The 55175-nt window shown below is 67.2% G+C and carries 62 protein-coding genes; 23 read left to right on the forward strand and 39 right to left on the reverse strand.

Translation table 11 applies throughout. The features are described 5' to 3' along the window. Positions 1–8 precede the first annotated feature (8 nt). Both C6Y44_RS26785 and C6Y44_RS26790 read left to right on the forward strand, forming a co-directional pair. On the forward strand, positions 9–539 hold the full coding sequence (locus C6Y44_RS26785) for a hypothetical protein (RefSeq protein WP_085989315.1): 531 nt from the start codon (positions 9–11) through the stop codon (positions 537–539). 148 nt (positions 540–687) lie between these two features. Continuing rightward, positions 688–1323, forward strand: coding sequence for an Rv2732c family membrane protein (locus C6Y44_RS26790; protein ID WP_033098561.1), 636 nt, complete (start codon positions 688–690; stop codon positions 1321–1323). Between the two features lie 106 nt (positions 1324–1429). Here the strand turns inward: C6Y44_RS26790 and C6Y44_RS26795 are convergent, their stop codons facing one another. Continuing rightward, positions 1430–2059 carry a vitamin K epoxide reductase family protein gene (locus C6Y44_RS26795; RefSeq protein ID WP_006553273.1) on the reverse strand — a complete coding sequence of 210 codons (630 nt, stop codon included), beginning with the start codon at positions 2057–2059 and terminating at the stop codon, positions 1430–1432. Further along, the gene (locus C6Y44_RS26800; protein ID WP_006553274.1) at positions 2056–2727 is read right to left on the reverse strand and encodes a DsbA family protein; all 672 of its coding nucleotides are present in this window, start codon (positions 2725–2727) and stop codon (positions 2056–2058) included. The genes C6Y44_RS26795 and C6Y44_RS26800 overlap by 4 nt, the downstream gene beginning before the upstream one ends. Before the next feature lie 173 nt (positions 2728–2900). Here C6Y44_RS26800 and C6Y44_RS26805 point away from each other — a divergent pair, with 173 nt between their 5' ends. After that, positions 2901–3470 (forward strand): copper resistance CopC family protein, encoded by a 570-nt coding sequence (locus tag C6Y44_RS26805; RefSeq protein ID WP_006553275.1) that lies wholly within the window; start codon positions 2901–2903, stop codon positions 3468–3470. A gap of 123 nt (positions 3471–3593) precedes the next feature. Then, positions 3594–4829 carry an Nramp family divalent metal transporter gene (locus tag C6Y44_RS26810; RefSeq protein ID WP_006553276.1) on the forward strand — a complete coding sequence of 412 codons (1236 nt, stop codon included), beginning with the start codon at positions 3594–3596 and terminating at the stop codon, positions 4827–4829. A 34-nt stretch (positions 4830–4863) separates the two neighbouring features. On the opposite strand, the gene C6Y44_RS26815 is transcribed toward C6Y44_RS26810, so the two are convergent. The 10 genes from C6Y44_RS26815 to C6Y44_RS26860 form a co-directional block, all read right to left on the reverse strand. Beyond that, a complete protein-coding gene (locus C6Y44_RS26815; protein ID WP_006553277.1) occupies positions 4864–5136 on the reverse strand; it encodes a DUF4229 domain-containing protein in 273 nt (90 codons plus the stop codon). Positions 5137–5195: 59 nt separating this feature from the next. Further along, positions 5196–5933 carry a DUF305 domain-containing protein gene (locus tag C6Y44_RS26820; RefSeq protein ID WP_033098562.1) on the reverse strand — a complete coding sequence of 246 codons (738 nt, stop codon included), beginning with the start codon at positions 5931–5933 and terminating at the stop codon, positions 5196–5198. 68 nt (positions 5934–6001) lie between these two features. Continuing rightward, complete coding sequence (locus tag C6Y44_RS26825) at positions 6002–6709, reverse strand: DUF3105 domain-containing protein (RefSeq protein WP_033098563.1); 708 nt, start codon at positions 6707–6709, stop codon at positions 6002–6004. 202 nt (positions 6710–6911) lie between these two features. Further along, a complete protein-coding gene (locus C6Y44_RS26830; RefSeq protein WP_006554177.1) occupies positions 6912–7583 on the reverse strand; it encodes a M23 family metallopeptidase in 672 nt (223 codons plus the stop codon). A gap of 252 nt (positions 7584–7835) precedes the next feature. Next, positions 7836–9413 (reverse strand): apolipoprotein N-acyltransferase, encoded by a 1578-nt coding sequence (gene lnt, locus C6Y44_RS26835; protein ID WP_192379175.1) that lies wholly within the window; start codon positions 9411–9413, stop codon positions 7836–7838. A 67-nt stretch (positions 9414–9480) separates the two neighbouring features. Continuing rightward, on the reverse strand, positions 9481–10458 hold the full coding sequence (gene ccsB, locus C6Y44_RS26840; protein WP_039584325.1) for a c-type cytochrome biogenesis protein CcsB: 978 nt from the start codon (positions 10456–10458) through the stop codon (positions 9481–9483). Positions 10459–10461: 3 nt separating this feature from the next. Then, the gene (gene resB, locus C6Y44_RS26845; RefSeq protein ID WP_006554180.1) at positions 10462–12078 is read right to left on the reverse strand and encodes a cytochrome c biogenesis protein ResB; all 1617 of its coding nucleotides are present in this window, start codon (positions 12076–12078) and stop codon (positions 10462–10464) included. Then, entirely contained in the window at positions 12075–12890 is an 816-nt protein-coding gene (locus tag C6Y44_RS26850) for a cytochrome c biogenesis CcdA family protein (protein ID WP_033098587.1), read from the reverse strand. Before C6Y44_RS26850 ends, resB begins: the two co-directional genes overlap by 4 nt. Positions 12891–12892: 2 nt before the next feature. After that, a complete protein-coding gene (locus C6Y44_RS26855; protein WP_051121670.1) occupies positions 12893–13516 on the reverse strand; it encodes a TlpA disulfide reductase family protein in 624 nt (207 codons plus the stop codon). Beyond that, a complete protein-coding gene (locus C6Y44_RS26860; RefSeq protein ID WP_198162597.1) occupies positions 13513–14106 on the reverse strand; it encodes a TlpA family protein disulfide reductase in 594 nt (197 codons plus the stop codon). The genes C6Y44_RS26855 and C6Y44_RS26860 overlap by 4 nt, the downstream gene beginning before the upstream one ends. Positions 14107–14470: 364 nt before the next feature. On the opposite strand from C6Y44_RS26860, the gene C6Y44_RS28300 reads away from it, so the two are divergent. From C6Y44_RS28300 to C6Y44_RS26905, 9 genes are all read left to right on the forward strand, one after another. Next, positions 14471–14902 carry a metal-dependent transcriptional regulator gene (locus C6Y44_RS28300; RefSeq protein ID WP_225623911.1) on the forward strand — a complete coding sequence of 144 codons (432 nt, stop codon included), beginning with the start codon at positions 14471–14473 and terminating at the stop codon, positions 14900–14902. 69 nt (positions 14903–14971) lie between these two features. Further along, positions 14972–15133 carry a hypothetical protein gene (locus C6Y44_RS26870; RefSeq protein WP_153811628.1) on the forward strand — a complete coding sequence of 54 codons (162 nt, stop codon included), beginning with the start codon at positions 14972–14974 and terminating at the stop codon, positions 15131–15133. 88 nt (positions 15134–15221) lie between these two features. Next, a complete protein-coding gene (locus C6Y44_RS26875; RefSeq protein WP_033098566.1) occupies positions 15222–15599 on the forward strand; it encodes a BlaI/MecI/CopY family transcriptional regulator in 378 nt (125 codons plus the stop codon). Then, positions 15596–16513, forward strand: coding sequence for a M56 family metallopeptidase (locus tag C6Y44_RS26880; protein ID WP_192379176.1), 918 nt, complete (start codon positions 15596–15598; stop codon positions 16511–16513). The genes C6Y44_RS26875 and C6Y44_RS26880 overlap by 4 nt, the downstream gene beginning before the upstream one ends. Positions 16514–16702: 189 nt before the next feature. After that, the gene (locus C6Y44_RS26885) at positions 16703–17302 is read left to right on the forward strand and encodes a cadmium resistance transporter (protein ID WP_039586125.1); all 600 of its coding nucleotides are present in this window, start codon (positions 16703–16705) and stop codon (positions 17300–17302) included. A 58-nt stretch (positions 17303–17360) separates the two neighbouring features. Further along, a complete protein-coding gene (locus C6Y44_RS26890) occupies positions 17361–17723 on the forward strand; it encodes an ArsR/SmtB family transcription factor (protein ID WP_081263498.1) in 363 nt (120 codons plus the stop codon). After that, positions 17720–19678 carry a heavy metal translocating P-type ATPase gene (locus tag C6Y44_RS26895; RefSeq protein ID WP_064257679.1) on the forward strand — a complete coding sequence of 653 codons (1959 nt, stop codon included), beginning with the start codon at positions 17720–17722 and terminating at the stop codon, positions 19676–19678. The genes C6Y44_RS26890 and C6Y44_RS26895 overlap by 4 nt, the downstream gene beginning before the upstream one ends. A gap of 17 nt (positions 19679–19695) precedes the next feature. Then, on the forward strand, positions 19696–20190 hold the full coding sequence (lspA, locus tag C6Y44_RS26900; RefSeq protein WP_374214083.1) for a signal peptidase II: 495 nt from the start codon (positions 19696–19698) through the stop codon (positions 20188–20190). Next, positions 20187–20534 (forward strand): DUF3703 domain-containing protein, encoded by a 348-nt coding sequence (locus C6Y44_RS26905; RefSeq protein WP_033098568.1) that lies wholly within the window; start codon positions 20187–20189, stop codon positions 20532–20534. Before lspA ends, C6Y44_RS26905 begins: the two co-directional genes overlap by 4 nt. A 448-nt stretch (positions 20535–20982) precedes the next feature. Here C6Y44_RS26905 and C6Y44_RS26910 read toward each other — a convergent pair whose 3' ends face one another. The 6 genes from C6Y44_RS26910 to C6Y44_RS26935 form a co-directional block, all read right to left on the reverse strand. Next, positions 20983–21795: an SURF1 family cytochrome oxidase biogenesis protein gene (locus C6Y44_RS26910; protein ID WP_192379177.1), complete on the reverse strand. Its 813-nt coding sequence runs from the start codon at positions 21793–21795 to the stop codon at positions 20983–20985. After that, positions 21783–22337 (reverse strand): DUF6308 family protein, encoded by a 555-nt coding sequence (locus C6Y44_RS26915; RefSeq protein WP_225623912.1) that lies wholly within the window; start codon positions 22335–22337, stop codon positions 21783–21785. Before C6Y44_RS26915 ends, C6Y44_RS26910 begins: the two co-directional genes overlap by 13 nt. After that, the gene (locus C6Y44_RS26920; RefSeq protein WP_192379179.1) at positions 22334–23341 is read right to left on the reverse strand and encodes a hypothetical protein; all 1008 of its coding nucleotides are present in this window, start codon (positions 23339–23341) and stop codon (positions 22334–22336) included. The genes C6Y44_RS26915 and C6Y44_RS26920 overlap by 4 nt, the downstream gene beginning before the upstream one ends. A gap of 207 nt (positions 23342–23548) precedes the next feature. Next, the gene (gene arsA, locus C6Y44_RS26925; protein ID WP_192379181.1) at positions 23549–25345 is read right to left on the reverse strand and encodes an arsenical pump-driving ATPase; all 1797 of its coding nucleotides are present in this window, start codon (positions 25343–25345) and stop codon (positions 23549–23551) included. Positions 25346–25401: 56 nt separating this feature from the next. Next, complete coding sequence (arsD, locus tag C6Y44_RS26930) at positions 25402–25797, reverse strand: arsenite efflux transporter metallochaperone ArsD (protein WP_192379183.1); 396 nt, start codon at positions 25795–25797, stop codon at positions 25402–25404. A gap of 29 nt (positions 25798–25826) precedes the next feature. After that, on the reverse strand, positions 25827–26228 hold the full coding sequence (locus C6Y44_RS26935) for an arsenate-mycothiol transferase ArsC (protein ID WP_259444285.1): 402 nt from the start codon (positions 26226–26228) through the stop codon (positions 25827–25829). Between the two features lie 78 nt (positions 26229–26306). Between C6Y44_RS26935 and C6Y44_RS26940 the strand changes: the two genes are divergently transcribed. Genes C6Y44_RS26940 through C6Y44_RS26955 form a run of 4 tightly spaced genes read left to right on the forward strand, consistent with a single transcriptional unit; the run spans position 26307 to position 28967 of the window. Beyond that, entirely contained in the window at positions 26307–26714 is a 408-nt protein-coding gene (locus C6Y44_RS26940) for an ArsR/SmtB family transcription factor (protein ID WP_039586132.1), read from the forward strand. 35 nt (positions 26715–26749) lie between these two features. Then, complete coding sequence (gene arsB, locus C6Y44_RS26945; RefSeq protein ID WP_175428147.1) at positions 26750–27790, forward strand: ACR3 family arsenite efflux transporter; 1041 nt, start codon at positions 26750–26752, stop codon at positions 27788–27790. A gap of 25 nt (positions 27791–27815) precedes the next feature. Further along, positions 27816–28466, forward strand: coding sequence for an arsenate reductase ArsC (locus C6Y44_RS26950; protein ID WP_006554200.1), 651 nt, complete (start codon positions 27816–27818; stop codon positions 28464–28466). A 45-nt stretch (positions 28467–28511) separates the two neighbouring features. Continuing rightward, positions 28512–28967: an arsenate reductase ArsC gene (locus C6Y44_RS26955; protein WP_033098575.1), complete on the forward strand. Its 456-nt coding sequence runs from the start codon at positions 28512–28514 to the stop codon at positions 28965–28967. 28 nt (positions 28968–28995) lie between these two features. Here the strand turns inward: C6Y44_RS26955 and C6Y44_RS26960 are convergent, their stop codons facing one another. From C6Y44_RS26960 to C6Y44_RS26975, 4 genes are all read right to left on the reverse strand, one after another. Continuing rightward, the gene (locus tag C6Y44_RS26960; RefSeq protein WP_064061720.1) at positions 28996–29973 is read right to left on the reverse strand and encodes an arsenic resistance protein; all 978 of its coding nucleotides are present in this window, start codon (positions 29971–29973) and stop codon (positions 28996–28998) included. 83 nt (positions 29974–30056) lie between these two features. Then, on the reverse strand, positions 30057–30824 hold the full coding sequence (locus tag C6Y44_RS26965) for a MerR family transcriptional regulator (RefSeq protein WP_039586197.1): 768 nt from the start codon (positions 30822–30824) through the stop codon (positions 30057–30059). Positions 30825–30884: 60 nt separating this feature from the next. Then, positions 30885–31202 (reverse strand): DF family (seleno)protein, encoded by a 318-nt coding sequence (locus tag C6Y44_RS26970; protein ID WP_006554203.1) that lies wholly within the window; start codon positions 31200–31202, stop codon positions 30885–30887. Between the two features lie 18 nt (positions 31203–31220). Next, positions 31221–32108, reverse strand: a complete 888-nt coding sequence (locus C6Y44_RS26975; protein WP_192379185.1) for a helix-turn-helix domain-containing GNAT family N-acetyltransferase — start codon at positions 32106–32108, stop codon at positions 31221–31223. A 100-nt stretch (positions 32109–32208) separates the two neighbouring features. Here C6Y44_RS26975 and C6Y44_RS26980 point away from each other — a divergent pair, with 100 nt between their 5' ends. From C6Y44_RS26980 to C6Y44_RS28370, 5 genes are all read left to right on the forward strand, one after another. Continuing rightward, positions 32209–33552, forward strand: coding sequence for an FAD-dependent oxidoreductase (locus tag C6Y44_RS26980; protein ID WP_192379187.1), 1344 nt, complete (start codon positions 32209–32211; stop codon positions 33550–33552). A gap of 6 nt (positions 33553–33558) precedes the next feature. Further along, the gene (locus tag C6Y44_RS26985; RefSeq protein WP_192379189.1) at positions 33559–34803 is read left to right on the forward strand and encodes an MFS transporter; all 1245 of its coding nucleotides are present in this window, start codon (positions 33559–33561) and stop codon (positions 34801–34803) included. Beyond that, positions 34800–35876, forward strand: a complete 1077-nt coding sequence (locus tag C6Y44_RS26990) for a flavin-containing monooxygenase (protein ID WP_192379191.1) — start codon at positions 34800–34802, stop codon at positions 35874–35876. Before C6Y44_RS26985 ends, C6Y44_RS26990 begins: the two co-directional genes overlap by 4 nt. Before the next feature lie 170 nt (positions 35877–36046). Continuing rightward, a complete protein-coding gene (locus C6Y44_RS26995; protein ID WP_225623913.1) occupies positions 36047–36286 on the forward strand; it encodes a hypothetical protein in 240 nt (79 codons plus the stop codon). 686 nt (positions 36287–36972) lie between these two features. Beyond that, positions 36973–37095, forward strand: coding sequence for a hypothetical protein (locus tag C6Y44_RS28370; protein ID WP_263869929.1), 123 nt, complete (start codon positions 36973–36975; stop codon positions 37093–37095). A gap of 753 nt (positions 37096–37848) precedes the next feature. Here the strand turns inward: C6Y44_RS28370 and C6Y44_RS27005 are convergent. The 9 genes from C6Y44_RS27005 to C6Y44_RS27045 form a co-directional block, all read right to left on the reverse strand. Further along, positions 37849–38529, reverse strand: coding sequence for a hypothetical protein (locus C6Y44_RS27005; RefSeq protein WP_192379235.1), 681 nt, complete (start codon positions 38527–38529; stop codon positions 37849–37851). A gap of 215 nt (positions 38530–38744) precedes the next feature. Continuing rightward, positions 38745–40661 carry a Fic/DOC family protein gene (locus C6Y44_RS27010; RefSeq protein WP_192379193.1) on the reverse strand — a complete coding sequence of 639 codons (1917 nt, stop codon included), beginning with the start codon at positions 40659–40661 and terminating at the stop codon, positions 38745–38747. Beyond that, positions 40658–40882: a hypothetical protein gene (locus tag C6Y44_RS27015; RefSeq protein ID WP_072815709.1), complete on the reverse strand. Its 225-nt coding sequence runs from the start codon at positions 40880–40882 to the stop codon at positions 40658–40660. Before C6Y44_RS27015 ends, C6Y44_RS27010 begins: the two co-directional genes overlap by 4 nt. A gap of 82 nt (positions 40883–40964) precedes the next feature. Then, positions 40965–41522 (reverse strand): DnaB-like helicase N-terminal domain-containing protein, encoded by a 558-nt coding sequence (locus tag C6Y44_RS27020; RefSeq protein ID WP_192379195.1) that lies wholly within the window; start codon positions 41520–41522, stop codon positions 40965–40967. Then, positions 41519–41791: a hypothetical protein gene (locus C6Y44_RS27025; protein WP_192379197.1), complete on the reverse strand. Its 273-nt coding sequence runs from the start codon at positions 41789–41791 to the stop codon at positions 41519–41521. Before C6Y44_RS27025 ends, C6Y44_RS27020 begins: the two co-directional genes overlap by 4 nt. Before the next feature lie 264 nt (positions 41792–42055). Then, positions 42056–43525 (reverse strand): ParB/RepB/Spo0J family partition protein, encoded by a 1470-nt coding sequence (locus tag C6Y44_RS27030; RefSeq protein ID WP_192379199.1) that lies wholly within the window; start codon positions 43523–43525, stop codon positions 42056–42058. Between the two features lie 330 nt (positions 43526–43855). Beyond that, the gene (locus C6Y44_RS27035; protein ID WP_006553200.1) at positions 43856–44473 is read right to left on the reverse strand and encodes a recombinase family protein; all 618 of its coding nucleotides are present in this window, start codon (positions 44471–44473) and stop codon (positions 43856–43858) included. A gap of 128 nt (positions 44474–44601) precedes the next feature. Next, on the reverse strand, positions 44602–44883 hold the full coding sequence (locus tag C6Y44_RS27040; RefSeq protein WP_225623914.1) for a universal stress protein: 282 nt from the start codon (positions 44881–44883) through the stop codon (positions 44602–44604). Positions 44884–44895: 12 nt separating this feature from the next. After that, positions 44896–46467, reverse strand: coding sequence for an MFS transporter (locus C6Y44_RS27045; protein WP_039583601.1), 1572 nt, complete (start codon positions 46465–46467; stop codon positions 44896–44898). 129 nt (positions 46468–46596) lie between these two features. On the opposite strand from C6Y44_RS27045, the gene C6Y44_RS27050 reads away from it, so the two are divergent. Next, positions 46597–47265 (forward strand): TetR/AcrR family transcriptional regulator, encoded by a 669-nt coding sequence (locus C6Y44_RS27050; RefSeq protein ID WP_039583585.1) that lies wholly within the window; start codon positions 46597–46599, stop codon positions 47263–47265. 23 nt (positions 47266–47288) lie between these two features. Here the strand turns inward: C6Y44_RS27050 and C6Y44_RS27055 are convergent, their stop codons facing one another. From C6Y44_RS27055 to C6Y44_RS27090, 8 genes are all read right to left on the reverse strand, one after another. Continuing rightward, complete coding sequence (locus C6Y44_RS27055; RefSeq protein WP_039583599.1) at positions 47289–50303, reverse strand: Tn3 family transposase; 3015 nt, start codon at positions 50301–50303, stop codon at positions 47289–47291. A 216-nt stretch (positions 50304–50519) separates the two neighbouring features. Continuing rightward, the gene (locus C6Y44_RS27060) at positions 50520–50987 is read right to left on the reverse strand and encodes a hypothetical protein (protein ID WP_192379201.1); all 468 of its coding nucleotides are present in this window, start codon (positions 50985–50987) and stop codon (positions 50520–50522) included. A gap of 452 nt (positions 50988–51439) precedes the next feature. Further along, entirely contained in the window at positions 51440–51781 is a 342-nt protein-coding gene (locus C6Y44_RS27065; protein WP_192379202.1) for a hypothetical protein, read from the reverse strand. After that, positions 51778–52578 (reverse strand): ParA family protein, encoded by an 801-nt coding sequence (locus tag C6Y44_RS27070; RefSeq protein ID WP_121209544.1) that lies wholly within the window; start codon positions 52576–52578, stop codon positions 51778–51780. Before C6Y44_RS27070 ends, C6Y44_RS27065 begins: the two co-directional genes overlap by 4 nt. A gap of 482 nt (positions 52579–53060) precedes the next feature. Beyond that, entirely contained in the window at positions 53061–53456 is a 396-nt protein-coding gene (locus C6Y44_RS27075) for a hypothetical protein (RefSeq protein WP_192379204.1), read from the reverse strand. Positions 53457–53519: 63 nt separating this feature from the next. Next, a complete protein-coding gene (locus tag C6Y44_RS27080) occupies positions 53520–54461 on the reverse strand; it encodes a DUF3560 domain-containing protein (RefSeq protein ID WP_192379206.1) in 942 nt (313 codons plus the stop codon). Between the two features lie 78 nt (positions 54462–54539). Then, positions 54540–54755: a hypothetical protein gene (locus C6Y44_RS27085; protein WP_192379208.1), complete on the reverse strand. Its 216-nt coding sequence runs from the start codon at positions 54753–54755 to the stop codon at positions 54540–54542. Between the two features lie 26 nt (positions 54756–54781). Continuing rightward, entirely contained in the window at positions 54782–54973 is a 192-nt protein-coding gene (locus C6Y44_RS27090; RefSeq protein WP_192379211.1) for a hypothetical protein, read from the reverse strand. Positions 54974–55175 lie beyond the last annotated feature (202 nt).

A 55175-nucleotide genomic window follows, 5' to 3' on the forward strand; every position in this document is an offset into this window, starting at 1 on the left:
AAATACCGTTGAAGACCAACATGCCGGTGGTGACCGTGCCGGCAACAGACCGAGCCACCGCGGCATTGGCCGACTGGCTCATCCGAGACCTGACCGCCGTGACGCTCGAGCATGCAGGGCTTCCGGATCCTCAACGGTTACGTCGCCTGCCGCCGATCACCGCCGCGCACATCGGCAAGCCGGGTAAGTTGCGCCGACATGTGCGTGCGTTGGAACATGTTCTCGGGCAGGTGGATCGGCATCTTCGTGCCGGTGCGCACCTGCGCGAGCATGGCCTAGGAACCGAGTCGGTACCGGCCGTGCCGACAGAGCTCTTCGACGTGGCGGCGGACCTGGCCGGCACCGTCGTCGAGCGTGGCAGTCCGGCCGCGGCACTGGCCAATCGGGCGGTGCTGCTCGCGGCCGGAGTTATCGGCCGGGGGCTGGGGGTAGTCGATGCCTCCGCGACCTGGTCCGCTACCGCGGGGTCGTATTGCGCGATCATTGCGCAGTTGTGGCGGGACGAGCCCCAGGCACAGGTGCTGGTCGATCCCGGGTAGAGGGCTGGTGCCTGGTCCGAGGGGTGCGGGTACCTGCGCCGGTCGGTCCTCGGACGGATCGGGCTGGATCCATCCGAGGGCCGACCGGTCTGCTCCGCTTTGGACGGTCGCGGTCACCGGAACATTTTCCCAGGGCGGAGGTCGAGTTATGAGCGAGTCGGGTGACCGTAGTGATCCGGACGAGGTACAGCCCGGCGACGAGTCGACTGTCTACCCCGATCCGGTCCACAGTCGACAGGAGCTGGCGGCCGCCGAAAAGAGGGTCGCCGGACAGATCGATCCCGGGATGCGTGCGGTGGTGGTCGCTGCAGTGGTGGTGGTGGTGGCGGTCTCGTTCTCACTTCCGCACAACGGTGGCGCCAACGGCTGGCAGGTGCTGGCCGGCTCTACGGTGGCACAGGCCGAAACCATCACCCTTCCTTCGCGGATCTTTTTGGTGCTGGCAGCGGTGTTCGGGATCGTGCTCTCGATGCTGGCGCTGGTGACCCGACGATGGGTGCTGGCCTGGTTTGCCAGCGCCGGGTGCACGCTGGCGATCGTGTTCGGTGTGCTTGCCGTGTGGTCGCGGCAGACCCTCGATCCCGTCGCCGGTGGGGCCGGCCCGGGCATCGGCTTGTTTTTGGGGTGGGGAGCGATGACCGTCCTGGCGTACCACTGGATCAAGGTGGTTTGGGCGCGGTCGTCGCAGATGGTCGAGGCCGAGGCTGCCCGTCGGGCTGCCGAATCCGAGCTGCCCGAGCAGTACCTGCACCGGCTTCCTCCACCACGCGAGGACGGCACGTAGTCGTCCGAGCATTCCCGCGCGCCTCGCAAAAGGTACCTCGCGATGGGGAGAATATCGCTCGATGCGCCGTGAGTGAGCGGAGGCTGCCGCTACCCGGAAACTTTTGTCAGATCAGGGTCTGCCAGTACGGCCAGAAGGCGTGCGCTACCAGGGCGGATACAGTCAGCGTCCAGACGGTGGGGACCACTGCATGCAGCCGGTGCAGCCGCTGCCATGACCGCAACGGTCGATGTTTTTGCACCGCCTCGAGGTGCAGCAGGCAATACCACCAGCCGAGCACGCTGACCAGCCACACCACCATGCAGTACGGGCACAGCGCTTCGATCCGGTAGAGGCTCTGGAAAATCAGCCAGTGCACGAAGGCGACCGCCGCGGTCAGGCCGGCGAACAGGCCGTTCCAATACCAGCGGGGCACGCCGGCCCCGGCCAGGACCGCTACGGCGGTGGTCAGTACGACCGTGAAACCGATGACGCCCAGCAACGGATTAGGGAAGCCGAACAGTTCCGCTTGCCACGAGGTCATGATCGACCCGCAGCTGATGACCGGGTTGATGCTGCACGAGGGCCGATAGGCCGGATCGGCCAGCACGGCGAACTTTTCGACGGTGAGTACCAGCGAGGCTAGTAGCCCCGCTGCGCCGCAGACAACGAGGATCCAGCCCACCCCCGTGCTGCCGAGCGTCCGACCCGACGCCTCGTCGGTGGCAGGCGCCGCCGGACGCGTCGGGGCGCTCACTCGGCCAGCGCCGCGTCGATCCGGGCCCGTAGCTGTTCGTAGGTGGGCATGGGGGGCAGCTCGACGCCGTTGAGGAACAGGGTGGGTGTGCCTTGTACACCGAGGGTAAGACCGTCGTCGAAGTCCCGGTCCACGCGCGCGCTGACGGTGGGATCGTTGACGTCCCGCTCGAATGCGGCCATATCCAGGCCCAGTTGTTCGGCAAAACCCCAGAATACTTTTTCCTGGGACTGGCTCGACTCGCCCCACTGTGCCTGGGTGTCGTACATGAGCTGATACATCGGCTCGAGACGCCCTTGCCGGGCCGCGGCTTCGACGACCCGTGCGGCCAGATGGCTGTTGGTGTGGCTGGGAATGGGGAAGTAGCGGATCCCAAAGTCGATCCGCCCGACGTACTCGTTGCGGATTTGTTCCATCACCGGGTACAAGGCCCGGCAGGACTCGCATTCGAAATCAAGGAATTCGACGAGTTGGACCTTGTCGTCGGGGGCCGTGGACAAGGTACGGATATCTGGGGTCCACACCGGTGCCGTGGCAGCGCCGGGCGCCTCTTGGCCAGTCGTCCCGGCGTTCGTCCCGGCCCTATTGGTGTAGAGCAACACCGACAACAACACCACGAACAGGGCGACCAGAGCCGCGGACACTTTCACATTGGTCGTCAGTTTCATATTCTCGTCCGTCTCGGTGTCTGAGCGAGCCGGTAGCGTCACCGACCAACCGTAAAACTACGGTACATAGTAGATGGGCTAGGGTAGACCCCGATCAGCACCCTTTGCGTTCTCTCGACAGGCCACCGCGCCGGACGCTGCGCCGGGGTAGGGAGCCGAGAAAGTATGTTCCCATGACCAGACTCATCACGATCTTCGCCGCGGCCGCCGCGGTGCTGCTCCTCGGCGTCGCGCCCGCGCAAGCTCACAGCATGTTGATCGGTTCGACTCCCGCCGCCGACGCCACGGTGGCAAGTTCCCCGGACGGAATCGAACTCGAGTTCAACCAACCCATCAACACCGCTTTCGCCACCGTGACACTTACCGACAGTTCGGGCACTCAACGGGGAAGCTCCGAGGCGATTGTCGACGCAGAACGGGTGCGGCTGGCCATCCCGGAGCCCTTGACCGCAGGGGAGTATACCGTCGGCTACCGGGTCGTCTCCGCCGACGGCCATCCCATCACCGGTTCCTACGCCTTCACCGTCACCGCGGCGGCCGGGCAGACACCGACCTCCGAGGCTCAGGAGGCGTCCCCCTCGTCGGGCGCAGCCGAGCCCGAGACCACCGAAGCGCAGGTTGCCCCTGAGGACTCACAGTCCTCAGGCTCGTCGATTCCGTTGCTGCTGGGGTTCGCAGTACTGGGGGTGCTGGTCATCGCCGGGGGCACCTGGGCGGCAATGCGCGCCTTCCGGAAGAGCTGACACCGGACTCGGCGAGGAGGTGCTGCCCGCAGTCATCTCCTCGCCGGGACTCTGTGCACACCGCGACTTCTTGAAATTTCGGTTCCCCTGACTTTTAATTCAGGGAAACCTTTTGGAGGGCGGATGACGCTGACGCGCAATGTCGGGCCAGTGCAACGGTGGCGCCGTGGGACTCTTCTCGGACCGGCATTCGTCGCCTCTATCGCCTACGTCGATCCGGGCAACGTGGCCTCCAACGTCAGTGCCGGGGCCCAGTTCGGTTATCTGCTGGTGTGGGTCATCGTGGTGGCCAATGTCATGGCCGCGCTGGTGCAGTACCTGTCCGCCAAACTCGGTCTGGTCACCGGCAGGTCGTTGCCCGAGGTGCTCCGCGAGCGCATGTCCCTACCGGCGCGCTTGGCGTACTGGGGACAGGCGGAACTGGTCGCCATGGCTACCGACCTGGCCGAGGTCATCGGCGGCGCCATCGCCCTGAACCTACTGTTCGATCTCCCGCTACTGACGGGAGCGTTGATCACCGGAGCGGTCTCGTTGCTCTTGCTGCTGGTGCAGGACACGCGTGGTCAGCGCGGTTTCGAACGGGTCATCACCGGTCTGTTGCTGGTCATCGCGATCGGGTTCGTCACCAGCCTTTTCGTTGCCCCGCCCCCCGCCCACGCCGTGGCCGCAGGACTCGTGCCGCGCTTCGACGGTGCCGAATCGGTGCTGCTCGCGGCGGCCATGCTCGGTGCGACCGTGATGCCGCATGCGGTGTACCTGCACTCGGGACTGGTCCGGGATCGTCACGGTCATCCCGAGCCCGGTCCGCGACGGGCCGTGCTGCTGCGGGTCACACGCTGGGATGTCGGACTGGCCATGGTGGTGGCGGGCACGGTGAATCTGGCCATGTTGCTCACGGCCGCGACAACGTTGCAGGGCCGGGAGGGGGTCGATTCGATCGAGGAGGCGCACACGGCGCTGGGCCTAGAACTCGGCTCGACGGTAGCGCTGCTGTTCGCGCTGGGCCTGTTGGCCTCCGGGTTCGCGTCGACCTCGGTGGGTGCCTACGCTGGGTCCTTGATCATGGACGGGCTGCTGCGCAGACGGATACCGCTGCTGGCGCGGCGCTTGATCACCCTGGTGCCGGCGTTGGTGGTGGTCGCGCTCGGGACGGATCCGACCCGGGCCCTGGTGCTCTCGCAGGTGGTGCTGTCGTTCGGTATTCCTTTTGCGTTGATCCCTCTGGTGCGTCTGACCAGCGATCGGGCGCTGATGGGCATCGACGTCAACCATCGGCTCACCACCATGGTGGCGTGGGTTATTGCTGCCACGATCACGGCGCTCAATTTGGTGTTGATCTATTTGACGGCGCGGCCTTGACTGCGTCCGTTCCGAAACATCGGATTGATGAGGATCAGGGCCGGGGCCGTTTCGGTGGGTATTTTCGCTGGTTATCGATGATGCGGATCTCGTCGTTGATCCGGGTGCGCAGCCGATGCAGGGCTACCAGCGACACTGCTATCCCGGCGAGTACACCGACAAGGAGCGTCCACGTCAGCGACACCTCGAGTCCGAGAAGGTGGACGCCGGCCACCGCGGCGCCGGCGCAGCCGGCGACCACCGCCAGACGGACTGCGGTGTAGAGGAACACCAGGCGGGACACCCGCATGGTCGACGACTGTTTCATGATCGCTCCTGAGCGCCGACCCGGGACGGTGCCGGTCCGGGTCCTGGCAGTTTCGCCGGTCAGTTCATCGGTAAGGGTGCGGCGCCGTGGGCCGTAAGTAGTTGCTGCATCGTCGTCGATTCGGCTTGCTGGGTGTCGGCGATCTGTCGGGCCAGCGTCGTGACCACTTGTTCGGTGGCGTTGGCCGCGGCGTAGCGTGCCATCGGCAGGCCGCCTTGATGGTGCCGAAGCAGCAGTTGCAGGTACAGGGTGTCGAATGCGGGGCCGGTGGTGCGTCGTAGCGTGTCGAGTTCGGAGGTGGTGGCCATCCCGGGCATCCGTGGTCCTTGGATGGCCGATCCGGGCGGCATCGCCGCGTGCTCGGTCATACCTGCCGCCGTCCCGGCGCTGTCCTCGGTAGCGCGCATCCAGGTCATCGGTTCCCCGGCCGCCTGCAGCGGTCGGTCCCATACGGCCAACCAGCCCTGCATCGTGCCCCATTGGCCCTGCTGGGTGGTGAGCACGTCGTAGGCGAGGGTGCGGACCGCCGGGTCGGTCGCGTTGGTCAGCGCCATGGCCGACATTTCTACCGCCTGGCTGTGGTGCACCGACATGTCCTGGGCGAAGCCAACCTCGACCGAGTCCTGTGCAGGTGGCTCGGGATGACCGCCTCTCAGTCCCGAGGCACCGATACCCAGATAGAGACCGACGACGAGCGCGAACACACCCACGGCGAGCGTGCGGCCGAGCCTGGCCCATCCACCGGCAGCGGGAGCGGCGGGGGCAGTGAGGACGGGAGTGTCGTCGGACTCAGCCATTGCCGGGTCCGAGGTTCGAGCCTGTCGCCGGGGCGGCGGGGGCAGTGAGGACGGGAGTGTCGTCGGACTCAGCCATTGCCGGGTCCGAGGTTCGAGCCTGTCGCCGGGGCGGCGGGGGCAGACTGCTGGCCCACGGTCATGGGGACGGCGTCCGGCCCCGGCGCGGACGCATCGAACGGCGGCGGAGCGCTCGGATCGAAACTGCCTGGAGTGGTGGAGCAGGTGGCACCTGCCTCGGGGTGGGTGTTGGGGTTTCGGCGCAAGGCAGTGATGAACTGGGCGAGTCGATCGTCTTCGGAGTCATCGAGCGCGAGGCGGTGGCCCCAGGACTGCACCGAGATCGGGGATGGCAAGCCCGGATAGGGCGACATCAGGGTGTAGGGCTGGCCGTCGACCTTCGCCTCCAATGTTGACACCTCGTCCCCGGTGACCTTCTGCGGGTCGTACGTAATCCACACCGCGCCGTGTTCGAGCGAATGCACCGCGTTCTCGCTGCGGATCGGTTCGGAATAAACCGTGCCGGTACAGGTGGCCCAGTACTGATCGTGTGGGCCCCCCATCGGGGGAGTCTGGTCGTAGGCCACCCGTTGCGGTGCCTGCACATGCGTTCCGGCCGGGTAGTCGATCTTCTCCACCCCGTCGATCACCGCAGACGGATCGGGGTTGTCCGCACTGGGCACGTACTTCTGGGCCTCGGTGCGTTCGGAGATCTTCGGGACGAGGTTGTACGCGATGGCCCCGATCAGGGCGATGATCACCACGGCAGCGCCGATCATCGGCCACGGCACCCGGTGCGAGTCGGCTAGGAGGAGCGGTCCCGGTCGCTTTCGGGGCGTCTGCGACTTCGGTTTGTCTGAGCTGTTCACCGCGTTTGCCTTCCTCGGCACCGATAGGCCGTCGCCCTACCGTAAATACTATAAATCATAGTTTTCCACGTGGGGGCCGTCGGAGGCTGCCATCGCCGAGCCGACGCGGCGGCTATGCCATCCGCGACAGGTCTGTCGGGGGTACACCCCGTTGCTGCAGCCACTGGGTCGGATCTACCTTCGTACCGGCCGGATCGGTGGTTTCGAAGTGCAGGTGCGGACCGGTGGACTGACCACGATTGCCGACGGTGGCGATCTGCTCACCGGCTTGCACACGCTGATCTACCTCAACCAGCGTTTCGTTGATGTGGCCATAGGTGCTGGTGGACCCGTCATCGTGCCGGACCTGGACCCACAGACCGAACCCGGAGGCCGGGCCGGAGTCGATCACGGTGCCCGAGGCGGCAGCATAGACCGGGGTGCCGATGCTGTTGGCGATGTCCAGACCGGCGTGGGACGAACCCCATCGCGGTCCGAACGCGGAGGTCAAGGTGCCCGAGACCGGAGCGACGGCGAGGGGCTGCAGTGTCGGTGTCGCCCAGGAGGCTGCGTTTGTCGGCACCGCTGAGCTCGACGGCAGGGCCGGAACAGTGGCGGCAGGGGACACTACCGCGGGAAAACCCGGAACCGCGGCGAGTTGGTCGAGCGCCGCCTCGACCTCCGGCAGAGCGGCCAGTGCTGCGAGTTCGGCCGGCAACGGGACCGGTGCAGGCGCGGCGGCATGCACACCACCCGAGGTCGGCTGGGCAGCCGCGGTGCCCGGAGCGAGAATCTGAGATCCCACGATCAGCAGTGCGCCGGTCGCGACCGACGATGCACATGCCCCGGTCGTGGCGCGGTTCGTCGGCGCCCGGTGCCGCCCCCGGCGTCCTTCGGATCCTGGCGCGGAACCCGGTTCTATATCGGTAAGGTAACGGATTTGGTTCCGGGTTGATGCATGGTGCCGTCCCACAATAACGCTCCTGACATGCTCTTTCGATGTAGATCCGCCGTTGCCGCGACGGGTAAGATAACGAAACGATATACTAAGAAGGCGCTAAAAACTACCTGTCTTAGTAATTGGGTGGGTGTGGGCCTTCTGGCGACCGATGAGCAGGATCCACATCACGGCCGCGGCGGCGAGCACCTCAGGGCCCGAACCGAGCCGGGTCGCCCAGGTCAGTCGGGTACCCAGGGGCAGCTCACCGACGAGGACGTCGGCGGTGAACATCGCACTGCGGTTGGTGACCGCGCCGTCGGGAGTGATCAGAGCGCTGACGCCGCTGGTAGCCGCGACCACCACGGACCGCCCGTGCTCTACCGCCCGTAGCCGAGACATGGCCAGCTGCTGGTAGGTCATCTCGGTGCGGCCGAAGGTCGCGTTGTTGGTGGGCACTACCAGCAACTGGGCGCCTGCCCGCACCGACTCGGCAACCGCATCGTCGAAGGCAACCTCGTAACAGGTCGCCACCCCCACCGGTACGCCGTTGAGCTCGACCCGGCCGGTACCGTCTCCGGGGACGAACCGGCCTGCCTGCGCGGCCGCCGGCCACAGGCGCTCGATCACCGGGCGCAGCGGCAGATATTCCCCGAACGGCACCAGGCGCCGCTTGAGGTGCCGGGCCCCGGGACCTGTCACCGGATCCCACACCAGCGCACTGTTACCGCTGGTGCCGTCCCCGTTGTCGAGCACGGCACCGACGAGGATGGGCACGCCGATGGCGGCAGCGGCCTCATCGAGCTCGGCGTGGGCATCGGCCTGACGCAGCGGATCGATGTCCGAGGAGTTCTCCGGCCACACCACCAGCTGCGGCCGGGGCGCGCGACCCGACGCCACGTCGACGGCAAGTCGTTCGGTCGCCGCGACGTGATTGTCGAGCACGGCCCGACGCTGGGCGTTGAAATCGAGCCCCATTCGCGGCACGTTGCCTTGCACGGCCGCGACCGTGACCGTCGATGCCGGGAAGCGGGCGGAGTCGCGCATCCCGACGAGCGGTGCCGCCGCAAATGCGACCGCTGCCAGCAGCATCGAACCCATCGCGACCGCAGGCCGCCGCTCGCGCGCAGCGATCACGGTTGTGACCACCGCGGTGCCGATCACCGCGACGGCGAAGCCCACACCGGCAGGCCCAGCAAGGGAAGCCAGCTGCAGAAGTGGCCCCTCGGCTTGCCCGAAGGCCAGCCGTCCCCACGGAAATCCTCCGAACGGAATCCGTGCGCGTATTGCTTCGGTGACCACCCAGGCGGCGGCAATCGATACCGGGGCCGCCGGGCGGCGGCTGAGCGCCGCGGCCAGGGCGCCGAATATCCCGACCGCGAGCGCCTCGATCGCTGCAAGCGCCAACCAGGGCACCGGTCCGACGTAGACACCGACCCAGGGCAGCAAGGGCAGAAAGAACCCCAACCCGGCCAGGTAGCCGTAGCCGAAGCCGGCGCGCCTGCGTCGGCCGTGCAGTACGGCGGTGAGCACGGCAATGGCGAGCGGGGCCAACCACCATCCCGTGCGGGGTGGGAAACTGGCATAGAGCATCAGCCCGGCTAGAATCGATGCCGCACTACGCACCGGCACCGACAACTCCGGTCCGCGGCGCCGCACCGAGGTAGGGAGCGCCACGGTGGTGGCCCCCTCACTCATCGACGAGTTCCCTCTTATGAGGCGGACGCGCAGACCCCTGTACACAGGTACACATGCCCAGGGTGTGTCAGTTCAGTCCGGCATAGGAGTGCAGCCCCGAGACCACCATGTTGATGATGAACAGGTTGAACAGCATAGATACGAACCCGGCAATGTTGATCCAGGCCGCGCGGGTTTCCCGCCAGCCGGCGGTGGCCCGGGCGTGCAGGTAGGCGGCGTAGATCACCCATGCGATGAACGAGACGGTTTCTTTCGGGTCCCAGCCCCAGAACCGGCCCCAAGCGGCTTCGGCCCAGATCGCGCCGAGGACGACCCCGGCACCGAACAAGGGGAACGCGAAGATCGTCGTGCGGTAGGCGAGACGGTCGAGGGCGCGGGCGTCGGGGAGCCGTTGCATGAGTCGGGCCAGCCGGGTATCCGGGCGTTTTTCGGCGTTCAACGCCAGCAGAAACAGCGTGCTGGCCACCCCGGAGACGAGGAAAACTCCGCTCGAGACGGACACGACCGAGACGTGGATCGGCAGCCAGAAAGACTGTAGCGCCGGCACCACCGGGGCGGCATCGGCGTAGAGCACGGTGCCAGCGACGAACAGCAGGATCAGCACCGGGATCAGCGCGAATGCCCACAGCACGCGCAGCGCCGGGCGGCGCAGCACGATCAGCCCGGCAAGTACGCCCACCGCGCAGGTGACGGTGACGAACTCGTACATGTTGCCCCAGGGGAAACGCGCGGTGGCCAGCCCGCGCAGCACCATCGAACCAACGTGCAAGATCAGGGCGATCACGAGGACGCTGACGCCCATGCGGCCGAGCCGGTCCGAAAGGTCCCGCCGGGGTGGCTCGGCGACCCGGCCCGGCCTGTCGGCGGGGACCGCAGAGGTGGTAGAAGTGGCAGAGGTGGTGGCGGCCGCGAGCATGGGTGCGGTACGGCGCACCCGCACGGCCGCGAATTCGGCGATGAACAGCACCAGCGCCAGTAAGTAGATGGCGAAGGCTGTTTCGAAGCTCAGGTCGGAGTAGCGGGCGAGGGTGTCGTCAATCGGCATACGCTATCGGTCTTCCTTCGGAGCAGAGGGCACATCGGGTAGCAGGCGCTGACAGATGTCGGTGAACTCCGAACCCCACCCGGCCTGGTCGGTACGGGCCAATCCCCCCAGTTCGAGGGCGGTGCCGGCGCCGTCAGGGCGCAACCGCACCCAGATCCGGCGGCGCTTGATCACCAGCGAGGCCAGAAGTCCGCCCATCATGGTGATTGCGAAGACCAGCACCCAGTTCTGCGCGGGATCATGAGAGACCTGCAGGTAGGCGAATTCCTCGGCGCCGTCGAACCGTACCGCGGTACCGTCGGCCAGGGTCGTGGACTCGCCGGGCTTCAGGTTGACGCGGTCCTGTTTGACCAACCGGCCCTGATTGATCATTTCGGAGTTCAGCTTGAAGATCGACTGCGGAATGCCGGTATCCAGGCCGGTATCGCCCTTGTAGATGTCGATGGCCACGGCCGGATCCAACATGTCGGGGAACACCGAGGTCAGCAAGGTGCCGTCGAACGCTGCGGTGGGCGCGAACAGCCCTTCGAGCGCGATCTGGTTGCGGCGGCGCTCGTCCGGATCCGGGTAGGTGCCGCCGGGCGGATCGAAACGCAGGGCGCCGCTGCTGAGGAACGTGGTGGCGTCCTCGGGGGCGAACTGCAATGTTTCGGTGCGCGATTGTCCGTCGGGGAAGGTCACGGTGAACCGGGGCGCGTAGCCGTGGCCGGTGAGGTAGACCCGTTCGTTGCCCAGGCGCAGCGGTTCGTTGACCCGCAGTCGGTGCTGCTGCCAGCGGTCGGTGCCCAAGTCCTCTCCGTTTTGGTAGGAGATGTTCGAGGTGAACATCTTCGCTTGGCCATTGTCGAGGTAGTCGGCGGAAAAGTCCTCGACCCTGACGCAGAAGGGCTCGAGTCCGGTGCCGTCGGTGGCGGTACCGGCTCGGAACGAGTCGTACACCGCCGGGGAGGTGTTGCAGAACCCGGGACCGCCGTCGGCGATGACGATCACCGCGCCCTCGTACCCGAACAACCGGCCGGTGGCCACCGCCACCAACAACCCCACCAGGGAGAAGTGGAAGACCAGGTTGCCGGCCTCGCGCAGGTAGCCCTTTTCGGCGGAGATCGACCGGTGCCCGTCGTCGCCGGTGCGGGTGACCGTTCGCCACCGGCGCAGCACGGTCTGTACCTGCTCGAGAGTGTCGTCGATGGGAGTGTCGAGTTTTCCCTGGTGGTGGTGCGGCAGCCGGGACAGATTGCGCGGTACCGCGACCGGCTCACTGCGCAGCGCCCGCAGATGCTCGCGCAGGCGCGGGAGCAGACATCCGATGAGCGAGATCATCAGCAGCGCGTAGATGGCGGTGAACCAGAAGCTGGCGAACACGTCGAACATTTCGAGTCGGTCCAGGAGCGGGCCGAGAACCGGGCGGGCGGCGATGTACTCGTCGACCTTGCCGACGTTGAGGTTGCGTTGCGGGAGCAGCGCCCCGGGGATCGCGGCGACCGCGAGCAGGAACAGCAGCACCAGGGCGGTGCGCATCGAGGTGAGCTGACGCCACAGGTTCCGGGCCTGGGCGAGGGCGCGGCGCCACGGAGGAGGACTCGGTAGCGGTGGTGCCGGATTCCGGTCGGTGAGGGTCATATCGGTAGCACCACGCTGGTGACGAACTCATCCCGGATCCACGCGATGAACAACTCCCATGCCCCGGTCAGCAGAGCGATGCCGACCGCGAGGAGCATCACGCCGCCGACGATTTGAATGGTGCGAGAGTGGCGGCGCAGCCATCCGACACCGCGCAGGGCCGAGGACGAACCGAACGCCAAGGCGATGAACGGCAGTCCCAGTCCCAGGCAGTACGCGACGATCAACAGCACTCCGCGGGCGGCGGTGGTGCCTTCGGTGCCGGCCGCCACAGACAGCACCCCGGCCAACGTCGGGCCCAGGCACGGTGTCCACCCCAGCGCGAAGACCCCACCGAGCAGCGGGGCGCCGGCGAGTGAGGAGATGCGCCGGGGCGCAAAACGGGTGTCCTTCTGCAATGCCGGAATCAGGCCGATGAAGGCCAGGCCCATCACGATGGTGATCACCCCGCCGAGGCGTTGGAGCAGTTCCTGGTTGATCCGCAGTGCCCCGATCACCCCGAATACCGAGGCGGTGGCCAGCACGAACACCACGGTGAAACCGGCGACGAACAGGCCGGCGGCGCCGGTGACCCGCCACCGGCCCGTGGTGTGTACCCCGGCGGTGCCTACACCGGCAGGGGTCAGGGCCGGTGCTTCGGCGCCGGAGACGCCGGCCAGATACGACAGGTAGCCGGGCACCAAGGGCACCACGCACGGAGAGGCGAACGAGATCAACCCGGCCAACAGACAGGCGCCCACCGCCAACAGCAGCGGCCCGGACGCGGCCGCGGTCTGGAAACTCGCCCCGATTCCCTGCGCGAGCACAGTCACGGTCACTGTTCGGCCGCCACGCGTTCGATGACCGGTTGCAGGTCCTCGGTCAGCAGGGCCCGCAGGAACACCGCCGCGACGCGATGCTGCCGGTCGAGGACGAGCGTGGACGGGATGACGCTGGTGGGAAAGGCGCCACCGAGGGCGGTCAAGGTCGCCATCGGCGGGTCGTAGATCGATGGGTAGGACACATTGTTGTCGATCACGAAGTCCTGGGCCTTGTCGCGCTGGGGATCGCGGACGTTGATACCGAGAAACTGCACTCCCAGATCCTGGGTGGCTGCGTAGGCGCGCTCGAGATCGTCGGCTTCGCTGCGGCACGGGGCGCACCACTGTCCCCACAGGTTGAGCACGACCACCTGGTCGGCGTAATCGGCCAGGTCGACGGTGACGCCGTCGGTCATCAGGTCCGGGCCGGAGAGCGCGCCGAGGGTGCCGCGGTCGGCCGGCGGATCGTAGAAAATGTCGGTCTGTCCACCGGGGGCGACGAAATCGAAGGTGCCACCCTGGGCGACGGCGTCGGAGCCGGTGCCGCAGCCGCTCACCCCCACCAGCACCACCACGGCCAGGACCACTCGGCCCAGCAGTCGAGACGGCCGGCCGCCTGTCGGCTTTACGCCGGTCATCGCAGCAGCCCGTTCACCGCGGCACGGACCTGGTCCGGGCCTGTGAACACCGCGGGCTCGGCGATCCGGTCCACCGAACCGTCGCGCTGCAGAAGGAAGGTCAGCGGCAACACGGGTGGGCCGGCCAGTGCCTGCTGTGCCCGGTCGTCGGTGTCGACGAACGAGGGGTAGCCGATGCGCAGGTCGGTCATCAGCGTCGCGGCGGAGCCCGCGGTGTCCTGCACGTTGATCCCGATCACCCGCACCGCGCCGGGCTCGCGGGCGTAGGCATCGAGCACGGGCATTTCTTCCCGGCACGGTCCGCACCACGAGGCCCACACGTTGAGCAGGGCCGGTTCCCCGGCCAGGGCGCCGCCGAGATCGACGGGGCGGTCCGAACCCAGGCACCGCACCGTCACCTCCGCCAGGGGACCTGCAGCCCCGATGCCCGTGCCGGTCGGGCAGGGCGGGGTCGCGCCCGGGTCGGGCAGAGCGTTGCGTGCCGGGGCGGGGCGGGCGGATACCGCGGTCGGCTGTAGCCCGGAATCGGCTGGGGTCACGGTGTCGTCCTCCCGTTGGGGCCACAGCGCCACCACGAACGCGACGATCACGAATAGACACGTGATCGACCATGCAGCTCTGGTAGACATGTGGCCCCTCTCCGTTGTCGTCCGACCGAAATACTACGCGAGATAGTATTTCGATCGGACGACCGGTCGGGATCAGCAGCACATCATCGACGCACACATCTGGCATGCGCCGCTGAGCATCATCACGTGGCAGTCCCACAGCGCCTGCAAATTCGCAATCATTTCCTGCATGTTTCACCTCCTCCTCGATCGCGATGCGCCACTTTCACGCATCTACTATCTCCGTACGTAGATAGTAGATGTAGACGGGAACGCTGGTCCTGGACTCGTCCAGCAAGGAAGCGTTCACGCCGAAAACGACCGGTTCACCTCCGCTGCGGCGCCCGTGGCGGGTTCACCACCTCGAGGCGGTGGAGGACTACCTTGCGAGCCTCTACCGCCGGAGCGGTCGCCGCGAAGAAACCTCGACCACGGCGCGGGCAGCCCGTCTGGGCTGGAGGCTGTCAGCAGTGTCAACCATGCACCGACGCCAGGGGCCGCCGATCTGATCCTCCGCCCCACGGCGCACCGAGCGGAGTTGACCGGCCACGGCCGACAACACGCGAGAAACGTGGTGCGGCGGAACTGCCTGGTGAAGACCTTCAGGGCACCGGAGTTGTCCCTGCCGCGGATCGAACTCCCGGGAGAGGCCGACCGGCTCGAGCATGTCGTCGGCATACTGTTCGAGGTCCGACTCGTCCGAGTCCTGGGATATCCGCGGTCGAACCCGTTCGGCAGTCCCATCCCGCTCCCGACCGAAGACCGCGCCGAGTCGTGACCCGATCTTCTGACCGCCGTCCTGCCCTGTCGACGATTCACCGTTCGGCGCATCGCCGATCACGACTCGGTGGCGCTCGGACTGCTGACCGGAGTCCACATCGGCCTGCACACCGTCCTGACCGACGTGGTGCTCGATCCGGTCACCGACCTGGTGCACTTCGACACCGCCGGCCACCGGCACATCCATCCGCTCGGTTGCGCTCAGCAGGTGCACGGTCGATCCGGGTGATCGGAAGAGTCAACGGCGGTGACCGGCCGCGGACGCATCCGGCCCGCCTTACCCTGGGAGAACGGCAGACACGAAAGCGGAGGCAACGGTGCGGGTGAAGGGGTTCGGTGAACTCGAGGCCGTGGTGATGGACCGGATCTGGGAGCGCGAGGGCACCACCACGGTCCGGCAGATCTTCGACGCTCTCGCCGCGCACCGCGACATCGCCTACACCACGGTGATGTCGACGATGGACAACCTGTACCGCAAAGGGTGGCTGGCACGGGTCCGCACCGGCAAGGCATTCACCTACTGGCCGACACTGAGCCGGGAACAACACACGGCTCGGCTGATGCGCGAAGTGTTCGACGCGGGTGGACAGACCGATCTGGTCTTGACCCACTTCGTCGAGCAGATGAGCGCGGAGGAATCGGCGAGCCTGCGCCAAGCACTGCGTCGACTGTCCGGCGGCGAGGACACCGCGTGATCCCCGTCCTCTGCCTGCTGCTCTACGCAGCCGCCGTCGCGGTGTTCGGTCCCGTGGTCCTGGCACGGCTGACCGCCGCCGGGATCGCCCCGCGCCTGGGCGTGGCCGCCTGGCTGAGCGCAATCACAGGTGTGTCCGTCGCCGCAACCGCTGCCGTGGCGATTGCCCTCGTCGACGTGCTCGGCAGAGGTGGTGACGCCGCTCGATGGATCGTCGACTGTGTCGGCGCGCTCTCGACAAGCGTCGGCGAGCACTCCGGCGCAGACATGCGTCTGCTGTCGGGAATCGTATTGTCCGGGGGAGCGGCCGTGGGGGTCGTCAGGGCGTGGCGGATCTGCCGGGGTGTGCAGCGCCGCCGAGCCCGCACCCATGAGCACGCCCACCTGGCCCGGATGGTCGGACGTCGCATCCCCGATCTCGACGCAGTGGTGATCGACTCCGAGGAACGAGTGGCGTACTGCATAGCCGGACGCGAAAGATCGGTGGTGATCACCCGTGGCGCGTTGGCGGTGCTCGATCCCCGGCAGCTCGCCGCCGTCCTCGCGCACGAGCGAGCCCACCTCGGCGGCCGCCACTCGCTGGTGCTCGATGTCGTCCACAGTGTGGCAGCGGCACTGCCCGGGGTTTCCCTGTTCCGGGTCGGCGCCACCGAGATCGGGCGTCTGTTCGAGATGTGCGCCGACGACGTGTCGGTCCGCGGACAGGGAAGGCGGGCCCTCCTCGGCGGTTTGCTCGCCTTGGGTGGGCATCCGGCCCCGGAAGGTACCCTCGGCGGCGGCGGTGGGCTCACCGCCCGCGCCGCGCGGCTGGTCAGCCCGCCTCCGCCGCTCGTTCGTCTCGGCGTCACCGTCCTGCTCGGGGCCGTCATCGTCACTGTCCTTGCGGGGTCGTTGATGTGCACCTTGATGGATTGAGGCGTTGGGCGGCACCCGAGGTCCCGGGGGCCGGCGTGGCCGAGGGCGATCCCACCAGGGCGGCGACTCTGTCATCGTCGAAACCCGATATAATCCCCTTCAATCGATTATAGGTGTGCGCCGAAGCATTGCTGCCTTCCCGGATCGCTCGTAAGCGGACGGGTTCGGGCGCCGGGTCGAAAGGTGCTCATGAATCTGCTCGCGTCCGTCCTGCAGGCGGTCGGCCTGTTTCTCGTGACCAATATCGACGACATCATCGTGCTGTCGCTGTTCTTCGCTCGAGGAGCCGGGGTTGGGGGCACCACCACAGCGATTTTGGTGGGACAGTATCTGGGATTCGGCGCCATCCTCGCCGCCTCCGTTCTGGTCGCAGTGGGGGCGACGACCTTCTTGCCGGAGGAGGCGATCGCCTACTTCGGTCTGATCCCTCTGCTTCTGGGTGCGTACGCCGCATGGCGGGCATGGCGGGGGCGAGGGGAGGACGACGAACAGAAAACCGCCGGTAAGAAGGTCGCGGTAGGGACGGTCGCCGCGGTTACGTTCGCCAATGGAGGCGACAACATCGGGGTCTACGTCCCGGTGTTCGTCACTGTCGGAGCCCCCGCGGTGGTGGCCTACTCGATCGTCTTTTTGGCCTTGGTTGCAGTTCTGGTCATCGCGGCGCGCTACCTCGCCACCCGCAAGCCGATCGCCGAGGTTCTCGAGCGCTGGGAACACGTGCTGTTTCCGATCGTGTTGATCGGTCTCGGCGTGTTCATTCTCGCCGAGGGTGATGCATTCGGGCTGTGAGGATGCCCGCCGGTGACCCGACCTATTCATATCGTTGAGTGCCGGTTATTATCGTCATATGACGATCAATGATGTGGGTTGCCACGCCCGCGAATCCGTGGATTCGGCAGTGGCGTTGTTCCACAGCCTCTCCGACGGCACCCGCCTAGCCATCGTGCGCCGGCTCGCCGGCGGTGAAGCCCGCGTGGCGGATCTGGTCGGCGCGCTCGACTTGGCGCAGTCGACGATTTCCGCGCATGTGGCGTGCCTGCGGGACTGCGGTCTGGTGCAGGGCCGACCCGAGGGCCGGCAGGTGTTCTACTCGCTGACCCGACCGGAACTGCTCGATCTGCTCGCCGCGGCCGAAACCCTCTTGGCCGCGACGGGCAACGCCGTCGCGCTGTGCCCGAACTACAGCACCGACACCGGGGAGAAGTCGTGAGTGACGCGTGCGGTTGCGGCCACGACGAACCCCGCGTCGAGGGTGAGGAAGAGCACGAGCCCGACAAGTGGTGGCAGGTCACCGAGATTCGGGCGGCCGCCGTCGCCGGGCTGCTGCTGGTTGCCGCCCTGGTCGTGGGGTGGACCGACGGCCCCCACCCGGTGAAGCTGACCCTCGAAGCCCTGGCGCTGATCGTCGCCGGCTACACCTTCGTCCCCTCCACGCTCACACGCCTGGCCCGCGGCAAGATCGGGGTCGGCACTCTGATGACGATCGCCGCCGTCGGCGCCGTGCTGCTCGGCGAGGTCGGCGAGGCCGCGATGCTCGCCTTTCTGTTCGCCATCAGCGAGGGCCTCGAAGAATATGCGGTCACCCGCACCCGCCGCGGCCTACGCGCCCTGCTGAATCTGGTGCCGGACACCGCCACCGTCCTGCGTGGCGGTCGTGAACAGACCGTCGCCCCCGCAGAGTTGGTGCTCGGGGAGATCATGATCGTCAAACCCGGGGAGCGGCTCGCCACCGACGGCACCATCCGCACCGGCCGCACCGCCCTGGACACCTCCGCGATCACCGGCGAATCCGTCCCGGTCGAGGCCGCACCGGGCTCCGAGGTGTTCGCCGGCTCGATCAACGGCACCGGCGTTCTCGAGGTCGAGGTCACCGCCGGTGCGCAAGACAACTCGCTGGCCAAGATCGTGCGGATCGTCGAGGCCGAGCAGTCCCGCAAGGGCGAGGCCCAGCGTCTGGCCGACAAGATCGCCAAGCCCCTGGTTCCGGGAGTGATGGTTGCCGCGGCGCTGATCGCCGCGATCGGCAGCGTGTTCGGCGATCCGCTGGTGTGGATCGAACGCGCCCTGGTGGTGCTGGTCGCCGCGTCCCCGTGCGCGCTGGCCATCGCGATCCCGGTCACGGTGGTCGCCGCGATCGGCGCCGCTTCCAAGCTCGGTGTCTTGGTCAAGGGCGGTGCCGCCCTCGAAGCGTTGGGCCGGATCCGCACCGTCGCGCTGGACAAGACCGGCACCCTGACCCGCAACCGCCCCGAGGTCATCGACGTCGCCACCACCGGCGGCGCCACCCGCGGCGACGTCCTGAACGTCGCCGCCGCCCTCGAGGCCCGCAGCGAACACCCCCTCGCCGCAGCGATCCTCGCCGCCGTCGACGACTACACCCCGGCCGAGAACGTCGATGCGGTCCCCGGGGCCGGACTGATCGGACACGTCGGCGGCATCCCCGCCCGGCTCGGCCGGCCCGGCTGGATCGATCCTGGCCCCCTGGCCGCGAATATCGAGTGGATGCAGCACGCCGGAGCCACCGCGGTGCTCATCGAACGCGACGGCGCCCTGATCGGCGCGGTCGCGGTGCGCGACGAACTGCGCCCCGAAGCCCGCGACGTCGTCGCTGGGCTGCGCCGCGACGGCTACACCGTGGCGATGCTCACCGGCGACAACGAGCGCACCGCACGAGCGTTGGCCGCCGCCGTCGGCATCGACGAGGTCCACGCCGATCTGCGTCCGGAGGACAAGGCCCGCATCATCGACACTCTCCGCGGTACGCGGCCGACGGCGATGGTCGGCGACGGCGTCAACGACGCCCCGGCCCTGGCCACCGCCGACCTCGGGATCGCGATGGGCGCGATGGGCACCGACGTCGCCATCGAAACCGCCGATGTCGCCCTGATGGGTGAGGACTTGCGGCACCTACCCCAAGCCCTGCAGCACGCCCGACGCTCCCGGACGATCATGTTGCAGAACGTCGGCCTCTCGCTCGCGATCATCACCGTCCTGATGCCCCTGGCCCTGTTCGGGATACTCGGGCTGGCCGCCGTCGTCCTGGTCCACGAGATCGCCGAGATCATTGTGATCGCCAACGGGGTGCGCGCCGGACGCGCCCGGAGCCTGACCGTGACAACAGAATCGACAAAGTCATCCGTGCCGGTCGCCGGAGCTCGGTCATGACAGATAAGGACAACTCCGTGTCGTCCGTAGTGCCCGTGGGCAGGCGGCGTTGTGGCCGAGGTATTCTCGTCGTGCTGGTGGGTGCCCTGGCTGCGGTCGCGTTGGCCCTCGATCCGGTGGCGCGCGACGCGCTGTCCGGTGGGCGGGCAATCGATTTCGGGTTGTTGCAACTACGGTTGGCCTACAACACCGGGGTCGCGTTCAGTCTCGGTGACCAGCTCCCCCCTACCGTCGTTCTTGCCGTCACCGCTGCCCTCACCGTGACGATCGGCGTGTTCGCCTGGCGCACTGCACTCGACAGTCCACTGATCCAGACCATCGGCCTGGCCGCGATCGTCGCCGGCGCCACCGCCAACGTCGTCGACCGCTTCCTTGACGGCAAAGTCACCGATTATTTCCACACCGGGTGGTGGCCCACCTTCAACCTCGCCGACACCTACATCACCTGCGGTGTTGTCCTCGTCGTCGGCGCCCTGCTTCTCGCAACCTCCAACAGGGACCACATCTCATGAGTCGAATGCCCGAACAGCTGCGCACCCTCTACACCGCGGAGATGACCGCCGCTCGACATAGCAGCGACGATGTCAGGCGCTGGCGCCACCTCGAACGCGCCCACATCTTGTCCCAGCCCTACCCGTGGCCGCACACCCGCAACCACCTCGCCATGTTCACCTTGGCGCTGCGCCAGCGTGATCGCCGCGAGGCTGTGGGCCAGGTCGTGCGGATTCTGCTCGCCGCTCCCGGCTCGGCGCTGGGCCGCTACCCTCAAGGCAACACCGGGCGTACTTCGGCGGGGCTGATGACCCCGATGCAGGTCCCGGAGGATCTGGTTTCGATGCTCACTCGACCCACCTGACACCGCGCCTCTCGCTGCGATTGAGTCAGACGGAACAACAAGTCCGGTAGTGCACCGTCTTCCTCATCTACTACTTGCTGTCCGAGTTCGAAAGGGGCCAGTCAGGGGGACTACCCGCACGTTGTGCTGCGCAGACACGGATTATGTTGAGGTCCGGGCAATCATGTGACGGCCAGAATCGCAGGACTCGACTTGCCCTCATACCGTCGAACCGAGGTGAACGAGTCCTGCGACCTGACTCTCCCTTCCCTCAGAAGGGAAGAAAACCTTCCGTCTCATTCTACAGCGCAGATCCCGAAAACCGGCACGGCACTTTGTGTGCTGGACCTTTTGCTCGAAGCATGAGGAACCGCTGGACGTTGATGCTGAAATGTGCGCGGTCCAAAGATGGCCGTCGCTGCCCGCGTAGCTCGTGGACTGTCGAATCGGAGCACAACGTTGGGCTCGGTTACCGCGGTCGGCCGTACCGGGCGGCGAGACTCTTGCTCGCGGAGAGCGGCGTCTCGTCGTCGGTTCGGGTGGCCTTCACCTTGCGGCGTTCCCTCAACTCCGCCCACACGAAATACCCCAGTCCCATTGGGGCCATGATCCCGAACGCGAGCCACTGCAGCCCGTACGACAGATACGGACCCGCATCAAGTTGGGGAAGTGGGATGACTCCGAGCCCGCCCGGCTGGTGAGCATCGAGTTGTAGGTAGACGTCTTCGAGTTCGAGACCCGTCACAGCCGCGACCTGCGGCGCGTCGATAAAATACACTTGCTGATAGCCCGCGTCAGTGAAGGGCTCCTTGCCGTCCATTGTGCCTTGGGACTTGCGGATCCGAGCATCGAGCGAGACATTTCCGCCCGGTGCGGCGGGGATTGCGGGGACCTCGCTACCGCGTACCGGACGCACATAACCTCGATTGACGAGAATCGTCCGACCATTACCCAGCGCAAACGGCGTGAGCACTTCGTACGCGGGTTGGGATTCGACGCTGCGCAACCGGACGAGCACATCAGAGTCGGGCAGATACGAGCCCTGCGCGACGACCCGCCTCCACTCGTCGTCGATCGTCGCACTGTCACCGCCGAGCAGCTCGGCGACAGGGACCGGGTCCTGCGCCATCGATGCCGAGATCCGCGCATTCCGATCCTCGGTGCTCGTGTTCTTGCTCAGTTGCCACGGGGCGAGCAGGGTGAAGCACCCATATGCGAAACCGACTACCACCACGGCCAGAATGAACCAGCTCGGACGGAGAAGAAACATCACACGGCGCACTTGTTCACGGTAGACCCCAGAGTGGACTCTTCTGCCATCGCATCCCCTCTCGACGCGCTCAACGCCCAGCTGCTGCGGCGCCTCCACCTCGACCTCACCCACCTGACCTTCGAGTCGAGGATGGGGAACAATCCGGGGCGTTTGAGGTGGAGCACCTTGCTGATCTTGGCTACCCCCACGCGCCGGGGCGCGGCCGTGCGGAAATGGTCGTAGAGGGCTTCGGCCCGGTCGTAGAGCTCGCCGCTGATGTTCGGGTCGGCCTCGACCAGTTGTGCTTGGATCGGCGCCGCCGCCCACGGGGCGTCGACGGCGGTACGGATGAACCAGTCGAGTTGGGCGTGGCTGATGCGGGAGCGCACCTTGTGGGTGCGGGCGATCTCGTCGGCGGTGATCTCCTTGAGTGCTCCGGGTCCGGGCAGGTCGTAGCGGGCCACGGTCACCGCCGGATAGCCGTGGGCCTTGGCGGTCGCGGTGTCGATGTCGATGCTGCGTCCGGCGATCACCAACACGGTGGCCCCGTCCTCGCCGCGGGTGCGGTTCATGGCTTCTGCCGCCCGGCCGGGTCCGGGTCGGTGTCGTTGATGCCTCCCAGATCGGTGTATGGAGTCGCAGCGGACGTGTCTGCGGTCGTCGCAGCGGCGATTTCCGTCGGGTCCGGCCGGCTCGAGATGCGGATCGTGCGAGCGAGTGCCCGCAGGTCCTGGAGCGAGCGGATTCCGTCCGGGACGCTGTCGTCACCGGGTGACCGTAAGGCGTTCGAGTTCAGCGGGTTGGTGGCATGCCGCTCTTCTCCATCCTCGTCTGCGTACGGAGAACGGTCTCCGAGCATCTGGCGGCTCAATTCGCGCATCTGGCGACATTCCTCGATCTTTTCGACGGCCTGCTGTGCTCGGATCTTTTCGGGCTTGAGGTACTCCTCGATCCGTCCGATGTCCGTGGCGAGGTGCGCCATCGCGGGGGCGATCTTCTCGAATGCCTGTGTTGAGCGTTTCTGCAGGGAGTGCAGTGAGTCCGAGTGCGTCGAGAATGTTCCCCACCTATGAACGCTCATGTCGAGCACGAACGTGTCGCTGTAGGTATCACGCTCGTTGGGGGCAGATCCGTAGGTGATGGTCACGGTGACTCGATCGGGGATCTGTTCATCGTTGCGGATGGACCGGTCGGGGTCGTCCGGGTCCTCTTTGCCGATGAAATAGATGTTGAACAGTTCGTTACCGGGCATGAAGGTGGGGATGGGGTCGGCGTAGCGCTTGAGGAGGAATGCGATGATGCTCGGCTGGCCGCTGTGGGTAGGTTGCTCAGCCAGTGGTGGGTCGAATTCAACCTTGACGTTGTACGCCACCGAGGGTCCGAAGTTGCGTACGACCAGAGACGCCGTCCGAGCAGATAGTTGAGGATCGATCACCAATTCAGCACCGACCATCGGCCGTGATCGGTCCCGACTGTCACGCTTCGTCGCCCGCAACGTGCGAACAGCCACGAAAGCTGCGGCGACCGCCGCCGCTGCGGCCACGACCGTCGCACCACCACCGACAGCCGCACCCACCGCGGACACAAGATCGGTGGTGTCGGACGCAAGGACAGTCGGCACAGTTCTTCTCCACGGGTATTCAGGCGGCAGGGTGGGCGATAATGTTCGATACATCGTCGCAGCATCGAGTTTCAATACTCGAGCGGCGAGTAGCTCCCGATTCTGGATAGACCTGTGGACGGACTTCCGCGGGAGAAGTTCCGCGGAATCCTCTACAGGTAGCTACTGCACCGGTGACAGCTCCGGGCGGAACTCGATCAGGGAGTCCAAGGCCGCGATGCCGACAGGCTCAGCGGTAGTCAGAGGAATCACCGCATACCGATCGGCGAACTCGTCCCGGACCTTGTCGATCTGCCCGAGTTCGGCAACCGCTCGCTGCCGGAGCAGCGGTGCGGTGGGCTCCGCTGCGGCAAGAGAGTTGTTGACCACCCACGCCCACGGCTCGATACCGGCGCGTCGCAAATCGCCCTGCAGACCGGCGGCCTCGAGCACCGGAGTGGTCTCGGCGAGCGTGACCAGCACAATCTTGGTCTGTGCCGGGTCCTGCAGCCGCATCAAAGGAGTGGTGAAGCGTCCGCCGTCGCCCATCTGCCGGGCGATCTCACGGTGATACGAGCCGGTCGCATCGAGCAACAGCAAGGTGTGACCCGTGGGGGCGGTGTCGACGACGACAAACTTGCGGCGTGATTCGTGGATGACCTTCGAAAACGCCTGGAACACCGCGACTTCTTCGGTGCAGGGGGACCGCAGATCTTCGGCGAGGGTGGCGCGGCCGGCGTCGTCGAGCCCGGCGCCCTTGGCGGCCAGCACCCGGTTGCGGTAGGCCTGACTGGCCTCATGGGGGTCGATGCGGGAGACCTCAAGATGGTCGAGTTCCCCGGCGAGAGTGTCGGTCAGGTGCGCGGCAGGGTCGGTGGTGGTCAGGTGCACGTCATGGCCACGGCGGGCCAGTGCCACCGCGATCGCGGCGGCGACGGTGGTCTTACCGACCCCGCCCTTGCCCATGCACATCACCAAACCGTGCCCGTCGGACTCGATCTCATCGACCAGATCCGCCAGGGAAGCATCGGTGACCGCCGCGACGTCCGGATCGACGCCGACGGCACTCGAGGCCGTGGTGATGTCGAACAGGGTGGCCAGAGCGTCGAGACCGACCATGTTCACCGGCTTGAGGGCGACCAGATCCGTGGGCAGCGCCGCGATCGCGGCGGGAACCGCGGCGAGCGCCGCCTGTTCGCGGTGATGCACGGCGGTGGCCAGCTGATCGGTGTCGTCGACGGGGGCGGGCAGCACGCCGTTGACGACCACATGCTGTCTCGTCATGCCGATCGCGGCGAGTTCGTCGTGGGTGCGGGCGATTTCGGTCAGCGCAGAGCGGTTGGCGCGGGCGACGAGCACCAGGCGGGTGCGACCGGGATCCGACAGCGCCTCGACCGCGCCGGCGTACATGGCCTTCTGCTTGTCGAGGCCGGCGAGCGGCCCGAGGCAGGACGCGTCGCCCTTGCCGTTATCGAGGAATTCGGTCCAGTTGCCGGGCAGCTGCAGCAGCCGGATGGTGTGGCCGGTGGGGGCGGTGTCGAACAGCACGTGATCGAACCCGGCGACCCGGTCGTCGGGATCGGTGAGCAGCGAGGTGAATTCGTCGAACGAGGCCACTTCGGTGGTGCACGAGCCGGACAACTGTTCGGTGATCGACGCGATCTCCGCGTCGGGCAGCAATCCGCGGACCGGGCCGACGATGCGTTCACGGTAGGCGGCGGCGGCCTGTTCGGGATCGATCTCGAGCGCCGACAACCCCGGCACCGCGGGGATCTCGGTGATCGTGTTGCCGATGCTCAGACCGAAGACCTGCCCGACGTTCGACGCGGGGTCGGTCGAGACCAGCAGCACCCTCTTGCCGGCTCGGGCCAGGCGCAGCGCCGACGCGCACGCGATGGAGGTCTTGCCGACCCCGCCTTTGCCGGTGAAGAACACGAACCTGGGTGGGTCGGTCAGGAACGTCGGGTCGGTGGCAGTCATGGCAGCAGATACTCCTCGTCGGACGGATCGGCGTACAGGTGTGTGAACCTACGAGGTCAGCAGCAGGTGGAATTGTCTGGTGTGCAGCATGATTCGCCGTTATCGGCGAGCCCGAGCATGGCTACACCGGACGGTGCTGCGGCGGGAACATCGAGTCCGGCCCACGTGGCGAGCTCGGCGCGGGTCGGGTAACGCCCGGTGGCGACGGTGACGTCGTCGACGAGTACGAGCGGAAGACCGTCCGATCCGGCAAGTTCGAGGAACTTCTTGACGGTGTCGTTGTGCGCGAACGCGAGCGGGTCGTTGGCCAGGTTGTGGCGGGTGATGGTGGCGCCCTGCTCGGTCAGCGCGGCCATGTCGGCGGTGAAGGTGACCAGGTTCTGGTCGAGGTCCTCGCCGCACACGCCGGTGTTGCAGCACAGGGCCGGTTCGAAGACTGCGATCGTGCTCATGGTGTTCTGCTCCTGGTTGGGGTAGGTGCTCAGCGGGTCGCGTCGAGTAGCCGGGTGGCGAGTTCGTCGACGCGGGTGGCGATGTCGCCGCGGACCAGACGCATCCGCTCGATACCGTCGACGCCGCGCTCGGACGGCTCGTCGATGTCCCAGCTCTCCACCACCACGCCGGCAGGCGCGTCGAGGTGAGCCTCATCGCCGAGGGTGACCACAAGGTCGACCTCGGACAGTAATTGCGGATCGATCGGCTTGGGGTACTCACCGTCGAGGTGAGCCCCGATTTCCTTGAGGACCTGCACCGACAGTGCGTTGAGGGACGATCCGGGCGTGGTGCCGGCGGAGTGGACGACGATCCGGTCGCCTGCGGCCCGGCGCATGAGGGCAGCGGCCATCTGGGATTTGCCGCCGTTCTTCACGCATACGAACAGCATCGAAGCAGTGGGCACGAGGATGGTCCTTTCCGAGGCGCTCGGATTGACGACTGAATAGATCCACGTCAATATAGACGCATGTCGAATCAGCTGTCGAGCGAGGCCGAGCTGTGCTGCCCTCCACTCTCGCGTGAGCCCCTGACCTCCGATTGGGCCGGCGACCTGGCCCGCATGTTCAAGGCCCTCGGCGATCCGGTGCGCCTGCGCATGCTCAGCATGATCGCCAGCCACCAGGGCGGCGAGAGTTGCGTGTGCGACATCAGTCCCGCCTTCGACCTGTCCCAGCCCACCATCTCGCACCACCTCAAGGTGCTGCGCGAAGCCGGACTGCTCGACTGCGAACGCCGCGGCACCTGGGTGTACTACCGGGTGATCCCTGCCGCGCTCGAGCAGTTGTCCGCAGTGCTGGCCACCGAATCGGGGGTGCTACCCGGATCGACCTGTGCGTGCACCCCGGCCGAACCTCATCAGGAGACCGTTTCGTGACCACCACCACCGAAAACCGTTCTGTGGCAGGAAAAATGTCGACCCTCGACCGCTTCCTGGCCGTGTGGATCGGCATCTCCATGGTCGTCGGCCTGCTGCTCGGCCGGATGATCCCCGGGCTCGGCGACGCTCTGAGCGTCCTCGAGATCGACAACATCTCGCTGCCGATCGCCCTCGGTCTGCTGATCATGATGTATCCGGTGCTCGCGAAGGTGCGCTACGACCGTCTCGACACCGTCACCGGCGACCGCAAACTGCTGATCTCGTCGTTGATTCTGAACTGGGTACTCGGCCCGGCGCTGATGTTCGCCCTTGCGTGGTTGCTGCTGCCGGATCTGCCCGAGTACCGTACGGGTCTGATCATCGTCGGCCTCGCACGCTGCATTGCGATGGTCATCATCTGGAACGACCTCGCGTGCGGCGACCGCGAAGCCGCCGCGGTGCTGGTCGCGATCAACTCGGTGTTCCAGGTGATCATGTTCGCCGTCCTCGGCTGGTTCTATCTCTCGGTGCTGCCGGGATGGCTCGGACTCGAGCAGACCGCTTTCGACGTCTCCCCGTGGCAGATCGCCAAATCGGTGTTGATCTTCCTCGGCATCCCGCTCGTCGCCGGTTTCCTGACCCGGCACTTCGGTGAAAAGGCCAAGGGCCGTGACTGGTACGAAGACACATTCCTGCCGAAGATCGGACCGTGGGCGCTGTACGGGTTGCTGTTCACGATCGTGCTCCTGTTCGCGCTCCAGGGCGAGCAGATCACGTCGCAGCCGTGGGACGTCGTGCGGATCGCGTTGCCGCTGCTCGCCTATTTCGTCCTCATGTGGGGCGGTGGGTTCCTGTTCGGCGCCGCGATCGGTCTGGGTTACGAGCGCACGACCACCTTGGCGTTCACCGCTGCGGGCAACAACTTCGAACTCGCTATTGCCGTGGCGATCGGCACCTTCGGTGTCACCTCGGGTCAAGCTCTGGCCGGTGTCGTCGGTCCGCTGATCGAAGTGCCGATCCTCGTCGCCCTCATCTATGTCTCGTTGGCGCTGCGCAAGCGTTTCAAGAGTTCAAATACCCCTGCTGTGCAGTAAAAGTCGATACGCCAGGAGGCGACCGATGTCTTCACACCCCGCACAACCGGAACTGCTCATGCCTCAGGCGGTGCTGCAGCGTTCCGCCGAGCACCTCGCCGACAAGTACGCCGGGGTGTTCTCCCCGCAGACCGTGGAACGGATGGTGTTCGAGTCGTACGCTGCGCTGCGCCGCACCGCCAAGATCCACACGCACCTGACCGCCCTGGCCACCCGGTTCGCCGGCGAACGCCTCACCGCGCTGGCACAAGCCGACGGTGCGATCACCAAGGACGTACCGGAGGTGCTGTTCGTGTGCGTGCGCAACAGCGGCCGCTCCCAGATGGCGGCGGCGTTGCTCGCCCACCACGGCGTCGGACGCGTGCATGTGCGCTCCGCCGGATCGGCGCCCGCATCGTCGATCCATCCCGTTGTCGTCGAGGCGATGGCCGAGATCGGGCTCGATCTCGGCGCCGAATACCCCAAACCGCTCACTGATGATGTGGTGGCGGCCGCGGACGTGGTGGTCACCATGGGCTGCGGTGACGCCTGCGCGGTGTATCCGGGCAAGCGCTACCTCGATTGGTCGCTGCTCGACCCGGAAGACGAGTCGCTCGAGGCGGTGCGCGGCATCCGCGACGACATCGATGCCCGGGTCCGTGTCCTGCTGACCGAGCTCGGCGCTGTCTCTGTCTGATCTTGTCTCTGCCTGACCTTCCTCTACGAAAGGACGTTCCACTTCATGACCACCCACTCCGCCACCGATCGCACGCCGTCGGTGCTGTTCGTGTGCGTGCACAACGCCGGCCGTTCCCAGATGGCCGCCGGGTTCCTCACCGCCCTGGCCGGGGATCGGATCGAGGTCCGCTCCGCCGGCTCCGCTCCGGCCGCGCAGGTCAACCCCGCTGCGGTCGAGGCGATGGCCGAGGTGGGGATCGATATCTCCACGCAGAATCCGAAGATCCTCACCGTCGACGCAGTGCAGGCCTCCGATGTGGTGATCACCATGGGGTGCGGCGACACCTGCCCGGCATTCCCGGGCAAGTCCTACCGGGACTGGGTGCTCGAGGACCCGGCCGGGCAAGGGGTCGAGGCGGTGCGGCCGATCCGCGACGAGATCAAGGCCCAGGTCGAGGCGCTGATCGCCGAGCTCGTTCCAAACGTCGCCCGCGCATCAGCGTCCCCGCACTGTCGATGACCTGATCATCGACAGTGCGAGCGATGCCTCACGGCAGAGATGCTGTCGGTGTGTCGGGAACCATGCGTGGCACGAGCCGGACGTAGAGGACCATGCCGACGAGCTCGACCAGGGTTTGCGTGACGACGATGACGGGGGTCAGGGCATAGCCGGCCGGTAAGGCGAGCGCGAGCGGAAGTACCACGAGCGAATTGCGGGTGGCACCACTGAAGATCAACGCACGTGAGCGGCCGACGTCGAACCGGAACACTCGTGCCGCGATGAATCCGAGTCCGGCCATGAGAATCAAGAAGGCGGCGTAGACGGGGATGACCGTGCCGACGTGGTGGAGTTCGTCGCGAATTTTCGGGATCTGACCAGCCACGACGACGAACAGGGTTCCGGCCATCAGTGGAACCATCGCCGCGGTGAACGCGGTGGTGAGCACGACACCGACACGGCGCCGTGCAGCCAGGGCCTGCGTGACCCACGCCAGGGCGAGCGGTGCGACGATCAGGATGAGAAACGCCTCGAGGAACGGTGCGACGTCGACGATATCGGTGAGCTCTGATCCCATGAACAGCCACAACAGCAGCGGCAGTGCCGCCATCTGGGCGAACATCAGCAGCGGTGAGGCGGCAAGCAGTCGCCTGCTGTCACCTCCGGCGAGACCGGAGAACACGATGACGTAGTCGATGCAGGGCGTGAGCAGGGTCAGCAGGATGCCCAGCAGCACGGCCTGCGGGAATGTCACCACCAACGTCAGGGCGGCGACGACGAGCGGGACGACGACGAAATTGAGAACCAGGGCCGCGGTGAGGAACCGGCGGTCGCGGACGGCCTCGGCCAGTGTGGTGAACGGCACCTGCAGGAAGGTGGCGTAGAGCAGTGCCCCGAGCAGCGGGTAGATGCTCGCTTCGAACACCGACGAGGAATCCGGCAGGGTCAGTCCCACGACGGCGCCGGTCACCAGGGCACCGAGGTAGACGAGGATCTGGTGGCGTTCGAGCCACTGGGTCGCGGACATGCGCTGGTAGAGGCCTTTCGAGGCGGGTCGAGCGAGGCAGCAGTGGGGACCGGCTGTGAAAGCCAGGGATGTGGGACCGGTGGTCAGCGAGCAGGTGGGGCGCTCGTGCCGTCGCCGAACAACGCGCGCACCATTTCTGCAGCCGCTGCCGGTGCCCCCACGTCGAGGATCACTTCGGTACCGCGCAGATGCAGGTCGAATTCGTAGAACGGGCAGCAGTGCTGCTCGGCGGCGGCGAGTTCGGCGAGTGCACCGACTCGGTCGATGGGCAGGCGCAGTCGCACATCCGCCGGACCGGGTTCGCGGACAACGTCGACGAGTACCTGCTGCCACCGGTGCACACGTTCCCCGTGGTCGGCGGCGTCGAGGGAGCAGGCAATCGGCGGGTCGGCCGGCACGGTGATCGCCGCGCCAGGCGCAGCGAAAGGAGGGTCGACGACCTGGGTGCGGGGCTGCGGCGCAAGGAATCCGCAGCCGGCATCGCACGGCTCGGCGCGATCAGGCAGGTCGTCGAGCTGGGCAAGAGCATGCCGAAGCGTGTCGGTGAAGGCGGCGAGTTCCGCGGTCCGGGTGGCGGCCTCGTCCAGGCGAGCGGCCATCTTCGGGCGTAGCTGCGCACGGACCTCGGCGCAGGGATCGTGCTCCCACACCGCCAGTAGTTCGCGGATCTCACCCAAGGGGAGTCCCACGTGCTTGGCCGCCTGGATGAACGCAACGCGGTCGACATCCCGATCTCCGTAGACGCGATATCCACTGTCGGTGCGCCCCGCCGGGACCAGTCCTGCGGATTCGTAGAACCGCAAGGTGGTGGCCGGGACACCGGTGTGTTCGGCGAACTGGGAGATCAGCATCGTGCTCACTCCTCGACGGTAAACCTTCGAGTCGACTCGAAGGTCAAGCCCGACACCGGCTCAGCCCTGCCGACCTTCGACCCGGCGGAGCACGTCGATCAGCTCCGCGGTGCTCGGGGCGCCGCCGGGTCCGTCGGCGGTGCGGTAGACGCGGCAGGTCAACCCGACACCCTCGGTGGGACCGAACGGGTCGATCCCGTCGATGCGGATCGTCGGGGAGCCCGCGAAGGCGGCGCGCTCAGCAGCCTCCGGGGTCTCGATACGGCGCAGCCGGATCGGGGTGCCGGCGTTGCCGGTTGCGGCCAGGGCCTCGGCGAGGCGGTCGCGGGCGAGCTGCCAGTTCGGGCAGCCGTCGAAGTACAGCAGTTCGATATCCATGGCGGTCGGTCCCGTTCGTCAGTGGTTGTCAGCGGCGGGAACGGACTCGGAGCGGCGTTCGAGCAGTACCGTATCGCGCCACACCCCGTGCAGCCGGCCGATGCGCTCGCGCACCCCGACGGTGCGGAAACCCGCCGAATGGTGCAGCGCGAGACTGGCGCGGTTCTCCGGGAAGATCGAGGTCTGCAGAGTCCACAATCCGGCCTCATCGGCGGCGATGACCTGGGTGCGCAGCAGCGCCTTGCCGACCCCACGCCCGCGCATGCCGTCGCCGACATAGACCGAGTTCTCCGCCACCCCCCGGTAGCACTCGCGCCCAGAGGTCGGGCTCAGCGCCGCCCAGCCGACCACCTGTCCGTCGATCTCCGCGACCCAACGATGCTCCGGCAGCCACTGGTCCTCGAGGACCTCGCGAGGGGGAACCTCGGTGGTGAACGTTGCGGTACCGGTGGCGATGCCCTCTCCGTAGATGCGGCGCACCGCCTCCCAATCGCGGTCGGCGAGCGGGCGCACGCTCACGTCGGCCGGGACGTCCTCGGGGCAGCACGGCCGTGCGGTGAGCACACCCATGACCGCGTCGGCGGCACTGGGTAGGTCGCTGCAGCAACTCGGGTTGACCATCACCACGGTGCTGGTGCCGTGTTTGCCGGTGGTGACGAAGCCGACGTCGGCGAGCTTGCGGACGTGATGGGAGACGGTGGGCTGGCCGATCCCGAGGATCTCGGCGAGTTCCCCGACGGTGATGCCGGCCGGGCGGGCGGCGACGTGGTGCAGCAGCCGCACCCGGGTGGGCTCGGCCAGGCAGGCGAACCACCCGGCGTAGGTGGCCGCGTCCTCGGGGCTCAGGGCGTCGATGTCCACCTCCGCGCCGGGGATGGCCGTGGACGGCAGGCCGAGTGATGTCATTCCCCCACTATATCGATCTGGATCGATGGTTGCATTCATCGATGCCGATCGATACTCTGACAACAGCTTAGATCGATATCCATCGATGAAAGGATCTGTCATGAGCGAGTTGCCCGTCGTCGTGGTGGGAGCCGGACCGACCGGCCTGGCCGCCGCCGCCCACCTGCGTGAACGCGGCCTCGAGCCGCTCGTCCTCGAGCGGGGTACCAGCGCTGGAGCCGCCATCACGCAGTGGCACAGCGTCCGCACCTTCTCCCGCTGGGCCGAACTGATCGACCCTGCCGCCCGCCGCCTCCTCGAGGCCACCGGCTGGAGCGCCCCCGACGACGACGCGTACCCCACCGGCCAAGGCTGGGCGGCGCAGTATCTGACCCCGCTTGCCACCACCCTCGGCGACGCGGTCCGCCTCGACCACGAGGTCATCGGCGTCGCCCGTCGCGGCCGCGACCGGATCGTCGACGCCGGCCGCGACACCGAACCGCTGTCGGTGCACCTGCGCCACCGCGACGGCACCGAAACCCGCCTGCTGGCTCGCGCCGTGATCGATGCCTCCGGCACCTGGGGCACCCCCAACCCCCTCGGCGGTGAAGGCCTGCCCGCACTGGGCGAGCGCGCCGCCGCCGAGAAGATCACCTATCGCGTCCCCGACCTCGGCGAAGACACGGTGCGCGCCCGCTACACCGGACGGCACACCGTCATCGCCGGCAGCGGCCATTCGGCCCTCAACGCGATCGTGGCGCTGGCCGAACTCGCCCGCACCGCACCCGGCACCCGCCTGACCTGGGTGCTGCGCCGCGGCGACGTCGGTACCACCTTCGGCGGCGGCCAGGACGATCAGCTGCCCGCCCGCGGCGCCCTCGGACTGCGCGCGAAGAAGGCCGTCGACGCCGGACTCCTCGAGGTCGTCACCGGCTTCCGCACCGCCGCCGTCGACCCCACCACCGACGGTCAGCTCACGCTGATCTCCGACACCGGCGCCCGCATCGACGCCGTCGACGAGGTCATCGCCTCCACCGGATTCCGCCCCGACCTGTCGTGGCTCTCAGAAATCCGCCTCGACCTCGACCCGGTCCTGCAGGCCCCGACCGCCCTGGCCCCGCTGATCGACCCGAACGTGCACTCCTGCGGCACCGTCTATCCGCACGGAGTCGCCGAGCTCTCCCACCCCGAACCCGGCTTCTACGTCGTCGGCATGAAGAGCTACGGCCGGGCCCCGACGTTCCTGGCAATGACCGGATACGAGCAGGTCCGCAGCATCGCCGCCGCCCTGGCCGGCGACCACGACGCCGCGGCCCGGGTCGAGCTGACCCTGCCCGACACCGGGGTGTGCGGCGGCGCCGGAGTGTTCGATGACCCCACCGCCGACACCGACACCGAAGCAGGCGGGTGCTGCGGCACCCCCGAGCCGCAGCTGGTCACCCTTGGCGCCCGCACCGACGGATAACACCCGGTGACCGACACACCGACCCTCCGCTCGCAGACCACTGCTCTCACCGGCAGCGGTCTGCGGCGGGTGCTGACGGTGCTGTGCCTGACCGAGATCACCAGCTGGGGCATCCTGTACTACGCGTTCCCGGTCCTGTCGGTCTCGATCTCTACCGATACCGGCTGGTCGCCCACGTCGATCACCGCGGCGTTCTCGCTCGGTCAGCTCGCCACCGCCGCGGCCGGTATCCCGGTCGGGCGCATCCTCGACCGGGTCGGACCGCGCGCGATCATGACCGCCGGCTCGGTCCTCGCGGTCCCCGCGCTGGTCCTGATCGCGCTCGCCCCCACGCTGCCGGTGTTCTACGCCGGGTGGCTGCTGGCCGGCACCGCGATGGGCGCGGTGCTCTACCCACCCGCGTTCGCCGCCCTGACCCGTTGGTACGGCGACCGCTCCGTCCAGGCTCTGATGATCCTGACCCTGGCCGCGGGGTTGGCCAGCACCGTCTTCGCACCGTTGACCTCGATGATCGATCAGCATTCGGACTGGCGCACCACCTACCTGATTCTCGCGGTGATCCTGGCCGCGATCACGATCCCCGGGCACTGGTGGGGTCTGCGCGGATCCTGGCCCGCCGTGGTCCTACCGGTGGACGGCGCCGCGCAGCTCGGGCACCGCGAGATCGCCCGCAGTCCCGCGTTCCTCGCGCTGGTGACCGCGTTGGCTCTCGGCGCGTTCACCGCCTTCGCCGGGGTGTTCAACCTGGTGCCGTTGCTGCTCGAACAGGGCTTCTCCCCATACGTGGCGGCGTTGACGCTCGGACTCGGCGGCGCCGGACAGGTCCTTGGCCGCCTCGGCTACCTGACCCTGATCGCCCGCACCAGCGTCCGCGCCCGCATCGTGGTGATCCTCGCCGGGACCGCGGCGACCACCGCGCTGCTCGGCATGGTCACCACCGCCACCGCGGTGATCGCGGCGGCAATCGGCGCGGGACTGGTGCGTGGATTGTTCACCCTGATCCAGGCCACCGCCATCACCGACCGGTGGGGATCGGCCCATTACGGCCGTCTCGGCGGGCTGATGTCCGCCCCCATCGTCGTGGTCATGGCGCTGGCGCCGTGGGCGGGAACCGTGCTGGCGACGGCCACCGGCAGTTACGCCACCGCCTACCTCGTCCTCGCCGTCGTCGCCGCGCTCGCCGCCGTCATCGCGGTCGCGTCCGTGCCGCGCCTGCTCGCCCGTGTCTCCTCTACCGAAGGAACCTCATGACCGACTATGACGCCGTCGTCATCGGCGGTGGCCAGTCCGGCCTCGCCGCCGCCCACGCCCTCTCCACCCGCGGCCTGCGCACCGGACTGCTCGAAGCCGGCGACGAACCCGTCGGGGCCTGGCCGCACTACTACGACAGCCTCACCCTGTTCTCGCCGGCGAAATACAGCGCCCTACCGGGCCTGGCGTTTCCCGGCGACCCGCAGCGCTATCCGCGGCGCGACGAGGTGATCGACTACCTGCGCCGCTGCGCCGCCGGGCTCGACGTCGACATCGTGACCGGCTCCCGCGTCGAGACCGTCACCTGCGACACGGGCGTCTACACCGCCCACACCACCACCGGGAGCAGTGTCACCGCGCCGATCCTGATGGCGGCCACCGGCTACTTCGGATCCCCGAACACCCCGCCGCTGCCGGGTCTGGACACGTTCGGCGGCACCGTGCTGCACACGAGCGACTACCGCGGCCCCGCTGCGCTGGCCGGGCAGAACATCATCGTGGTCGGTGCCGGTAACTCGGCGGTGCAGATCGCCACCGAACTCGCAGAGGTCGCTATTGTCACCCTGGCCAGCCGTCGCCCGCCGAAGTTCATGCCGCAGCGGCCTTTCGGCCGTGATGTGCACTTCTGGCTGACGGTCACCGGGTTCGATCGTGCTCCTCTCGGGCCGCTGCTGCGCACCCCGCCGACCCAGCAGGTGCTCGACACCGGCCGTTACCGCCGCGCCCTTGCCAGCGACAACCCGCAGCCGCGGCCGCTGTTCACCGGTCTCGACGGCGACCGTGTCACCTGGCCCGACGGCGCCACCACCACTGCCGACACTCTCGTGCTGGGCACCGGCTATCGCCCGCACCTGCCGTATCTGACCGGCCTCGGCGCTCTCGACGGCAGCGACCGGCCTCTCCACCGGCAGGGCGTCTCGACCACCCACGCCGGTCTCGGGTATGTCGGTCTCGAATGGCAACGTAGCCTGTCGTCGGCGTCGCTGCGGGGTGTCGGCCGCGACGCCGATCGGGTCGCCGGCCGTGTGGTCGCTGCCGCTCGGGCCCGCCGCGCACTGCCGATCGGTCCCTGACTAGCGCTGCGTCCACACGTGGCCGGGCAATGGTGACATCGTGGAAGGCACCCCGCTCGCCCCCTCTGGGGGCGGGTTTACCTTTTTCTCGTGCGTTCCGTCGCAGGGCCGGGGCAGTGGGCGGCGTGTCTGCCGTCCACTGACGGCATCCGCCGTTTACCATCTACCCAATGAGAACCCGCGTCGTCGAACGGGTTCCGCCCGACACGACCGCGGGAGCGGCGCTGATGGACATGGACGGACAGTTACATCAACTGGCGTGGCAACTCCAGCACAACGGACACGACTGGAGTGAGATCGCTGCTGAACTCGGCTGCGACGAGACTGTCGCCCGAGCCATGGCCGACCGGTACCTCGCCGACTCCGAGTCTCGAGCACAGAAGGACCAGTTCTCGCTGTTCGATCTCTGAGTGGCGTACGTCATTCCGAGATTTCTGCTGCTACACCAGCCGTCCGGTGCTCCGCGACACGACAATCCACAAACCCACTGCAGGGCAGAAGTTCCCGAAGTGCGTCTCGAGCGTCGATATTGCACGGTGAAGCCCACCAGGTGGTGCGAAATCATGGTTGCGACGCCCGGGCTGCGCTGGGCTGATCCGCCCGGTACCAGTCCCGGCCGATCTCGCCGAACTGGGCACAGGATACACAACAACTGACGCCGTACAAGCCTCTGACCAGCGCACACCGGAGTAGAGGGTAGATAACGAACGGGCACCGACTGGGGCCACACCGGGTGGTCGTGGGATGGACACCGTGCACCTGCGCGACGGCACTGCGCCCCTCCGGGCCACCGGACACCGCACCTACCTGTGCAGCGTCTGCGATGCGGAGATCCTCATTCCACCCCATACGGGGCCACCGTTCTCCGGGGTGCAGTGGCCACCGCGACAGACACAGGAACAGCCGCGGCCGGCTCTTCAGGTAAGTGAGCCGGCCGGATCGCAGACGCGGTGACCCGGCAGGACCCAGAAAATTAGCTTCGCTGAAATTATAGTGTGAACTGGGAAAACGGCACGTCCCGTTCTGTCGTGTCGATCGGAGAAGCACCACCACGAAGCCCGGCGACCAGAGGAAGGTCAGCGCACGCGGCACGTTCGTGTTCACCGTCAAAGACATCGATGAGGACACCGGCCTGGCCATGATCGAGGTCAACGCCGACAGCCCGCTCACGTACCCGCGGCCGGCGCGTCTGACCGATCTCGTGCCCGTCGAGGACTGACTGCGAGAGCTCTTCCTCCTGCCGGTCGCTTCCGCTTCACCTGTTTGGTACCGATACGCGTTTCCGCTACGGTGACCGCTGCAATCACCCGAGTTCCCCGACAGGTGAGTGATTCCCTGACGGGTCGAAGGATGGTCCCCGGCGCCCCCCGCCGGGGACCATCACCTTTTCTGCTGCTGGGCTGCGTGCAGCGGACGACACCATGGCTACTCTCGGCGCGTGGAGGACAGGACGCGAGCTATCGGCGATGCCGCCGATGCGATGACCGACGAGGAGCTCGAAACCGCGATCGCGGCACTGCACGCCCGTGAGCGGGAACTTCTCGTCGCCGGGGACAAGCGAAGCGGCGTTCGATCTGATGGGGGACGAAGTTCGTGCTGCTCTCCACGCTAGAGGTCGGCGGAGGTAGCCGACTTTCGTACGCATTCTGTTTTTCTTGCTTTTCTGTCTGCTGCGGTATTCGTATAGCGGTCTGCGGAGCAGATTCGTACAGGGCCACTGCGCGCCGACATATCCCTCTCGGTGGCCGTTCAGGGTTCAGCGCGGCGCAGCCGCTTTCGATCATGAGCTCACGCGGGCCACCCGGGCGCGGTAGTCGTGACCGGCGGCGCGCAGTGCGGCGGCGAGTTCCGTTCGCGTGACTCGCTGTGCCATCAGCTCTGTGGCGTTGCTGTCGGTGATCGGGTGGGGGTGCGGACGACGGCGGCGTAGCGGATGCGTTCTTCGAGCTCGTCCGGTTCGTGGGCCGGCTGGTTATCGAGGTATGAGCTGGTGATGACCTCGATGGGGGCCGTGCTCCTGGGCGATCTGGCGGGCGCTGGCGGTGAATGCGGAGATATAGGCGGCGCGGTCGCTGTCTTCGAGTTCGTCGACGGCGAGCTGTTCGTCGGCCAGGGCATCCGACTCGCCGCTCTCGTCATCCACCTCGAGCATGCGCCCGTTGATCTCGTCGAATGCCTCTTGTGCAAGATCGACCAACCCGAAGCGGTCCCATTCTTCGTCGATGTCGAGCGGGACGCGCACCGGCTCGGTACGTCGCGCAGGAAGATCCTCTTCCGCTGCGGCACCGGTGATGAGCCGGTGGATCAGGTCGGCCTCCCACGAGGTTGGCCTGCCGCGGAGCAATCCTTCGACCGATCCCATGTTGGCGGCGACAACGACCAGAATGTCGGCGAGGGTATCGGCGAAGTCGACCTGTGAGCCGTCGCTGCGGGCGCTTCGGGCGATGGCGGTCAGAGCGTCTATGGCGGCCGCTTTGGTCTGCGGGTCGATTCCGGTGATCGAGGGCCGCCGCTTCCCAGCACGGGCCGGCGGTGCGGTGGGGGTGCTGGTGGCGCTTTCGGAGACGGCCCGAAGTGCGTCGGGAAAGGTGGTGCCGGGGTGCGCGGCTTGGTACGCGCGGGCGGCCTTCTTGCGGGCAGAGTTCTTCGTCATGGCGTCTTCCGTTCACAGCATGCGTGATGGCTGCCCGCATCGGTCATCACTGGTGGACGACGGTAGGCGCAGATGGTTGCAGATCCGGGGGACCTTGCCCTCGCAATGCTGGCCGTGGTGATGCGGGCACCAATGGCAGCGTCGGGGTCAGCCGTGCAACGCGGCTCTACGCCAGTAATAACACGGCTGCCCGACACCTTCGCCCCTCGTCGGTCCTATAGCTGCGGCCCGAGGTGCAGATCGGGTGTGGATGGTTGGTGTTCATGTATGGCCGGAGGTCGGCTGTTCGGTTGTGGTGGTGTGTGGTGGACCTGCGGTGGTCCGTGGAGGGCCTTCACTGTTGAGAGCGAACTCTGCTCCTCCCCTACCTCGTCGGCATGCGTGAGATTCCGGTGCGGCTCGCCGTCGGCGGGATTCGGTTTCGCTGCCTCTGGGGCATCGTCGGTCCTGGTCGACGTGGCGTGACGGGGTTCCTCGGCCACCGGGATTGCGGTGGTCAGCGGCTCGTAGGTCTCGTTGCGTTCCGGGGAATTCTCCAGCAGGGCGTAGCTGCGGTGGGCCAGCACATCCCAGTGCTTCTCGTACCGTTGCGCGGCGTCGACCGTGCCGAGGTCCGGGGCGGCGGCGGGGAGCTCGGTGGTGATGGCACGGGCGAGTTCGGCGGCGAAGGCTTCCCGGCCGGCAACTCGCATAGCGTCCTCGAGGGCCGGGTCCGGTTCGATGCCTTCGGGGGGATCATCGTGGTAGTTCGCTGCGTGGGTGGCGGCACGGAGCGCTTCGGGGTCGATGGTGCGCCAGTCGATCGTGCGGTCGGGGCGGTCGTGGACGAGCTGGTCGGTCATGAGTACGACGGCGACCGACTGGACGCCTTCGGTTTCCTCCTGGATGGCGGCAATGTGGCGTCCGAGCTGGTGGGGGTCGGTGAGAGTGTTCTCGTCCGGGGCGGCGATCACCGGGCTGGTGTAGGCGGAGGTGTCGCTGACGATCGGCATGAAGTCGGTGTGCAGCTCACGGTGGATGACACTTGCGTGTAGTTCGCTGCCGTCCCCGGTGATTTCGCGGTGGGCGAGGTAGTCGGCGGTCCGCAGTGCCAACTCCCAGGTGATGAAGCGGCGCAGCCGGGCGGGGTCGCGCTCGTCGAAGGCATTGACCGGGGCTCCGGTGTCGTAGCGCATGGTGTTCTTGCCTGCTGCCGGGTCGAACAGGTCCTTGTAGCGGTGGTTCGGCTCGGGGAGTGCTGCGGCAGCGCGTTCGGCCGCGAGGGTGGAGGTGCCCTCGAGGATCCGGCGTACGGCGGCATCGTGTTCGGGACCGTAGTCGGTGCGTTCGGCCAGGTTCAGGCCGATGCGGACCAGGGCGTGAGCGTTGTCGAGTTCGGCTCCGCTCAAGGATCGCTCGCGGGGGATCTCCCGGAAGGTCTGGAAGGCCGTGTAGGGGCCGCTGCGATCACGGTCGTAGTCGCGCAGCATTGTCATATGGGTGGTCAAAGACAGCACTGGTCGACCTGGGGTGGGCTGGGCAGGGACGTATCCGGTGTTCGGTACGACCGCCGGGGCGAGAACGTCGGCGAGCAGTCTGGGATCTCCGGTCTCGGCGGTGATGTAGCGGGCCGCCGATAGGGCAGCGAGGTCGACACGTGCGGTGTCGATCTGCCATCCGGCCCGGTCTGCGATGCGGCGGAACAGCTCGTACTGCGTCCGAGAGTTCCCGTCCGGGAAGGGATGAATCTCCGTCAAGCGTGACCAGTAATCGGCCAGACGGGTGACGAAGGTGTGGTGGTCGAGTCCGGTCAGGTTGTTCTCGGCGGCGAGATCGGCGAACAGTTCGTCGACGTCGGCGGTGGTGTCCTCGGGGCTCGAGTGGGCGATCGGCAGATTGCCCTGGGTGGTGGGCACCGTTTTGTACTGGCCGGCCCAGGCGTACAGGCCGTCGAAGGATCGCCGGTGTATCTCGCGTAGGAACTCTCCGGTGAAGGTGCTCGGCGAGGGAACGTCCGCGAATTCGTACATCGCCTGCGTGAACAGGCGTTTTTCGATTCTGTCGAGTGTTGGGGTGTCGGTGATGCCGAGAAGGTTCACTCGCGTGTCGGTTCCGGGGATGTAGCCCTCGATCGGGAGCGACGAGGCGGTCATTTCTCGGGGCGCTCCCCGCGTCGGAACTCGTTGAGGATGTCCTCGCGGGTGAGTCCGGCCTCGATCTGCTCGATGATGTCTCGGGGATCTTCGCCGCCGAGGTCGCCCGCCATCGCGCAAGCGGCGCGGATGTGCTGTGCGATGGTCTCGCGTGTCACCTCCTCGCCGAAGGGGGCGAGTCGTTCACGTAGGGACGGGTTTTCGGTCGTGTCGTCGTCCATGTCGGTCATGGTCTCCCCTGTTGGTGTGGTGTGGTTCGGACGTGGGGCGGGATCGGCCGCGGATCCCCTCCCCCACTGGTGTTCACGTTGTGGCTCCGACAGTAGGCGCACTCCCGAGTCGGGCGCGTACACGCTCGAGGCGTCGGGCGGCGGCGCGCTGGACACGGCCGATGGCGACCATGTGGTCGAACAGGTCGGCTTCGGGCAGGGTTTCGGCGGCTTCGGTGATGGCGGCTCCGGCGGTGCGAAAGCTGCGGCGGTAGGCGGCGCTGATGACGGCATGGGCGTAGTAGGGCGCGGCGGTGGGATCGGCGCCGGCGGTGGTGGCGGTGGTCAGGGCGTAGGCGAGTCGGCGGCCGTGGTGACCGGCGAGCCGACCGTGGCGCTCGAGGTGGGCCAGGACCATTGCGGGGTCGTGGGGCTGGCCGGTGTTCATCAGTGCGGCGATGGCGTCGAACAGTTCGGCGTGGAGTGGCTGGTGGAAGTCGTCGGTGGTGAGCAGGTCCACGATGTCGGCGGCTGCGGCGCGGGTGGCGAACAGCAGCGCGCACAGCAGCAGGGTTTCGGTGTCGGCGTCTGGGGGCGCGAACTCGTCGGCGCTGAGGTAGCGGTCGAGATCGGTCTGGTCGGTGACGGTCATGTGCTGATCCGTTCGTCGAGGGCGTCGGCGATGTCGAGCACGGGAGTCGGGTCGGGGTGGCCGATTGCCGAGTGGCCGATGGCGGCGCGAGCGATGACGCTTCCGTCGATGGTGATGGTGACTGCGCTACCGGCGGGCGCACCGTAGGCGAGCGCGAGCGTGCGCGCTGCTTCGGCGGCGTCGGAGGCGGCGGCCGCGTGGGTGAAGGTGCAGCCAGAATCGGAGCGCGCAACGGTGGGCGCGGTCAGCGTGACGGTCCAGACGATCATTGCGGCGCTCCTTCGGCTTGACGAGGTTTCCCCAGGTACTCATCCATTGTCGCTTAATTATCATGCTTTGTGAAGCCTTTTCGATGTGTTTTACATGATTGTATGGTTGTTTTTTGATTCTTTTGTGATGCGTAGGTGAGGACCGTGCCGGAGCCGTCGACCGAGGTTCGATGCCCCGGTCGACGGCCATGCGTGCCGGGGCCGGCACCCGGCGAGTGGCCTGGCCCGGTGGGCGGCCGACACGACCGCCCACCGGGAGGGGCGTTACTGCTCGTCGAGGGGGTCAAGTCCGGCGGCGCGGCGCTCGATGTCGGCGAGGGTGTAGCCCTGGCCTTCGACGGCGCGCAGGTAGAACTGCGACAGGTCGGTGGGCTTGCGCCAGCGCTCGACGCCGACCTGGGACTCGAGGGCGACGAGGATATGGGCGCGTAGCAGGACCAGGGCGCGGGGGTCGGTGGCGCTGGCGAGCTTCGCGAGAGTGTCGGACGTGGGGAGCATCTGTTCGGCCAGGGTGCGGGCGTGATAGGCGGCGGGGATCTGGGGCCACTTCGTCAGCACTGTTGCCACGAATGAGGCGGTGCCCTTGGGGGCGGTCTTGCGGGTGGTCTGCTGGGCGACCCACTTGCGGCGGACCTCGGTGGCGGCTCGCCATTCGCGGTTGTTCTCGATCACTTCGCGCCGCTGAGCTGCGCGGTCCTCGGCACTCTGTTCCTGTTCGGACTCGGCGGGGCGGGGGTGTCCCCACCAGGTGCGCCAAGGGGTGTCTTCGATATTGACGACGTGCCAGTACAGCGTGGTCTCGTGGTTTTCGACGACGTTCTCGCGGGGAATCATCCATTCCTCGCGGGCATCGCCCTCGGGTAGCTCGTCCACGATGTAGTCCGCGTCGACCTCGTCGCCGCTCTCGCGGTCGAAATAGGTGGTGCAGCTGTAGACGTACAGCCCGAGGTGTCCGAGGGCGGCGACTTCTTCGATGGCGGGCGTGTTGCCTTCTTCATCGGTGACGCGCTCGACCAGCTGGCTGGTCCCCTCCCCCACTCTCTCGTGAAGAGCACCGAGCGGCACGGCGGCGATGGAGTGTTCTGCGAGGTACGCCTCGGCGCGGGCCAGTGCGGCGTTGCGTTCGGTGCGGCGCAACCGTTCGGCGGCGAGTGCGTGGTCGAGTCGTCCGCTGCCGATGGCCCACTCGATGCGGCGGACGGCAGCGGGATCGTCGCCGAACTCGGCGAGGGCGGCGGCTTGTTCGATGGTCAGCTCGCCTCGTTGCACAGCGTCGCGCTGCTCGGTGTCGCGCAAGGTCAGGGCCGCCTCAACCTCGGTGCGGGGCGCCTTGGTGTGACGGGCGATCTTGGTGGAGGTCAGTCCGTGGTCGGCCAGGGCCTCGAACAGGGCCAGGCGCTCGCCGTTAGTGATCGCGGCGCGGTGTTCGTTCTCGCTCCACTGTGTGACGAGCCGTTCGACGGCGGCGTCGGTGCCATCGCCTTCGTCGCCGACAATGAGGGCGGGGATCTGGGTCAGTCCGGCCTCGAGGGCGGCGGCGGTACGGCGATGGCCGGTGAGCACGCGCAGGGGTCCGGCGGCGGTGCGGCACACAGTGATGGGGGTCAGAACCCCCTGCTCTGCGATCGACTCGCGGAAGGCATCGGTCAGGCGCAGGTCATGGCGGATGTTGGAGTCGGTGAGCAGGTCAGCGGGGTCGACGGTGGCGAATTCGGCGGTGGTTCCGTTGTTCATGACTCAAGTTTACATCTTTTTTGATGCGTTTTCGATGTTTCTTTGATTCTTTTTTCATGCTTTTCTGGTGACTGCTGTCACCCTTGGGGTAGCCGTAGCATTTGCCGAAAATCGGGCGGATATGGCGTAGTGCCCGGTCGGTGATCCGCTCGGCCTGTTGGGTCGAAACGATCGTCTGTCTCGCCACCGGCTCCTGGCGGGCGCGGCGTATCCGCCCAGCTCGCCGACGATCCGATTCGGGCCAGAACTCGTGTGGGACGTAAGGGCCCGCAACCCAAGGTTGTCAGGAAGTGCAAAGTAGCGGGATCCTGACGACAGGCTGGTGAATTCTCAGGCTCGTGGTGCAGCACTGCTGACGATGCGGTGGATGGTGGAGCGGCCGACGCTGTATTCCTCGGCCAGGTCCGCCAGGCTCGCGTCGTCGGCGGGGTCGTGGTAGCGGCGGTGGATTGTTTTCCGTGCCGTGAGAGGAAGTTTCGGCTGCTTGCCCTTGAGCCTGCCTTTCGCGCGGGCCTTGGCCATGCCCTCGCGGGTGCGTAGGTGGTTGAGGTTGGCCTCGAATTCGGCGACCATGGCCAAGGTTTGCAGGAAGAGCTTGCCGAACGGGTCGTTCCAGTCGTAGATCGAGCTCCCGAGTCCGAACAGCACCTCGCGCTCGCGCAGTTCGGTCAGGGTCTGGCCTGCTTCGGCCATGTTGCGTGCGAATCGGTCGAACTTCGGCGTGGTCAGCACTACCTGTCGCCCGTCGATGGCCGCCGCGGCGGAGGTGACGGCGGCGAGTGCGTTGTCGAGCCCGGCCCGGTTCTTGCGGGTGGTCCCGGAGAACCCTTTGTCGATGAAGATCCGCTCACGCGGCACTCCGAGCGCCAATAGCTGCTCGGTTTGGATCTCGACGTCTTGTTCGTCGGTGGAGCAGCGGCAGTATCCGACGCGGAACGGCTCACCCATGCCGAAAGTGTTCCAGATAGCGGGGGCTGACCGGCACAGTCAGCGGAACACCTCTACGGAACACCGGTGAGCTGGGCCGACGTTGGCTCTGCGTGGTGTTCCGGTGGCCGATCCGGTTACGGAACAGGTCAGGGGGTGTTATCGGTGTGTGGGGGTGTGTTGTGGGTGAGGGCGTGCTGGTGGGCGGTCCGCAGGATGGCCTCGGTGGGAGTGGTGCCGCGTAGCTGGTAGGCGTCGGGTCCGAGCCGGTCGAGGTCCGCCCCGAGCTCACGTGCGTCGATGGGGTGGCGGGCGCAGATGATCAGGAGCCGGGCGTGGGTGGCGTGGGCGAGTTCGGCGGCGTGGTCGACCACACGGTAGGAGCGGTCGGATCCGTCGGTGTCGACGATGATCGTGCGATAGGCCGTCATGACGGGCGTCTTTCACGAGAAGGGAGCGTGTTTTGCGGGGGAAATGGTCGAGATGTATCGGCGGCGTGGTGCGCGGCCGGGGGCCAGTACTGCCAGCACGATCGCCCCGACGGTGGTGAGGGCGGCCAGGGCGAGCGCGGCCTGGCCGCTGCCGTGCACGAACGCGGCCTTGGCGAACTCGGCCAGCGGTGCGGCCACCGGTCCGGCCTGGTCGGCGACCTGCAGCGCCGCGGCCAGGGAATCGGCGACCGGGCCGCGGGCGGGCTCGGGCAACTGGGGCAGGGCGGGCTGGATGCGGTGGGTGTAGCCGGCGGCCAGCACGCTGCCGGCCACGGCGATCCCGATCGCGGCGCCGATCTCGCGGGCGGCGTCGTTGACCGCGGCGGCGACCCCGTGTTTGGCCTCGGGGGTGTCGGCGACGATGGCATAGGTCGCCGGCGCGGTGCACAATCCCAGGCCCGCGCTCATGATCAGCAGCGGCCACAGCAGGTCGAGGTAGTGCGCGGCGAGTGTCAGCCGGCTCACCAGCACCAGCCCGGCGGCGATGGTGAGCAGGCCGGCCACGGTCATCACCCGTAACCCGACCAGGCTCGACAGCCACGGCGCGATCACCGAGATCACGACCAGCGGCACCACCATCGGCGCCAACGCCAGCGCCGAGGCCAGCGGCCCGTAACCGAAGACCAGCTGCAGGTACTGCACAAGCAGCAGGAATACCCCGAAGGTGACCAGGAACTGGATGGTCACCGACAGCGACCCGGCACCGAAACCACGGCGGGCGAACAACCGCACATCCAGCAGCGGCGCCGCCGAGCGCAGCTCGACGACCACGAAGGCCGCCGTCGCGGCCACGCCGACCCCGGCGGCGGCGGCGACGAGCGGGTCGGCCCAGCCGCGCGCGGGGAACTCGATCACGGCGAACACGATCGCCGCGACAGCGACCGCCACCGCCACCGCGCCCACCCAGTCCACCTGCGGATGCTCGCGCTGGCGGGACTCGGCGATGGTGCACGCCAACCCCGCCAGCACCGCCCCGGCCACGGTCAACCCTACGAACACCGATAGCCACGACCATCGTTCGAGCAGCACCCCGGCACCGAGAATCCCCAGTATCGCCCCGGATCCGGCGACCCCGGCCCATATCCCCACCGCCCGGCCGCGATGAGCGGGGGCGAACCCTGCAGTGAGGATCGACAGCGTCGAGGGCATCACCAGCGCGGCGCCTGCCCCGGCCAGCGCGCGCGTCGCGATCAACCAGGCCGGGTCGGACAGCAGCAGCGGCAGCGCCGAGGCGGCGGCGAACACCACCAACCCCACCACCAGCACCACGCGGCGCCCGTAACGGTCACCGACGGCGCCGGCGGGCAGCACCAGACACGCCAGCACCAGCGTGTAGCCGTCGACGATCCAGGTCAGCTGGGCTTGGGTGGCCCCGGTCGCAAGCGCGATCTGCGGCAACGCCGAATACAACGCCGCCATCGCCGCGACCACCAGCGCCACCGCCAGGCACGACACCGCCAGCATCCACCACTGGGCCCTGGTCCAGCGGGCGATCTCGACAGTGTCCGTTCCGGGTGTGGCCACCGGCACCTCCCCGACTTTGAAGACCAACGGTATCTGTACGAGACCATTCGTATCATAGTGGTTGGGGGGTGGGATAGAGTTCACCCATATCAAGAGTTCAACGACACGAATTCGGAGGAAGGCGCGTCCATGACCGACTCAGGCCCGGCGGCGACCGACCCGCTCGCCGCGGACGACGAGCAGGCCGATCCGCGACTGGCGCGCTCACGCAACCGGTTGCTCGACGCGGCCACCCATCTGCTGTCCACCGGCGGTGTCGAGGCGGTCACCGTCGAGGCGGTCACCCGCGTGTCGAAGGTCGCCCGCGCCACCCTCTACCGGCACTTCGGCAGCACCACCCAGCTGCTCGCGGCGACTTTCGAACGACTACTTCCCCAGGTCGACACACCGACCGGCACCGGGCCCGTGCGTGAGCGGCTCCTGGCGCTGCTCGCCAGCCAGGCCGACCTCATCGAACAGGCTCCGGTGCAGATGACCACCCTGGCCTGGCTGGCGATGGGTTCCATCGGCGAGGACCACCCCGACCCGGCCGCGGTCACCTCGCTGCGCGCGCGCGTCATCGAGCAGTACCGCCACCCGTTCGACCAGATCCTCACCAGTCCCGAGGCCCGCGCGATGCTCGGCGAGCTCGACACCACCTTCGCCATCATCGAACTCCTCGGCCCGATCGTGTTCGCCCGTCTCACCGGATTACGCAGCATCGACCACGACGACTGCACCCGGCTCGTCGACAACTTCCTCACCGCCCACCGAACACCCACGCCAGCAGACACCGCTATCGACATCGCCACGCCGTAACCACGGGCCCCGGTTCCGCGCGGTCAGAACAAGGTGTCGCGCACCCGCAGCGGCCGGTACCCGGTCGGGCCCAGCTGGGCCAGCTCGGCGTCGATGTCGACCTCGATCGCGCCGAAGAAGTTGATGTTGGCACTGTGGGCCGGGCTGATGTGGGCCAGGACCTCGTCATCGATACGCTGCCCGGTCCGGCGCATCTGCTCGACAGCGAACCCGTAATACTCTGTGGTCCAGGCGATCACAGCGTTGGTCGTCAAGGTCAGGCACCAGGCCTGCTCGGTCTGGTCCTCGAGGTGGCGCGCCCGGATCATCCCCTCATGGGCATAGAGCAGGTCGCGGCGCAGCGCGTGCAGCGACTCGCCCTTGTTGAGCTGCCGCGAGATCTTGCGCCGGTAGTCCGGATCGGAGAGGTATCTCGCGGCGTAAATGGTGCGCCGCAGCGCCCCGTACTCCTTGAGCGCCGCGGCCAGGGTGTTCTGCCGCCCCGACGCCGACAGCTTGCCGACCAACAGCGACGCGGTGGCGTGCCCGAACTTCAGCGATCCGGCCAACCGCAGCAGATCGTCCCAGTGCTCGGCGATCAAACCCAGGTTGGCCTTGCGGGTCATCAGCGGGCCCGCGTGCGGGAACCGGGCCTCGGCCTCGGCGCGCGGGCCCGGCCGGTACAGGGTGATCCGCCCCAGATCCCGGATCCGTGGCGAGAGCTGCATCCCGAGCAGGTCGAACAACCCGAAGTTGACCAGGGTGACCCCGTGGGTGTCGGTGGCGTGCTCGGTGATCGGCAGATCGGTGGCGTTGCCCAGGATCTCATCGAGCACGTAGTGGGCTTCGCGTTTGGTCGCCACGATGACCTTGGTGCCGTAGGTGGCGTGGGTGTCGCTGACATGGGTGTAGGTCGACAGGCCCTCGCTGGCGAAATAGCGGCTCAACGGCCGCGCCGTGGTCGACTTACCGCGCGTCGGGAAACGCTGCCCGTCGCTCGACGACAGTGTTCCGGCGCCGAACACCGCGGTCAGCGGCAGCCGCTGGTGGTAGCCGACCAGTACCAGGTTGGCCGCGCGCAGGGTCTCCTCGCGCACATACCACTCGTCGGTCCAGGCCAGGATGTCGTAGGTGATTCCGCACGCCTCGGCCATCCGGGTCAACCCCAGGTTCGTCGAGTGCGCCAGCAGTACCGCGATCAGGTTGCGTTTGAGCTCCGGCGTCCGGGTGGCCTGACCGCCGGCGTGGGTGAAGCAGTCCAGGTAGCCGGTGCGTTTGTCCAGCTCGATCAGCAGCGACACGATCGGCGCGAACGGCAGCATTTCGGTCAGCTCGGCCTTGAGCGTGATCGCCTCGGCGGGAACATCTTCCGCGCTCAGCGGCGAGATCACCAGATCCCCGCCCTCGTCCAGCCGGACCGGGCCGTCCCCGCCGGCCAGCACCTCCTCCAGCTCACCGAGAGCGTCGTGCAGTTCGGCGACCACGGTGGCCAGCGCGACGCCAGGATCGGCGGATCGCCCGACCAGGCCGCAGAACTCAACGCGTTGCGGTTCCCACTGCCCGGTGGTGAGCAGGTAGGCGGCCGGGTCGGCGTAACGGCGCGAGCCCGGCACGAACACATCCCCGCTGCGCAACCCGTCACGCAATCCGAGCAGCACACACAACTCCCAGTAGTGCCGATACGCGGTCGCGCTGCCGGATTTGCGGGCCTCGTCGAGGTAGCCGCGCCACTTCATCGGCACGAACCCGGTCGGGGCGTCATCGAAGACCTTGCGCCGCCCGGTCGCGTTCAACTCGCGCAGCATGTTCACCGCGATCAGCAACTCGGTCGCGGCGGTACCGCCGCAGAAGCGCACCGCTTCGAGCACCGCGGGGGTGAACTGACGCAGGTAGTTGTAGGAGGAATCCAACGCCGCCAGATGCCCGTGATCACGCGGCAACCTGGGCTTGGCCTGGGCGATCGCCGCGCGCAGGCGCTCCCACCCGATCTTCTCGCCGCGGATCAGCGCACCGATCTCCTCATCCGGAACGCCGGGGTCGGTGACGATTTCCAACAGATCGTCCAGCAGCGCCTGACGGTCCTCTCCAGTCTTTCCTCGTTCGGCCAGCCGCTGCTGCATCTTCCGTTCGGCAGCACCGAATTTCACCGAGATCGCCTGATCGAACAACGCCACGACCTCATCGAGGACATCGGTGCCGGACTGGGCCAGCACCGTGAGCAGGATCGGATACCGGCGTTGCGGATCCCGACGTTGCAGCGCTTGCGGACTCAGGCGCCGGCCCATCGTGGCCAAAAACCGGCGCCGCTCGGCGGGCAGCACCGACATATCCAGCCGATCAGCGCCCAACCCGCGCAGGAAACCCAGCTTGTCGACCTCGGCGCGGACCGCGGCCGCCGAGGCCTCCACCGGCCCGGTCGACAGCCACCGCAACCGCGAGATCCCCAGCGAAGCGTCGGTGACAAGCAAGCCGTCCAACTCCGCGCACCGCGCCGCAGTGAACTCGTGAGCGAGCCGGTCATAGGTTTCGGTCTGGGCCTGGTGGCGGGCGTGGGCGACCCGCTCGACCACGGTGACCGGGCCTGGCCGGATCACCTTCGCCGAGATCAGATACTCACACGCCAGCCGGAACAGCAGAGTCGGGGAATCGTGCTCCATCGCCCGCGCGAGCAGGAACTCATCGAGCTCCTTGAACTCGAGCGCACCGACCGCACGCCATCCCAGGTACCGCGCGGCCAGGCGCACATGCTCGGTGCGGGTCTTGGCTCGCCTGCCGTAGGCACCGATCACCACCGGATCCAACCGCAACTGCTCGGCGACACGAGCCACCGCCACCGGCGGAGCCGTGACCAGCCGATCCGGCACGAATCCCAGCCACGGCAGCGTACACAACGCGATCGCCAAGCCCAGCCGCTCGGCTGGGCCCCGGCCCCGGCCCGGATCCACGAACGCCAGATCCGCAGGCGTCAGCGTGAAGTACCGGAACAGCTCCTCGCGGCTGATCTCCGGGAATCCCCGCAGTCGTTCCAACTCCTCGTCCGCGAACATCCGCGTCGCCACGACCTCAGCCTCCACCAGCACCGACCAACATCATCATCGGCAGTCAAGCACCAACCAGTCGACAGTGCATGCCGAACTCGAAACCCCTTGCCCACCAGTCGGATACGCCAAATCCGCCCGATTTCCGGCGGATGCTACGGCTACCCCCCCTTCTGGCGCTCTGAGCTGGGGTTTTCCGTGAAACGACAACGGCCCCGCCGGGGCGGGGCCGTTGGTTCAAGCTTCTATGCGGTCGTGGATGGGCAGGATTATGGATCGGTGGCCGAGATACCGTTCGGACAGCTCGCCCAGTCTCGAGTCGGAGGTTCCGGCGTAGTTGCCTCCGAACATCACCACTCGCCCCGGCTCCGCTAGTTCGTACCGACGATGATCGGCGTTCCATCCGACCCCGACCAGAGCGGCATAGCTGCCTTCGACGAAGGCATAGCGGCGAATCCGTACGGCGACGGCGGGGCTGATCTGCTCACGGCCGCCGACGTGGCTTCGCACTCCGTGGGGGGTGCAGCCGGACGGCAGTGGCGCGATGCGGCCCGTGCGGGCGCGGCGCTCATCAAGGACGCCGACCAGAAGAAGAGCGTCGGCGGCAGCGCTGATACCACCGTTGGTGCAGTCGCCGAGGCGGTGGGCGCGGTAGACATCGAGCAGGAGACCGGCGGGGCGATGGTCGTTCTCGTTGTTGTTCATGACTCTATTTTATATCTGTTTTGATGACTTTTCGATGATTTACTGGTGCTCTTTCGGTGCTTTTCTGGTGATGCCGGTCACACGTTTTAGGCTTTGACCTGCGGTTTTGCAGGTGTAACGCGTGGTTCGGCGGCGGTGGTGGAGCGGGTACCTCGGTCGGTCGGTGCTGCCCTGGTGAACCGGGCGCGGCGGGCGCCGGGCAAGGGCGGGTTTTCCCTTGCTCGGTGGTCGGCGGGTCCGGTAGGGCCGTGTGTGGTGACCGGGCGCGGTACCCGCGGAGCAGCGGGAACCTTGGGAGTGAGGGACAGGGGTCCCGGGGGCGGAGCCCCCGGGCATCGGTAGAGCGATGTGGGTCGGGCTGGGGAGTTTCTGTACCCGTAGGCGGGGCCCGCGTAGACCGAAGGCCCCGACCAGGAGGTCGGGGCCTTTCAACGGTTGGACTGGTGGTGCGGTCAGTCCTCGTCGGTGCTGTCGTTCTTGCTGCCTCGGGCTTTGCGTCGGCGTACCTTCTCCACATCGGGGAAGGGCTCGCCGCCGTTGTATTCCTCTTCGAGCTTGTGGGTGTACTCGGCGATGGCGGCCTCGATGAAGCTGTTGAGACTGCCGTGCGCGCCGGGGTAGACACCGCGCAGACCCTTTTGAGCGTTGGTCGCAGCGTCGATGACGGATTCGGCGAGGGTGAACGTGCGCCGGGTCAAGGCGGGCTGCTGCACGATCTTCTTCGGTGCTGCGGCCCGTACCGGGACGTTCTCGTCGGGAGCTTCGGCGTCGAACATGCTGCGGATGTCGCTCATGACTTCTTCCTTTGAGTAATGGTGGCGGCCAGGTCGTCATAGACCCAGACGTGACGCCAACCGTCCTTCGTGTCCGCGAGGGATACCCCGTCGTTGACGGCCCTCTTGATCGGCTCGGCGGATTGGACGCTGCCCAGGACAGGGATGCCAGCCTCGGTGAACTGGGTTGTCCAGGCGCGAGCGAGGACCGTTCCGGACTGCACCTTGTTGAGGATGGTGCCGCGGACCCACAGATTGCCGTTGTGCCGCTTCTTGATGCTCTGGGCGTACGAGGTCACGCCCTGCATGGCCGCGATGCTGAAATCATGCGCTTCGTTGAGGACGATGAGCTGGTCAGCGGCCACGAGCGCGCACATCTCGAGGGCATTTCGCGTGGGGGAGCAGTCGATGAGGATGTAGTCGTAGCGGTCACGGATCGGCTCGAGTGATTCCCGCAGGACGTGAGGGCCTTCGATGGGATCGTTCGTGATGTTCTTCTCGGCGCCGATGAGGTGGGCTGCGTTCGCTGGGGCGGCGATGAGGTCGACGCCGGGGCGCACTGCGTCGAGGATCGCCTCGGCAGCAGGCTTTCGGGTCTCCGGGTCTATATCGACGATGTGGTCGGCGGTCACCTTCGTTGCGGCGCGGAGGTCGGGCTGCAACTTGGTGAGGGTGTGGGTGAGGTTGCCGGAGGGATCAAGGTCGACCAGGAGCACCTTCGCGCCGGCACGAGCGAGGGCTTCACCGACATTGAGCACGGTGGTGGTCTTGCCCACCCCGCCCTTCTCGTTGCCGATCAGAATGATTTTCGAACTCATGGCCTCCCTTTCTTGATGCAAGAATACATCATTTCTGATTCATAAAGCGTGCTCTTCTGGTTCTTATCGGATGACGGTTTCGTGACTGGCGCGGACTGTGTGGCGTTGTATCTGTTCAGGTTCGTTTCCATGTCAATGGTGGATGGAACAGCGAGGGCCAGGGCTCGATGCCCTGGCCGTCGGCCACCGCTGCCACTGGGGGTGGGGGTGGTGGGGTGACTCTGGTTGCGTTCGCAGGGTTTCCAGTCCTGGCGGCTGGTGCGTGGCGCTAGCGAACATCCAACACTCTCGATGGCGGTCGTGCACAGGGGGCCGCTGGGATTCGCGCCGGCTCGTGGTCGGCGGTGGGGTCTGCGCGGCGCAGCCGCTCCTTCGGGTTCGGTTTTCGGCCGGCCTCGCGGTGGCGGCAGACCGTAGAGGTGTGGCGGATATAGCGGCGGCCCGAGCCGTGGCCGTGAGGGGCGTCCGGCTCGGGCCGTGGGTCAGCGGATCTCGCGGCACTGGCGGCATTCCCACCCTTGGGGGCGGAGAAGGCAGGTTCTTCGTTCTTCGCAGAGCCAGCAGGTCTGGTTGGCTTTTTCGGCTTCGCCGCGTTCCTGCGCTGCGGCTTTTTCGTGTTCGGCTGTGCGGCGTTCTCGCTCGGTGTCCAGGTCGTTGTGCTGGGCCGCGGTGGGTAGTGCGCGCATCATGCGGTAGGCAGCGGCGGTGCCTGCGTCTCGTTCTGCGAGGTCGGCGGCGGTGTAGCTCGGGGGTCGGTCGGCTTCTTGCAGCATGGGTCCGAAGATCGTGCGGCAGGTCTGGCAGGGGGTGAGTTCGTCTGTGACGGGCTGTGTGCATCCGGGGATGATGCACTCGGCAAACAGGGATTCGGCGCTCATGGCGTCCTCGCGGCGAGTGGGGACCGGCGGCCGCGGCCGGGGTCGCGGCCGCCGGATTGTGGGTTACTGACCTGGGCGGATGGGGGTGTGGGCGTCCTCGGCCCGGACGTCGGTGATCTTGTCGTAGGGCAGTCGGTCGGTCCAGCTGTAGGCGGTGGCGACGGTGACCGACTTTGCGTTGACTCGGATCACCTTGTGCCAGGTGCCGGAACAGTTGACGAAGCATCCGGGGCGTAGGTCGGCGCGGCTGTAGAGCTTGGGGCCGTCGGTGGCGTCCTGTTCGGCGCGTACTGCGGTCCAGTATTCGATGTCGCGCTCGAGTTCGGCTTTGTTGAGTTCGAGCTGGTGCATGTGGCTGCTGGTCTCGGCAGTGTGTCCGGCAGCGCGGTACTTGGTGAGGTGACGTTCGATGCTGCGTAGTTCGGCGCTTTGTCGTTCGATGCGGCGGTGGATCACTGCGGGGGTGTAGCGGTGATCGGTGCTGCGGGCGGCGATGCGGGCGGATTCGGCGGCTGAGCGGGCGGCGGCGTCGGCTTCGATCGCGGCGCGGGCGGTGGTGTGGGCGCGGTCGAGGGCGCGGCGGTGGCGTCGTTCGCTGTGATGTCCCACCTTGATGGGTTCTCCGCCTTCGGGCAGCGCGGCACAGGCGTGGTCGTGGCGTGCGTGGGCGGCGTCGGCGGCGGTGGCTTTGCGTTCGGCCTTGGCTGTGAGGGCGTCGGCGCGGTCGGTCAGACGTTCGTTGCGGTCGTGGTGGGCGTCGGTGCCGTCGCGAAGGGTCGTGTCGATGTCGGTGTCGACGTCGTGTCCGGCGGCGCGCAGGGCGGCGGCGGTGTGTTCGATGCGGGAGAGGTGGGGGGCGCGGTCGCGGCTGTGCGGGATGTACCAGGCGGTGATGCTGCGTCCCCATTTCCAACCTGCGGTTTTGAGGATCGGGGCGGTGCCGTCGCCTTTGCTGGTGCCGTCGATGATCGTGCCCTCTGTTGGGGTGTGCGTGATGGTGAGCATGTGCGCGTTTCCTGTTCGGGTCGGTAGTGCGCGCCGGCTGGGGAGTCGCGGTGACTCCCCACCGGCGCGGAGGGTGGATCAGTACTCGGCGATGAAGACCGGCCAGTGGGGGCCGGGGCGGGTGGTCCAGCGGAGGATCGGCCGCCAGTAGGTGGTGGTCCGGTAGGCGCGTTCCTCGTGGTGGGGGCACATGGCCCACTCGCCGTCGGTGTGGGTGGCTTCGGTGGTGCAGCCGTTGTAGTCGCACCACTGGTCGGGGAGCTCGAGCGTCTGGGTGGGGACGGGAGTGGTCATCGCGTCTTTCCTTCCGGGGTGGTCGGTCAGCTGAGGCCGGATTCGATTGCGGCGCTGATTTCGTCCTCGGTCATGCCTGCGGCACGGGCGGCGGCCTTGGCGTCGCGGGACTCGGCCAGGACTACGGAGATGTCCTGGCCGGTCGAGATGTTCTCGAGCAGGGCGTCGATGTCGCGGCCGAGGTTGTGGAGCTTCGCGGTGATGGCTTCCTTGCCCATGCCTCTAGTTTACATCTGTTTTGATGTTTTTACGATGTGTTGTTGGTGCTTTTTCGGTGCTTTTCTGGTGATGCTGGTTACACCTTTTAGGCTTTTACCTGCGGTTTTGTGGGTGTAGCGGGGTGGTTCGGCGGTGGTGGAGCGGGTACCTCGGTCGGTCGGTGCTGCCCTGGTGAACCGGGCGCGGCGGCTGCCGGGCAAG

The organism is Rhodococcus rhodochrous (assembly GCF_014854695.1).
GTDB lineage: Bacteria > Actinomycetota > Actinomycetes > Mycobacteriales > Mycobacteriaceae > Rhodococcus.

Excerpts from the sequence above, each read along its gene's own strand:
- C6Y44_RS26885 (WP_039586125.1), top strand. The coding sequence starts at position 16,703 with ATGAATCTGCTCGCGTCCGTCCTGCAGGCGGTCGGCCTGTTTCTCGTG.
- C6Y44_RS26855 (WP_051121670.1), bottom strand. The coding sequence starts at position 13,516 with ATGACCGGCGTAAAGCCGACAGGCGGCCGGCCGTCTCGACTGCTGGGC.
- C6Y44_RS26915 (WP_225623912.1), bottom strand. The coding sequence starts at position 22,337 with ATGAACCGCACCCGCGGCGAGGACGGGGCCACCGTGTTGGTGATCGCC.
- C6Y44_RS27070 (WP_121209544.1), bottom strand. The coding sequence starts at position 52,578 with ATGAGTTCGAAAATCATTCTGATCGGCAACGAGAAGGGCGGGGTGGGC.
- C6Y44_RS26825 (WP_033098563.1), bottom strand. The coding sequence starts at position 6,709 with ATGATCGGCGCTGCCGTGGTGATCATCGCCCTGATCGGGGCCATCGCG.
- C6Y44_RS26935 (WP_259444285.1), bottom strand. The coding sequence starts at position 26,228 with ATGCTGTTCGTATGCGTGAAGAACGGCGGCAAATCCCAGATGGCCGCT.
- arsA (WP_192379181.1), bottom strand. The coding sequence starts at position 25,345 with ATGACTGCCACCGACCCGACGTTCCTGACCGACCCACCCAGGTTCGTG.
- C6Y44_RS26975 (WP_192379185.1), bottom strand. The coding sequence starts at position 32,108 with ATGACATCACTCGGCCTGCCGTCCACGGCCATCCCCGGCGCGGAGGTG.
- C6Y44_RS26955 (WP_033098575.1), top strand. The coding sequence starts at position 28,512 with ATGACCACCCACTCCGCCACCGATCGCACGCCGTCGGTGCTGTTCGTG.
- C6Y44_RS26950 (WP_006554200.1), top strand. The coding sequence starts at position 27,816 with ATGTCTTCACACCCCGCACAACCGGAACTGCTCATGCCTCAGGCGGTG.
- C6Y44_RS26940 (WP_039586132.1), top strand. The coding sequence starts at position 26,307 with ATGTCGAATCAGCTGTCGAGCGAGGCCGAGCTGTGCTGCCCTCCACTC.
- C6Y44_RS27020 (WP_192379195.1), bottom strand. The coding sequence starts at position 41,522 with ATGACCGTCACCGACCAGACCGATCTCGACCGCTACCTCAGCGCCGAC.
- C6Y44_RS27025 (WP_192379197.1), bottom strand. The coding sequence starts at position 41,791 with ATGATCGTCTGGACCGTCACGCTGACCGCGCCCACCGTTGCGCGCTCC.
- C6Y44_RS26980 (WP_192379187.1), top strand. The coding sequence starts at position 32,209 with ATGAGCGAGTTGCCCGTCGTCGTGGTGGGAGCCGGACCGACCGGCCTG.
- C6Y44_RS27075 (WP_192379204.1), bottom strand. The coding sequence starts at position 53,456 with ATGAGCGCCGAATCCCTGTTTGCCGAGTGCATCATCCCCGGATGCACA.
- C6Y44_RS26995 (WP_225623913.1), top strand. The coding sequence starts at position 36,047 with ATGAGAACCCGCGTCGTCGAACGGGTTCCGCCCGACACGACCGCGGGA.
- C6Y44_RS26960 (WP_064061720.1), bottom strand. The coding sequence starts at position 29,973 with ATGTCCGCGACCCAGTGGCTCGAACGCCACCAGATCCTCGTCTACCTC.
- C6Y44_RS27010 (WP_192379193.1), bottom strand. The coding sequence starts at position 40,661 with ATGACCGCCTCGTCGCTCCCGATCGAGGGCTACATCCCCGGAACCGAC.
- C6Y44_RS26815 (WP_006553277.1), bottom strand. The coding sequence starts at position 5,136 with ATGAAACAGTCGTCGACCATGCGGGTGTCCCGCCTGGTGTTCCTCTAC.
- C6Y44_RS27080 (WP_192379206.1), bottom strand. The coding sequence starts at position 54,461 with ATGCTCACCATCACGCACACCCCAACAGAGGGCACGATCATCGACGGC.
- C6Y44_RS27015 (WP_072815709.1), bottom strand. The coding sequence starts at position 40,882 with ATGGACGACGACACGACCGAAAACCCGTCCCTACGTGAACGACTCGCC.
- C6Y44_RS27090 (WP_192379211.1), bottom strand. The coding sequence starts at position 54,973 with ATGGGCAAGGAAGCCATCACCGCGAAGCTCCACAACCTCGGCCGCGAC.
- C6Y44_RS27005 (WP_192379235.1), bottom strand. The coding sequence starts at position 38,529 with ATGACGAAGAACTCTGCCCGCAAGAAGGCCGCCCGCGCGTACCAAGCC.
- C6Y44_RS26970 (WP_006554203.1), bottom strand. The coding sequence starts at position 31,202 with ATGGATATCGAACTGCTGTACTTCGACGGCTGCCCGAACTGGCAGCTC.
- C6Y44_RS27065 (WP_192379202.1), bottom strand. The coding sequence starts at position 51,781 with ATGAGCGACATCCGCAGCATGTTCGACGCCGAAGCTCCCGACGAGAAC.
- C6Y44_RS26990 (WP_192379191.1), top strand. The coding sequence starts at position 34,800 with ATGACCGACTATGACGCCGTCGTCATCGGCGGTGGCCAGTCCGGCCTC.
- C6Y44_RS27040 (WP_225623914.1), bottom strand. The coding sequence starts at position 44,883 with ATGACGGCCTATCGCACGATCATCGTCGACACCGACGGATCCGACCGC.
- C6Y44_RS26800 (WP_006553274.1), bottom strand. The coding sequence starts at position 2,727 with ATGAAACTGACGACCAATGTGAAAGTGTCCGCGGCTCTGGTCGCCCTG.
- C6Y44_RS27035 (WP_006553200.1), bottom strand. The coding sequence starts at position 44,473 with ATGGGTGAGCCGTTCCGCGTCGGATACTGCCGCTGCTCCACCGACGAA.
- C6Y44_RS26890 (WP_081263498.1), top strand. The coding sequence starts at position 17,361 with ATGACGATCAATGATGTGGGTTGCCACGCCCGCGAATCCGTGGATTCG.
- C6Y44_RS27050 (WP_039583585.1), top strand. The coding sequence starts at position 46,597 with ATGACCGACTCAGGCCCGGCGGCGACCGACCCGCTCGCCGCGGACGAC.
- C6Y44_RS26965 (WP_039586197.1), bottom strand. The coding sequence starts at position 30,824 with ATGCTGATCTCCCAGTTCGCCGAACACACCGGTGTCCCGGCCACCACC.
- C6Y44_RS27060 (WP_192379201.1), bottom strand. The coding sequence starts at position 50,987 with ATGAACAACAACGAGAACGACCATCGCCCCGCCGGTCTCCTGCTCGAT.
- C6Y44_RS26810 (WP_006553276.1), top strand. The coding sequence starts at position 3,594 with ATGACGCTGACGCGCAATGTCGGGCCAGTGCAACGGTGGCGCCGTGGG.
- C6Y44_RS26820 (WP_033098562.1), bottom strand. The coding sequence starts at position 5,933 with ATGGCTGAGTCCGACGACACTCCCGTCCTCACTGCCCCCGCCGCTCCC.
- C6Y44_RS26790 (WP_033098561.1), top strand. The coding sequence starts at position 688 with ATGAGCGAGTCGGGTGACCGTAGTGATCCGGACGAGGTACAGCCCGGC.
- arsB (WP_175428147.1), top strand. The coding sequence starts at position 26,750 with ATGTCGACCCTCGACCGCTTCCTGGCCGTGTGGATCGGCATCTCCATG.
- resB (WP_006554180.1), bottom strand. The coding sequence starts at position 12,078 with ATGACCCTCACCGACCGGAATCCGGCACCACCGCTACCGAGTCCTCCT.
- C6Y44_RS26905 (WP_033098568.1), top strand. The coding sequence starts at position 20,187 with ATGAGTCGAATGCCCGAACAGCTGCGCACCCTCTACACCGCGGAGATG.
- C6Y44_RS27085 (WP_192379208.1), bottom strand. The coding sequence starts at position 54,755 with ATGACCACTCCCGTCCCCACCCAGACGCTCGAGCTCCCCGACCAGTGG.
- ccsB (WP_039584325.1), bottom strand. The coding sequence starts at position 10,458 with ATGCCGATTGACGACACCCTCGCCCGCTACTCCGACCTGAGCTTCGAA.
- C6Y44_RS27030 (WP_192379199.1), bottom strand. The coding sequence starts at position 43,525 with ATGAACAACGGAACCACCGCCGAATTCGCCACCGTCGACCCCGCTGAC.
- arsD (WP_192379183.1), bottom strand. The coding sequence starts at position 25,797 with ATGAGCACGATCGCAGTCTTCGAACCGGCCCTGTGCTGCAACACCGGC.
- C6Y44_RS26805 (WP_006553275.1), top strand. The coding sequence starts at position 2,901 with ATGACCAGACTCATCACGATCTTCGCCGCGGCCGCCGCGGTGCTGCTC.
- lnt (WP_192379175.1), bottom strand. The coding sequence starts at position 9,413 with ATGAGTGAGGGGGCCACCACCGTGGCGCTCCCTACCTCGGTGCGGCGC.